This window comes from Brevundimonas sp. UBA7838, from assembly GCF_002500885.1.
GTDB classification, from domain to species: domain Bacteria; phylum Pseudomonadota; class Alphaproteobacteria; order Caulobacterales; family Caulobacteraceae; genus Brevundimonas; species Brevundimonas vesicularis_C.
Map to the genome: position 1 here is coordinate 55,829 of NZ_DLTK01000128.1, position 57,336 is coordinate 113,164.

51 protein-coding genes and 1 tRNA gene (2 of these 52 only partly in view) are annotated in these 57,336 nt (G+C 66.0%); 16 read left to right on the forward strand and 36 right to left on the reverse strand.

The features are described 5' to 3' along the window. The 3 genes in view from B3T77_RS13040 to sseA are tightly spaced (at most 32 nt apart) and all read left to right on the forward strand, a layout consistent with a single transcriptional unit that may run on beyond the window. Positions 1–194 carry the 3' end of a deoxyribodipyrimidine photo-lyase gene (locus B3T77_RS13040; RefSeq protein WP_312184643.1) on the forward strand. The gene continues 1,264 nt to the left of window position 1, outside the view, so 194 of the gene's 1,458 nt are visible here — the last part of the coding sequence; its start codon lies beyond the left edge, outside the window; its stop codon occupies positions 192–194. A 32-nt stretch (positions 195–226) separates the two neighbouring features. Next, positions 227–1,447, forward strand: coding sequence for an SAM-dependent methyltransferase (locus tag B3T77_RS13045; protein WP_292080145.1), 1,221 nt, complete (start codon positions 227–229; stop codon positions 1,445–1,447). Next, the gene (gene sseA / locus B3T77_RS13050; RefSeq protein ID WP_292080146.1) at positions 1,444–2,268 is read left to right on the forward strand and encodes a 3-mercaptopyruvate sulfurtransferase; all 825 of its coding nucleotides are present in this window, start codon (positions 1,444–1,446) and stop codon (positions 2,266–2,268) included. Before B3T77_RS13045 ends, sseA begins: the two co-directional genes overlap by 4 nt. A 2-nt stretch (positions 2,269–2,270) precedes the next feature. Here the strand turns inward: sseA and B3T77_RS13055 are convergent, their stop codons facing one another. After that, positions 2,271–3,596, reverse strand: coding sequence for a dicarboxylate/amino acid:cation symporter (locus tag B3T77_RS13055; RefSeq protein WP_292080147.1), 1,326 nt, complete (start codon positions 3,594–3,596; stop codon positions 2,271–2,273). Positions 3,597–3,629: 33 nt separating this feature from the next. After that, positions 3,630–4,697 (reverse strand): amino acid ABC transporter substrate-binding protein, encoded by a 1,068-nt coding sequence (locus B3T77_RS13060; protein ID WP_292080148.1) that lies wholly within the window; start codon positions 4,695–4,697, stop codon positions 3,630–3,632. Positions 4,698–4,801: 104 nt separating this feature from the next. Between B3T77_RS13060 and metC the strand changes: the two genes are divergently transcribed. Genes metC through B3T77_RS13080 form a run of 4 tightly spaced genes read left to right on the forward strand, consistent with a single transcriptional unit; the run spans position 4,802 to position 10,870 of the window. After that, positions 4,802–5,980: a cystathionine beta-lyase gene (gene metC, locus B3T77_RS13065; RefSeq protein WP_292080149.1), complete on the forward strand. Its 1,179-nt coding sequence runs from the start codon at positions 4,802–4,804 to the stop codon at positions 5,978–5,980. Between the two features lie 23 nt (positions 5,981–6,003). Next, positions 6,004–7,350 (forward strand): O-antigen ligase family protein, encoded by a 1,347-nt coding sequence (locus B3T77_RS13070; protein ID WP_292080150.1) that lies wholly within the window; start codon positions 6,004–6,006, stop codon positions 7,348–7,350. Next, positions 7,325–9,409, forward strand: a complete 2,085-nt coding sequence (locus B3T77_RS13075) for a toprim domain-containing protein (protein ID WP_292080151.1) — start codon at positions 7,325–7,327, stop codon at positions 9,407–9,409. The genes B3T77_RS13070 and B3T77_RS13075 overlap by 26 nt, the downstream gene beginning before the upstream one ends. 48 nt (positions 9,410–9,457) lie before the next feature. Beyond that, entirely contained in the window at positions 9,458–10,870 is a 1,413-nt protein-coding gene (locus B3T77_RS13080; protein ID WP_292080152.1) for an FAD-binding oxidoreductase, read from the forward strand. Positions 10,871–10,888: 18 nt separating this feature from the next. Here B3T77_RS13080 and parC read toward each other — a convergent pair whose 3' ends face one another. Then, on the reverse strand, positions 10,889–13,090 hold the full coding sequence (parC, locus tag B3T77_RS13085) for a DNA topoisomerase IV subunit A (RefSeq protein ID WP_292080153.1): 2,202 nt from the start codon (positions 13,088–13,090) through the stop codon (positions 10,889–10,891). Between the two features lie 133 nt (positions 13,091–13,223). Here parC and B3T77_RS13090 point away from each other — a divergent pair, with 133 nt between their 5' ends. After that, complete coding sequence (locus tag B3T77_RS13090) at positions 13,224–14,954, forward strand: cytochrome c biogenesis protein DipZ (protein WP_292080154.1); 1,731 nt, start codon at positions 13,224–13,226, stop codon at positions 14,952–14,954. Here B3T77_RS13090 and recO read toward each other — a convergent pair. From recO to folK, 14 genes are all read right to left on the reverse strand, one after another. Continuing rightward, positions 14,951–15,682, reverse strand: coding sequence for a DNA repair protein RecO (recO, locus tag B3T77_RS13095; RefSeq protein ID WP_039245096.1), 732 nt, complete (start codon positions 15,680–15,682; stop codon positions 14,951–14,953). The genes B3T77_RS13090 and recO overlap by 4 nt on opposite strands. Then, on the reverse strand, positions 15,682–16,158 hold the full coding sequence (locus tag B3T77_RS13100; protein ID WP_153921839.1) for a nuclear transport factor 2 family protein: 477 nt from the start codon (positions 16,156–16,158) through the stop codon (positions 15,682–15,684). Before B3T77_RS13100 ends, recO begins: the two co-directional genes overlap by 1 nt. Positions 16,159–16,205: 47 nt before the next feature. Continuing rightward, positions 16,206–17,444 carry a serine hydrolase domain-containing protein gene (locus tag B3T77_RS13105; RefSeq protein WP_292080155.1) on the reverse strand — a complete coding sequence of 413 codons (1,239 nt, stop codon included), beginning with the start codon at positions 17,442–17,444 and terminating at the stop codon, positions 16,206–16,208. 15 nt (positions 17,445–17,459) lie between these two features. Continuing rightward, a complete protein-coding gene (era, locus tag B3T77_RS13110; protein WP_017503839.1) occupies positions 17,460–18,407 on the reverse strand; it encodes a GTPase Era in 948 nt (315 codons plus the stop codon). Then, complete coding sequence (rnc, locus tag B3T77_RS13115; protein WP_292080156.1) at positions 18,404–19,114, reverse strand: ribonuclease III; 711 nt, start codon at positions 19,112–19,114, stop codon at positions 18,404–18,406. Before rnc ends, era begins: the two co-directional genes overlap by 4 nt. After that, complete coding sequence (gene lepB / locus B3T77_RS13120) at positions 19,114–20,007, reverse strand: signal peptidase I (protein ID WP_292080157.1); 894 nt, start codon at positions 20,005–20,007, stop codon at positions 19,114–19,116. The genes rnc and lepB overlap by 1 nt, the downstream gene beginning before the upstream one ends. 55 nt (positions 20,008–20,062) lie before the next feature. Next, entirely contained in the window at positions 20,063–20,464 is a 402-nt protein-coding gene (acpS, locus tag B3T77_RS13125) for a holo-ACP synthase (RefSeq protein ID WP_055753631.1), read from the reverse strand. After that, positions 20,461–21,201 (reverse strand): pyridoxine 5'-phosphate synthase, encoded by a 741-nt coding sequence (locus B3T77_RS13130; protein WP_292080158.1) that lies wholly within the window; start codon positions 21,199–21,201, stop codon positions 20,461–20,463. The genes acpS and B3T77_RS13130 overlap by 4 nt, the downstream gene beginning before the upstream one ends. Before the next feature lie 4 nt (positions 21,202–21,205). Beyond that, positions 21,206–21,790, reverse strand: a complete 585-nt coding sequence (gene pyrE / locus B3T77_RS13135) for an orotate phosphoribosyltransferase (protein WP_292080159.1) — start codon at positions 21,788–21,790, stop codon at positions 21,206–21,208. A 50-nt stretch (positions 21,791–21,840) separates the two neighbouring features. Further along, on the reverse strand, positions 21,841–22,599 hold the full coding sequence (locus B3T77_RS13140) for a TIGR00730 family Rossman fold protein (protein ID WP_292080160.1): 759 nt from the start codon (positions 22,597–22,599) through the stop codon (positions 21,841–21,843). Then, entirely contained in the window at positions 22,596–24,755 is a 2,160-nt protein-coding gene (locus B3T77_RS13145) for a RelA/SpoT family protein (protein ID WP_084140306.1), read from the reverse strand. The genes B3T77_RS13140 and B3T77_RS13145 overlap by 4 nt, the downstream gene beginning before the upstream one ends. 134 nt (positions 24,756–24,889) lie before the next feature. After that, positions 24,890–25,249, reverse strand: a complete 360-nt coding sequence (gene rpoZ, locus B3T77_RS13150) for a DNA-directed RNA polymerase subunit omega (RefSeq protein ID WP_017504892.1) — start codon at positions 25,247–25,249, stop codon at positions 24,890–24,892. Between the two features lie 84 nt (positions 25,250–25,333). Continuing rightward, positions 25,334–25,771, reverse strand: a complete 438-nt coding sequence (locus tag B3T77_RS13155) for a cupin domain-containing protein (protein WP_292080161.1) — start codon at positions 25,769–25,771, stop codon at positions 25,334–25,336. Between the two features lie 44 nt (positions 25,772–25,815). Next, positions 25,816–26,385 carry a 2-amino-4-hydroxy-6-hydroxymethyldihydropteridine diphosphokinase gene (folK, locus tag B3T77_RS13160; protein WP_292080162.1) on the reverse strand — a complete coding sequence of 190 codons (570 nt, stop codon included), beginning with the start codon at positions 26,383–26,385 and terminating at the stop codon, positions 25,816–25,818. Between folK and B3T77_RS13165 the strand changes: the two genes are divergently transcribed. Together B3T77_RS13165 and B3T77_RS13170 are read left to right on the forward strand one after the other, a co-directional pair. Continuing rightward, the gene (locus tag B3T77_RS13165) at positions 26,384–26,920 is read left to right on the forward strand and encodes an NYN domain-containing protein (RefSeq protein ID WP_292080163.1); all 537 of its coding nucleotides are present in this window, start codon (positions 26,384–26,386) and stop codon (positions 26,918–26,920) included. The two genes, folK and B3T77_RS13165, sit on opposite strands and share 2 nt — an antisense overlap. Continuing rightward, positions 26,917–27,555, forward strand: a complete 639-nt coding sequence (locus tag B3T77_RS13170) for a uracil-DNA glycosylase (protein WP_153921868.1) — start codon at positions 26,917–26,919, stop codon at positions 27,553–27,555. The genes B3T77_RS13165 and B3T77_RS13170 overlap by 4 nt, the downstream gene beginning before the upstream one ends. A 3-nt stretch (positions 27,556–27,558) precedes the next feature. On the opposite strand, the gene smpB is transcribed toward B3T77_RS13170, so the two are convergent. Both smpB and dapA read right to left on the reverse strand, forming a co-directional pair. Continuing rightward, positions 27,559–28,032: an SsrA-binding protein SmpB gene (smpB, locus tag B3T77_RS13175; RefSeq protein ID WP_055809902.1), complete on the reverse strand. Its 474-nt coding sequence runs from the start codon at positions 28,030–28,032 to the stop codon at positions 27,559–27,561. Further along, entirely contained in the window at positions 28,032–28,916 is an 885-nt protein-coding gene (dapA, locus tag B3T77_RS13180; protein WP_174085086.1) for a 4-hydroxy-tetrahydrodipicolinate synthase, read from the reverse strand. The genes smpB and dapA overlap by 1 nt, the downstream gene beginning before the upstream one ends. Positions 28,917–29,041: 125 nt before the next feature. On the opposite strand from dapA, the gene B3T77_RS13185 reads away from it, so the two are divergent. Then, positions 29,042–31,102, forward strand: coding sequence for a lytic transglycosylase domain-containing protein (locus B3T77_RS13185; protein WP_292080164.1), 2,061 nt, complete (start codon positions 29,042–29,044; stop codon positions 31,100–31,102). On the opposite strand, the gene B3T77_RS13190 is transcribed toward B3T77_RS13185, so the two are convergent. The 4 genes from B3T77_RS13190 to B3T77_RS13205 are packed head-to-tail and all read right to left on the reverse strand — an operon-like array spanning position 31,096 to position 34,260. Beyond that, entirely contained in the window at positions 31,096–31,851 is a 756-nt protein-coding gene (locus tag B3T77_RS13190) for an ABC transporter ATP-binding protein (protein WP_271041157.1), read from the reverse strand. The genes B3T77_RS13185 and B3T77_RS13190 overlap by 7 nt on opposite strands. After that, positions 31,848–32,837, reverse strand: coding sequence for a FecCD family ABC transporter permease (locus B3T77_RS13195; RefSeq protein ID WP_292080165.1), 990 nt, complete (start codon positions 32,835–32,837; stop codon positions 31,848–31,850). The genes B3T77_RS13190 and B3T77_RS13195 overlap by 4 nt, the downstream gene beginning before the upstream one ends. Continuing rightward, positions 32,834–33,634, reverse strand: coding sequence for an ABC transporter substrate-binding protein (locus B3T77_RS13200; RefSeq protein ID WP_292080166.1), 801 nt, complete (start codon positions 33,632–33,634; stop codon positions 32,834–32,836). Before B3T77_RS13200 ends, B3T77_RS13195 begins: the two co-directional genes overlap by 4 nt. After that, positions 33,631–34,260, reverse strand: a complete 630-nt coding sequence (locus B3T77_RS13205) for a TetR/AcrR family transcriptional regulator (RefSeq protein WP_292080167.1) — start codon at positions 34,258–34,260, stop codon at positions 33,631–33,633. Before B3T77_RS13205 ends, B3T77_RS13200 begins: the two co-directional genes overlap by 4 nt. A 204-nt stretch (positions 34,261–34,464) precedes the next feature. Between B3T77_RS13205 and B3T77_RS13210 the strand changes: the two genes are divergently transcribed. The 3 genes from B3T77_RS13210 to B3T77_RS13220 are packed head-to-tail and all read left to right on the forward strand — an operon-like array spanning position 34,465 to position 37,517. After that, complete coding sequence (locus tag B3T77_RS13210) at positions 34,465–35,781, forward strand: glycosyltransferase family 2 protein (RefSeq protein WP_292080168.1); 1,317 nt, start codon at positions 34,465–34,467, stop codon at positions 35,779–35,781. An 18-nt stretch (positions 35,782–35,799) separates the two neighbouring features. Beyond that, positions 35,800–36,711 carry a class I SAM-dependent methyltransferase gene (locus B3T77_RS13215; protein ID WP_292080169.1) on the forward strand — a complete coding sequence of 304 codons (912 nt, stop codon included), beginning with the start codon at positions 35,800–35,802 and terminating at the stop codon, positions 36,709–36,711. After that, positions 36,708–37,517 (forward strand): TrmH family RNA methyltransferase, encoded by an 810-nt coding sequence (locus B3T77_RS13220; protein WP_292080170.1) that lies wholly within the window; start codon positions 36,708–36,710, stop codon positions 37,515–37,517. The genes B3T77_RS13215 and B3T77_RS13220 overlap by 4 nt, the downstream gene beginning before the upstream one ends. Here the strand turns inward: B3T77_RS13220 and B3T77_RS13225 are convergent. Beyond that, positions 37,514–38,791: an MFS transporter gene (locus tag B3T77_RS13225; RefSeq protein ID WP_292080171.1), complete on the reverse strand. Its 1,278-nt coding sequence runs from the start codon at positions 38,789–38,791 to the stop codon at positions 37,514–37,516. The two genes, B3T77_RS13220 and B3T77_RS13225, sit on opposite strands and share 4 nt — an antisense overlap. A gap of 56 nt (positions 38,792–38,847) precedes the next feature. Next, on the reverse strand, positions 38,848–41,274 hold the full coding sequence (hrpB, locus tag B3T77_RS13230; protein WP_292080172.1) for an ATP-dependent helicase HrpB: 2,427 nt from the start codon (positions 41,272–41,274) through the stop codon (positions 38,848–38,850). 145 nt (positions 41,275–41,419) lie between these two features. On the opposite strand from hrpB, the gene B3T77_RS13235 reads away from it, so the two are divergent. Beyond that, positions 41,420–42,994 (forward strand): amino acid permease, encoded by a 1,575-nt coding sequence (locus B3T77_RS13235; protein WP_292080173.1) that lies wholly within the window; start codon positions 41,420–41,422, stop codon positions 42,992–42,994. Positions 42,995–43,117: 123 nt separating this feature from the next. On the opposite strand, the gene B3T77_RS13240 is transcribed toward B3T77_RS13235, so the two are convergent. After that, a tRNA-Leu gene (locus tag B3T77_RS13240) sits at positions 43,118–43,202 on the reverse strand. Between the two features lie 153 nt (positions 43,203–43,355). Here B3T77_RS13240 and B3T77_RS13245 point away from each other — a divergent pair. Beyond that, entirely contained in the window at positions 43,356–43,640 is a 285-nt protein-coding gene (locus tag B3T77_RS13245) for a helix-turn-helix domain-containing protein (protein ID WP_292080174.1), read from the forward strand. Between the two features lie 443 nt (positions 43,641–44,083). Here the strand turns inward: B3T77_RS13245 and B3T77_RS13250 are convergent, their stop codons facing one another. The 10 genes from B3T77_RS13250 to B3T77_RS13295 form a co-directional block, all read right to left on the reverse strand. Then, positions 44,084–44,959, reverse strand: coding sequence for an aldose 1-epimerase (locus tag B3T77_RS13250; RefSeq protein ID WP_292080175.1), 876 nt, complete (start codon positions 44,957–44,959; stop codon positions 44,084–44,086). Further along, positions 44,956–45,810, reverse strand: a complete 855-nt coding sequence (locus tag B3T77_RS13255) for an SMP-30/gluconolactonase/LRE family protein (protein WP_292080176.1) — start codon at positions 45,808–45,810, stop codon at positions 44,956–44,958. Before B3T77_RS13255 ends, B3T77_RS13250 begins: the two co-directional genes overlap by 4 nt. A gap of 3 nt (positions 45,811–45,813) precedes the next feature. After that, the gene (locus B3T77_RS13260; protein ID WP_292080177.1) at positions 45,814–47,256 is read right to left on the reverse strand and encodes an aldehyde dehydrogenase family protein; all 1,443 of its coding nucleotides are present in this window, start codon (positions 47,254–47,256) and stop codon (positions 45,814–45,816) included. 79 nt (positions 47,257–47,335) lie between these two features. Next, complete coding sequence (locus tag B3T77_RS13265) at positions 47,336–48,769, reverse strand: sugar porter family MFS transporter (protein WP_292080178.1); 1,434 nt, start codon at positions 48,767–48,769, stop codon at positions 47,336–47,338. 52 nt (positions 48,770–48,821) lie between these two features. Continuing rightward, positions 48,822–49,580, reverse strand: coding sequence for an SDR family NAD(P)-dependent oxidoreductase (locus B3T77_RS13270; RefSeq protein WP_292080179.1), 759 nt, complete (start codon positions 49,578–49,580; stop codon positions 48,822–48,824). Then, positions 49,577–50,725 (reverse strand): fumarylacetoacetate hydrolase family protein, encoded by a 1,149-nt coding sequence (locus B3T77_RS13275; protein WP_292080180.1) that lies wholly within the window; start codon positions 50,723–50,725, stop codon positions 49,577–49,579. The genes B3T77_RS13270 and B3T77_RS13275 overlap by 4 nt, the downstream gene beginning before the upstream one ends. Positions 50,726–50,786: 61 nt before the next feature. Then, positions 50,787–51,800, reverse strand: a complete 1,014-nt coding sequence (locus tag B3T77_RS13280; protein WP_292080181.1) for a LacI family DNA-binding transcriptional regulator — start codon at positions 51,798–51,800, stop codon at positions 50,787–50,789. Positions 51,801–51,997: 197 nt separating this feature from the next. After that, positions 51,998–53,482 (reverse strand): GH39 family glycosyl hydrolase, encoded by a 1,485-nt coding sequence (locus tag B3T77_RS13285; RefSeq protein WP_349681220.1) that lies wholly within the window; start codon positions 53,480–53,482, stop codon positions 51,998–52,000. Positions 53,483–53,602: 120 nt separating this feature from the next. Continuing rightward, positions 53,603–54,892 carry a cation:proton antiporter gene (locus B3T77_RS13290; RefSeq protein WP_292080182.1) on the reverse strand — a complete coding sequence of 430 codons (1,290 nt, stop codon included), beginning with the start codon at positions 54,890–54,892 and terminating at the stop codon, positions 53,603–53,605. Between the two features lie 30 nt (positions 54,893–54,922). Next, positions 54,923–57,336, reverse strand: the 3' portion of a protein-coding gene (locus B3T77_RS13295) for a glycoside hydrolase family 3 protein (RefSeq protein WP_292080183.1). The gene runs 139 nt beyond the window's last position; 2,414 of the gene's 2,553 nt are visible here — the last part of the coding sequence; its start codon lies beyond the right edge, outside the window; its stop codon occupies positions 54,923–54,925.

The window sequence follows — 57,336 nt, forward strand, 5'->3', positions numbered from 1 at the left end:
AACTTCGCCGCCTGCCGGACCGCTGGCTACAGTCACCCTGGACCGCACCCGCTGAAGTGCTGCGCGACGCCGGAATCGTTCTAGGGCGCGATTACCCCAAACCGGTCGTCGAACATGAGAAGGGTCGCGCCCGGGCGCTCGCTGCCCTGAAGACCGTTTCCGGTCGCGGCGACGACCACAGCGACCGTGATTGACCCCCTTTATATTCCGCGTTGAAAGTCAAAAAATGAGCGTCGCACACGCCGATATCGAAGCCGTCGCCAGCCGAACACCGCGCGTGTTCGCCATGTTGCTGCGGCTCCTGGCTGCCAACTGGACCTTCGGCCGCTTGACGGTGCAACTGCCCAATGGCGAGACCCATGTGCTTCAAGGCAAGCAGCCGGGCCCCAGCGGCATAATGACCGTGCGCGACTATCGGTTCGCACGCCGCGTACTCGCGGCCGGCGATATCGGCTTCGCCGAAGGCTATATCGCGGGCGAGTGGGACAGTCCGCACCTGGCCGGTCTGCTCGAAACCTTGGTGGACAACTACGATCACATCCGGCGTCTGTTCGACGGCAACCTGATCATGTGGGTGGTCAACTGGCTGAGTCACCGTACCAATCGTAACAGCAAGACCGGATCGAAGAAAAACATCCACGCCCACTATGATCTGGGCAACGCCTTCTATTCCCAGTGGCTGGACGGCACGATGACCTATTCATCGGCCCGCTTCAGCCGTGATGGTGAGGCTCTGGAGATGGCGCAGCATGAGAAATACGCCGCCTTGGCCCGAATGATGGATCTTCGACCGGGCATGTCGGTGCTGGAAATCGGCTGCGGCTGGGGCGGCTTCGCCGAGTTTGCGGCGCGCGAGATCGGCGCCGACGTCACTGGGATTACGATCTCCAAAGAGCAGCACGATTTCGCTCGCCAGCGCATGTTCAACGCGGGGCTGAGTAACCGCGCCGATATTCAGCTCATCGACTACCGCGATGTGCAGGGTCGATTTGATCGGGTGGCGTCCATCGAGATGTTCGAGGCTGTGGGCATGGAGTACTGGCCCGCCTATTTCGGCAAAGTCCACGACGTCCTTTGGCCCGGCGGCAAGGCCGGACTGCAGATCATCACGATCCAGGACGACCTGTTCGACGAATACAATGCCCGGACGGATTTTATCCAAAAGTACGTCTTCCCCGGCGGAATGCTGCCCTCCGAAGACCGGCTGGCGCCAGTCGTGTCGAAAGCCGGACTGTCATGGCAGTCGGTGGAACGGTTCGGCCTCGACTACGCTGCGACGCTCAAGCTTTGGGATGAGCGTTTCCAGGCGTCCTGGGGCGCAATCAGCAAGCTTTCCGGCTTTGACGAAAGATTCCGCCGGCTCTGGCACTTTTATCTGGCCTATTGCGAGGCCGGTTTCCGCTCTCGCCGCACCGACGTCATCCAACTGAGCCTGTCTCGCCCATGAGTCCGCTGATTTCCACGACGGACCTTGCCGCGCGATTGGGCGCGCCAGATTTGCGGATCGTCGATGGCAGTTGGCATCTGGACGGCCGCGACGCGCGCGCCGATTTCGAACAGGCCCATATCCCTGGCGCAGTCTTCTTCGATCTGGACGCGATATCGGATCGCGACAGCGCTTTGCCCCATATGATGCCGACGCCAGAGGCCTTCGGGGCGTCAGTCGGGACGCTGGGCCTCTCCGTCGACGACCAGATCGCCGTTTATGATACAGCCGGATTGTTCTCGGCGGCGCGCGTCTGGTGGATGCTGAAGACGATGGGCGCGACGCGAGTTCAGGTGCTCGACGGTGGCCTGCCGCGCTGGCGTGACGACGGCCTGCCAACCGTCTCCGGGCCTTCAGTCGCAGATGCAAAAGACTTCCACGCCAAGATGACACCCGATGCTGTCGCCTCGTTGAATGATGTGCGCGTGGTTTTGGCCCAGGAAGCCCAGGTCGTGGATGCGCGCGGCGCACCGCGTTTCGAAGGTGCGGCGCCCGAACCTCGCGCCGGTGTTCGCAGCGGCCATATGCCCGGCGCACGCAACCTCCCCTACAGCCGATTGCTAAACGACGACGGGACGATGAAGCGTGGCCCCGCCTTGGAGCAGGCCTTTGCGGACGCCAGCGTGGGTATCAACCGACCCGTGATCACGACCTGTGGGTCCGGAGTGACCGCCGCAATACTGACACTGGGCTTAGCCGAACTCGGTCGTTCGTCGCGGCTTTATGACGGTTCCTGGGCTGAATGGGGCGCCCGAACGGACACCCCCGTCGAAACCGGCTGAGATCAGGCCGGCGGTGCCACGGGGACGACATCGTCGGCGTCGATCGGTTCGTCTTCCTCGCCGCGCGAAACGACAGTCGCCAGAACCAGATCGCCCGTGACATTCAGCGTCGTGCGGCACATGTCCAGGAAGCGATCGACGCCCAGGATCAGGCCGATGCCTTCCGGCGGCACTTTCACCATCACCAGGATCATCGCCACGACCGGCAGCGAACCGGCCGGCACGCCCGCCGTGCCGATGCCGCCCAGAATGCAGACCAGCATGACCACGACCTGCTGAGTGATCGTCAGGTCGATGCCGAAGAACTGGGCCAGGAACAGCACTGTCACGCCTTCAAACAGGGCCGTACCGTTCTGGTTGGCGGTGGCGCCGACCGTCAGCACGAAACGCGCGATTTTTCGCGGCAGGTGCAACTGCTCCTCGGCCGCCTTCAGCGACACCGGCAGCGAAGCATTGGATGAGGCGGTCGAGAAGGCGACCACCATCGGCTCGCGCACGCCCTTGAAGAAGGCGATGGGCGAGCGGCCGGCCAGCAGCCAGATCACCAGCGGATAGACCACGAACATATGGATCGCCATCGCGCCGACCGCGACGCCGACGAAGGCCGCCAGCCGCACCAGCAGATCCCATCCAAACAGAGCCGCTAGGTTGAACATCAGACAGGCGATGGCCAGCGGCGCCAGTTTGATGAACAGGTTGATCAGGGTCATGGAGACCTCGAAGATCCCCTGGATCACCTCTTGCAGCCGGTCCGTCGCCGGGCTCTTGGCCATGACCAGACCGATGCCGAAGAACAGGGCGAAGATCATCAGCGGAAGGATCGCGTTCTCCGCCGCTGCGGTGACTGCGTTCGACGGCACCAGATCCAGGAAGAAATCGCCCAACTGGATCGAGCTGTCGCGCCCGGTCTGAACGATGCTGGCGGCGCCGTCCTTGCCCTGCTCCAACAGCTGCTGAGCCACCGCCGGATCGACGCCTCGCCCGGGCTGGAAGACGTTGACCATCACCAAACCGATGACCACCGCAATGCTGGACACCACAACCGTCAGAAGCAACGTCTTGATCCCCGCCCGTCCCAGCGAGCTGAGATCGCCCATCTCCGCCACCCCGACCACAAGGGCCGAGAACAGCAGCGGGATCACCATCATGAACAGCAGGCGCAGGAAGATTTGACCGATCGGCCCGGTAACGTTGTCCGTCAGCCAGACCACCCAGGCAGCATCGGCCCCGACCGCCAGATTGACCAGCAATCCCCCGATCAGACCGACCGCGAAACCGATCAACATCAGCCAGTGCAGCGCAAGGCCGCCGCGTTTCGTCTCGGTCATCTGTCCCCCAGGAAGCGATGCAAGCGTCGGCGCTTATCGGATCGGCAGGCCATAGATCAAGCCGGCCGGGCGCGCGTTCCATTGTGCGTTCAAACCGCGCGCCAGGTCGAGCGCCGATTGTGATCCCAGATTACGATCGAAAATCTCGCCATAATTTCCGACGGCTTCGACCGCGTCCTTAGCCCAGTCTTCGGATAGACCCAGCATAAGACCGAACTCGCCCTCGACGCCTAGCAAACGCCGGACACGCGGGTCGGTCGCGGTCTTAAACTGATCTTCGGCATTGGCCTTGGTGACCCCGAGTTCTTCGGCCAGCATCAGGGCGTTCAGGGTCCAGCGGACGGTCGAGGCCCAGCGTTCGTCGCCCGCCTTGACTACCGGCCCCAGCGGCTCCTTGGACGCCACATCGGACAGGATCACATGCTCGTTGGGATTGGTCAGCACAGTCCGCGCGGCGGCTAGCGCGGAGATGTCGGCGCTGAACGCGTCGCAATCTTCACGGCCATAGGCGTCGCGCGCCGCTTCCTCAGTCTCGAACACGACGGGCCGATATTCGATGCCGCGAGACCGGAAATAGTCGGCGGCGTTGGCCTGGGACGTCGAACCCGACTGAACGCACACCCGCGCGCCCGTCAGTTCTGTCGCACTGTTCAGGTTCAGCGAGCGCCGGACCAGAAAGCCCTGGCCGTCGTAATAGTTGATACCGGCGAAGACGAACCCCTCGCCCGCGTCGCGGCTCATCGTCCAGGACGAGTTGCGCCAGAGCACATCGATGCGGCCGTCGTTCAGCGCCGTGAAACGATCCGACGCCGACAGAGGCACGAACCGCACCGCATCGGCATCGCCCAGCACCGCCGCCGCCGTCGCGCGACAGAAGTCCACGTCGAAGCCGCGCCACTGGCCGCGATTGTCGGTGTAGGCAAAGCCGACTAACCCCTGATGCACGCCGCATTTCAGGCGACCGCGGCGCTTGATGGCGGCCAGCGTCGGGCTTTTCGCGACCGCAGCCGAGGACGCTTGCGCGGACGTGACAGGGCTGGTTTCCGGCGCAGGGCTGGCGTCCTTGCGCCCGCATGCCGTCGTCATCAGCACAACGGCCATCGCTCCGATCGTCCAGCACCGCATCGCGTTCCTATCCCTCGCCGCTTGCGCCCCGCTGGCTTTAGAGGCCTTTAGGGGTCGATCCGCAACCCATCGGAGGAACCATGTCGCCGCTTTCGGACCGCACCCGCCTGATCGCCGCCGCCACGCGACGCGGCCAGGGTCGGCGCGGCGTCAATCCACCGATCGAACGCGCCTCGACGATGTTGAGCGACAGCACAGCCGTCATGCGCGACGAGACCGATGGGCCGACCTATGGCCTCAGCGGGACCAGCGCCGCCCGCGATCTTCGCCGCGCCCTGGCCGATCTGGAGGGCGCGGAGGAGGCCTTCCTCGTTCCGTCGGGCCTTGCGGCGGTCACGGTCCCGCTGCTGGCGCTTTTGAGGCCAGGCGACGAGGTGATCACGACAGACGCCGTCTATGGTCCGACGCGCCGGTTCCTGAGTCGGTATCAATCGGACCGCGGCGTCACGACCCGCTTTTTGTCCGCAGACGCAGACGCGCAGACTGTTCTGGCCGCCATCGGCGAACGCACCCGGTTGGTGCTGATGGAGTCGCCAGCCTCCCTCACATTCGAAATTGTCGATGTCGCCGCCGTAGCCCAGGTTTGCCGCGCGCGAGGCGTGCTGACGGTGGTGGACAATACTTGGGCGGCGGGCCTCGCCTATCGCCCGCTGGCCCATGGCGTGGATGTCAGCGTTCAGGCCGTCACCAAATATGTCGGCGGTCATTCGGACGTTCTGATGGGCAGTATTTCTTCGAACAATCCCGCTTGCCTGCGCGCCATCGGCGACGCCATCGAAGACCTCGGCTGGCATGTGTCGCCCGACGACGCCTGGCTGGCGCTGCGCGGCCTGCGGACTCTGCCGCTGCGGTATGCCGAACAGGCGCGGTCAGGCTTGATCGTGGCGGAATGGCTGCAAGCCCGGCCCGAGGTTTCCCGCGTACTCTACCCGCCCCTGCCCGGCTCGATCGGCCATGACCTGTGGCGGCGAGATTTCACCGGCGCCGCGTCCCTGATGGGCGTGGTCACGAAGGGCGGCGACAGGGCGGCGGGCGAGGCGTTGCTGAACGCCCTGACCCTATTCGGTCTGGGCTATTCCTGGGGCGGGTTCGAAAGCCTGATCACTCACGAAACCCATCAGATGGCCTACCGCAACCATCCGCCCGCGCTTGAGGGCGAACTGGTCCGACTGCATGTCGGTCTTGAAAATCCTGCGGACCTCATCGCCGATCTGGAGCAGGGCCTCGCCGCCTTCACCGCCGCACTCACGGTTCCTTAAGCGCCGCAAAGGACTGTGCGCCCGTGCGTGAACCGCCCGTTCATATCCCGGATGATTCTCCGCCGCTGTGGGAACAGTGGGCGGCCGGCTTCGTCATCTTCATGCTGACCGGCGCCCTTATCGCGCCCGTCATCGCGCCGACCCAGGTCGAGACGCCGATCCTGCGGTTCATCTGGTTGCCGGTCTATGCCGTCATCGCCGGCCTGATCGTCTTTCGCTTCGACAAGGTCATCCGCGCCTGGCCGGCATGGCTGATGATGTTCGCCCTGGTCGCCCTGTGTTTCGTCTCAAAATACTGGTCCATCGACCCCGAGGTCACTGAACGCCGCGTCATCGCCATGGCGATCAACAGCGCCTTCGCCATCTATCTGGGCGCCCGGTTCCGAGACGACGCCCTGCCGCGCGTCCTGATGTACACCTGTCTGGTGATGGCGGTCGGCAGCCTGATCATGGTGTTCGGCTATCCGAAGGTCGGGGTGCACCAGTTCGACAACGCCGGCCTGTGGCGCGGTCTCTGGTACGAGAAGAACCAGATGGGGCTGGTCATGGTGGTAGGCGCCGTCTCCGCCGCAGCGACCCTGGCCGCCGATCATATCGCGGGACGCAGCCATCGGTTCTGGATCTGCCTGCTGACATTGGGCCTCACCACGCTCTTGGTGCTTGCCACCCAGTCCAAGACGTCGCTTCTGTGCTGGGGCTTGGGCCTGGGCATGATCGGCGGATGGTGGGCGTTGAAACAGGGCGGCGCCGTCATCACCGTCATCGGCATCTGGCTTGCCGTCATCGTTGCGGCGGGCGCAACCTGGCTGTGGAACTCCGACTCCGCCGCAATCCTCGAGGCGCTGGGCAAGGACCCGTCGCTGACAGGCCGCACCCTGATCTGGGAAGCCCTTATGCGGAAGGTCGCCGAGCGCCCCTGGACCGGATATGGCTTCAGCGCCTTCTGGGGCGTGGACTCGATCCCTGCGCGCGAAATCCGCATCGAGACCCAATGGCCCGTCCCCTCCGCCCACAACGGCTGGATCGATCTGCTCGTGCAACTGGGCTGGCCCGGTGCGGTGGCGGTAGGGGCCATCATGGCGCTCTCTGCGATCTTCGTCATCGCGCGCACGAACGGGCTCGGTGCGCGCGAAGGCTATTGGAGCATCGCCTATCTATCCGCCTTCACCGCTTTGAGCCTGTCAGAGAGCGTCCTGCTGACCCACGCTAACCTGCCGTGGATCCTGATGTTGGCGATTATGGCCCGCTCCGTGACCTTCGATCCGGCCCCGGTTCGTGCGCCGCTTGCTCGACCGGCCTCACGGGCCTACCAGACCCGGTCCCGAATCGCCTCAGACTATGTGAATGGCCGCCGACCTCTTCGCTTTTGACGACGAACCCGAAGCTCGCAAACCCGAGCCGCCCAAGCCTGTTGCGGTGACCCCGCCTGCGGCTGCGTCCGTTATCGCCCCAACCCCCGCGCCGCCACCTGTTCAGGCCACAGCTACGACGGCGGCCGCCACCGGCTATTCCGCCTCATCCATCGAGGTGCTGGAAGGGCTTGAACCCGTTCGCAAACGCCCCGGCATGTATATCGGCGGCACCGACGAGCGCGCCCTGCACCACCTGTTCGCCGAAGTCCTGGATAACGCCATGGACGAGGCGGTGGCCAAACACGCCAAGCTGATCACCGTCGATCTGGACGCCGACGGCTATCTGTCGGTGCGCGACGACGGACGCGGCATCCCGGTCGATCCGCATCCGAAACATCCCGGCAAGTCGGCGCTGGAAGTCGTCATGACCGTCCTCCACTCCGGCGGCAAGTTTTCCGGCAAAGCCTATGAAACCTCAGGTGGTTTGCACGGCGTCGGCGTCTCGGTCGTCAACGCCCTGAGCGAAAGCGTCGAGGTCACGGTCTGGCGCGACGGTTTCGAATGGAAACAGGCCTTCAGCCGCGGCCACGTCCTGGCCCCGATCCAGCAAATTGGCCCGTCCAAGAAGCGCGGCACCTTGATCCGCTTCAAGCCCGACGACGAAATCTTCGGTATGGGCGCGGCCTTCAAGCCCGCTCGTCTATTCCGCATGGCGCGGTCAAAGGCCTATCTGTTCCGGGGCGTCGAAATCCGCTGGACCTGCGCTCCGGAGCGGATCACCGACGCCACACCGGCGCAGGCCAGTCTGCACTTCCCCGGCGGCCTCGCCGACGCCTTGATCGACCGCATCGGTCAGATGGAGACAGTCACCCCGACCTTCGCCGGCCGCGCCGAGCGCCAAGGCGAAGCGGGCGCCTTCGAATGGGCCGTCACCTGGTCGCCGATCGGCTTTGGTGAATCGGACGGCTTCATCCAGTCCTACTGCAACACCGTCTCCACGCCCGATGGCGGCACGCACGAGGCCGGCTTCCGCGCCGCCTTGGTCAAGGGTCTGAAATCCTACGGCGAACTGACCAATGAGAAGCGCGCCGCGATCATCACGGCCGAGGACGTCATCGCCAATGCCGGCGCCCTGATCAGCGTCTTCATCCGCAATCCCGAATTCCAGGGCCAGACCAAGGACCGTCTGTCCTCGCCCGAGGGGGCGCGCATCGTGGAGCAGCTGCTGCGCGACCCGCTGGACCACTGGCTGACCGAGAGCCCCAAACAGGCCAACGCCCTGCTGGGCTTCGTCGTCGATCGCGCCGAGGACCGGCTACGTCGCCGTAAGGACAAGGAGGTCCAACGCGCCGCCGCCACCCGCAAGCTGCGCTTGCCGGGCAAGCTGTCGGACTGCAGCCGTCAGTCGGCTCAAGGCACCGAACTCTTCATCGTCGAAGGCGATTCGGCCGGCGGCTCGGCCAAACAGGCGCGCGACCGCACCACCCAGGCGATCCTGCCCCTGCGCGGCAAGATCCTGAATGTCGCTTCCGCCACCGCCGACAAGCTGCGCGCCAATGTCGAACTGTCCGATCTGGCCCTGGCCTTGGGCGTCCAGCCCGGCAACCGGTTCAATATCGACGATCTGCGCTACGAGCGGATCGTCATCATGACCGACGCCGACGTGGACGGCGCCCACATCGCGGCCCTGCTGATCACCTTCTTCTATCGCGTCATGCCCGAGACAATTCGCCAGGGCCGGGTCTTCATGGCCCTGCCTCCGCTCTATCGCATCAGCGCCGGCCCCTTGAGCGAATATGCTCGCGACGACGCTCACCGCGACGAGCTGCTGGCGACCGTGTTCAAAGGCAAAAAGACCGAGATCGGCCGGTTCAAGGGCCTCGGCGAAATGATGGCCTCACAGCTCAAGGAGACCACCATGGATCCCAAGAAGCGCACACTCGCGCGGATCACGGTGCCCGACGCCGAGGCCAGCATCGAAGACCTGGTCGAGCGCCTGATGGGCAAGCGCGCCGACGCGCGCTTCCAGTTCATTCAGGAAAACGCCCAGTTCGTGAAAGAAGAACTCGACGTCTAACGGCCTCGCGGCCCTTCCAACGCACGGCGACGCCTGACAAAAGGGGGCATGCAGACGCCCGCCCCCTCCGCCGCCGTGCTTGACGAACTGAAGGCCGTGCTCGGACCGGGCGGCTGGACCCAGGATCCCGAGGTCATCGCGCCGTCGCTGACCGAATGGCGCAATCGCTGGACCGGCAACACGCCGATCCTGCTGACACCTCGTTCGACGGAAGAGGTTGCGCGCGCTGTGACGATCTGCGCTCGAGAGGGCGTCGCCATCACGCCCCAAGGCGGCGGTACCGGCTTGGTCGGCGGCCAGATCCCCTTCGGCGAGGTCCTGCTGTCGACCCGCAAGATGCGCGCCGTCCGCGATGTGACCCCGCTTGACGACGCCATGACGATCGAAGCCGGCCTGACCCTGTTGGAGGTGCAGCAGGCGGCGACAGCGGCCGGCCGCTATTTCCCGCTCAGCTTGGCAGCCGAGGGCTCAGCCACCATTGGCGGCGTCATCTCCACCAACGCCGGGGGCACCCAGGTTCTTCGCTACGGCATGATGCGCGACCTGGTCTTGGGTCTTGAGGCGGTCATGCCCAACGGCGAAATCTTCCGTGGCCTGAAGCGGCTGCGCAAGGACAACACCGGCTACGACCTGAAACAGCTGCTGATCGGCGCCGAGGGCACATTGGGTGTCGTGACCGCCGCCACGCTGAAACTCTTCCCCATCATGCGCTCGCGCGCCGTCGCGGTGGTCGGGCTGGAAACAGCCGCCGCCTCGGTCGAACTGCTCGCCCGCGCCAAGGCCGAGACGGGCGGCGGGGTTGAGGCCTTCGAACTGATGAAGCGCCTCGGCATGGAACTTGTGCTGAAGAACATTCCCGACACCCGCGAGCCGCTGGACTCGGCGCCCGATTGGTACGTTCTGATCGAGATCGCTTCGGGCACGCCCGGCGGTGCCGAGGCCCAGATGGAGGCGCTGCTCGAGGTTGCCTTCGAGGAAGGCCTGATCACTGACGCCGCCATCGCTCAGAACGACGCCCAGCGCGCTGCTTTCTGGCGCCTGCGCGAAGAACATTCAGCGGCGCTGAAGCCCGAAGGCGGCGGCTGGAAACACGACGTCTCCGTCCCCATCAGCCGCATCGCCGACTTCATCGACGAAGCGTCGGCCGCCGTGGAACGCTTCCACCCCGGCGCCCGCATCTCGGTCTTCGGCCACGTCGGCGACGGCAATCTGCATTACGATATCCTGCCGGGTGTCAGTCAGGACATTCCCGCCTTCATCGGCCGCTGGAAGGAAGGCTCGCAAGTGGTTCACGACGTTGTCGGAACCTACGACGGCTCCATCTCCGCCGAACACGGGTTGGGCCGGCTGAAGACCGAAGAGGTCAAACGCTACAAGTCCCCGCTCGAGATCGAAACCATGGCCGCCATCCGCCGCGCCATTGATCCCAAACGGATCATGAACCCGTCGGTCCTGTTCTAGAACCGACGGGCGGGCCGCTTATCTGAACTTCCGCAGGCCTCTTGGCCCCTGACGACCGGCGCCGGCGCGTTTGCCCAGCCAGTCTTTCCAGTCGGGCCAGTTGCGACGACGTCCGCCGCCGTCGGCCCATTCCGGTCCCATTTCGGCGTTGAATACGGTGATGTCGGCCAGGCCGCCCTGTTTGAAGCTTTGCAGCTTCACGCCCTTGCCGCGTCCCATCTCGGGTAGTTCAGCAAGAGGAAAGATCAGCGTCTTGATGTTCTCGCCGATCGTCGCGACGTGATCGCCGGTCACCCGCAGCACCGCCAGCATTTCGCCGTTCAGCACCTGCTTGCCGCCGCGCTTCTGCGCCAGGGTGTCGTCTTCTGGTGCGATGAAGCCGTATCCGGCCTTTGATGCGATCAGCAGCTTGCCGCCCGGCTGATGCGCCAGGACGTTGATGATCTCGGCCTTCTCATCCAGGTCGATCATCAGGCGCAGCGGCTCGCCGTGGCCGCGTCCGGACGCCAGCTTGTCCGCGCCGATGGTGAAGATGCGCCCATCCGACGCCGCCACCAGCAGCTTGTCGGTCGTATAGGCCGGGACGAGGTAGGCGAGTTGGTCGCCTTCCTTGAACTTCAGCTCCGATGGGTCCTCGACCTTGCCCTTGGCGGCGCGGATCCAGCCGCGCTCCGACAGGATGACGGTGATCGCCTCGCGCGGGATGAAGGCCTCGGGTGCGACGAAGGCGGACGTGTCCACCGCCTCGGCGATCGTCGTCCGGCGCGGAGAGATCAGCGCCTTGCGCACGGCCTCCAGTTCTTTGGAGATCGCCTTCCACTGCTTGCCTTCAGAAGACGTCAGCGCCTTCAGGTTGGCAAGTTCTTCGGACAGGGCGTTGAATTCCTTCTCGATCGTCATCTCTTCCAGACGCGCCAACTGACGCAGTCGGGTGTCGAGGATGAAGTCGGCCTGAACCTCCGTCAGGCCGAAGCGCGCGATCAGGACGGCCTTGGGCTGCTCTTCCTCGCGAACGATGCGGATCACCTCGTCCAGGTTTAGGAAGACGATGCGCAGGCCTTCCAGCAGATGCAGACGCTTTTCGACCCGCTCGATCCGCCATTGCGAACGACGGTTCAGCACCTCGCGCCGGTGATCCAGGAAGGCGCGCAGGCAGTCTTTCAAGCCCATGACGCGCGGCGTGCCGCTGGCGTCCAGCACGTTCATGTTGATCGGGAAGCGGACCTCCAGATCGGACAATTTGAACAAGCTTTCCATCAGCATTTCAGGCTCGATGGTGCGATTCTTGGGCTCCAGGATCAGGCGGATGTCCTCGGCAGACTCGTCACGCACGTCGCCCAGCAGAGGCGCCTTCTTGTGCTCGATCAGGTCCGCCAGCGCCTCGATCAGTCGCGACTTCTGCACCTGATAGGGCATTTCGGTGACGATGATCCGCCACACGCCGCGCCCCAGATCCTCAGTTTCCCAGCGCGCGCGCAGACGCACCCCGCCCCGCCCCGTTTCATAGGCGTCCAAGATGGAGGCATGGCCTTCAACCGCAACGCCCCCGGTCGGGAAGTCGGGACCCGGCACATGCTGGACCAAGTCTTCGGTCGTCGCGTCCGGCCGCTCGAGCAGCAGCTGGCAGGCTTCGATCAGTTCGCCGACATTGTGCGGCGGGATCGAAGTGGCCATGCCGACCGCGATGCCGGACGATCCATTGGCCAGCAGATTCGGGAAGCCGGCCGGCAGGACGATCGGCTCTTCGTCCTGATCATCGTAGGTGGGCCGGAAATCAACAGCGTCCTGATCAATGCCGTCCAACAGCAGGACGGCGGCGGGCGTCAGCTTGCACTCGGTGTAGCGCATGGCCGCGGCGCTATCGCCGTCGATATTGCCGAAGTTCCCCTGACCGTCGACCAACGGATAACGCTGGGCGAAATCTTGGGCCAGGCGCACCAGGGCCTCATAGATCGAGGCGTCGCCGTGGGGGTGGTATCCGCCCATCACCTCGCCGACGACCTTGGCGCATTTGCGCGCCGCCGCCTGCGGGTTCAGCCGCATCTGATGCATGGCGTAGAGGATGCGTCGGTGCACGGGTTTGAAACCGTCACGCACGTCTGGCAGCGCGCGATTGGTGATGGTCGACAGGGCGTAGGCCAGATAGCGGCGGCTGAGCGCCGTCTCCATCGGCTCGTCGATGATGCGGCCGCCTTCCGGCGGCGGGGCGTGGATCGTCATGGCTCTGCGAATCGGGGATCGGAAGCGGGAAGTCTAGCCCGTAAGACGCCAGATTGGGGGATAAGCGCGCTGGGGAGTCACCAAACTGCTCCGCCGTGCGTATGTGAGAGACACACCCTCGTCAGGCCGCGCCATGATCCTGTTCCTGCTGTCCTATCTCGCCGGCGTTCTGACTATCGTCAGTCCCTGCATCCTGCCGGTTCTGCCCTTCGTTTTCGCACGGGCGGATCGGCCTTTCATCCGCAACGGTTTGCCGTTGTTAGTCGGGATGGCCGTGACCTTTGCGGGCGTGGCGACGCTAGCGGCGCTGGGCGGCGGCTGGGCGGTTCGGGCCAATGAGGTCGGGCGCTGGATCGCCTTGGCCGTCATGGCGGTGCTGGGCGTCAGCCTGCTGTTTCCGGCCGTGGGCGATCGCCTGATGCGGCCGTTCGTGGCGGCGGGGTCCTGGCTGACGGATCGTGCCGAGCGCCAGGGCGGCGATCAGGGCGACGTGCGCTCGTCGCTGCTGCTCGGCGTCGCGACGGGACTGCTTTGGGCGCCGTGCGCCGGACCTATTCTGGGCGTGATCCTGACGGGCGCAGCGCTACAGGGCGCGGGCGTCGGCACGACGGTTCTGCTGCTGGCCTATGCGGCAGGCGCGGCGACATCGCTCGGCTTGGCCCTGCTGGTGGGCGGTCGCGTGTTGAAGGCCATGAAGGGCGCCCTAGGCGTCGGCGAATGGGTGCGGCGCGGCCTGGGCGTTCTGGTGCTGGTCGGCGTGGTCGTGATTGGCCTGGGTGCGGATACAGGACTGTTGACCCGGATTTCGGCCGCCAGCACGGGCCGGATCGAACAGGCGTTGCTGGGCGGGATCGGGCGCGGAATGCCGACGAACCAGGCGCCGGCCGATCTGGCCAATCTGCCGGTCGAAGGGGTGATGCCGCCGCTGACCGGGGCGACGACCTGGATCAACACCCCGCCGCTCACGACCGAGCAGCTGAGGGGCAAGGTGGTGGTGGTCGATTTCTGGACCTACTCCTGCATCAACTGCATCCGCTCCATCCCCTACGTCCGCGCCTGGGCCGAGAAGTATAAGTACCAGGGTCTGGTGGTGATCGGCGTGCACACGCCCGAGTTCGCCTTCGAGAAATCCGAGGCCAACGTCCGCCAGAACATTCAGCGCCTTGGCATTACCTATCCGGTCGCCATGGACAATGAGTTCGCCATCTGGCGGGCGTTCAAGAACCAGTACTGGCCCGCCCACTACTTCATCGACGCCAAGGGGCAGATCCGTCATCACCACTTCGGCGAAGGCGACTATGCGGGCTCCGAACGCGTGATCCAGCAGCTTCTGAAGGAAGCGGGCGCAGCGAACGTCGCCAGCAACGTCGTCACAGTCCAGGCTGTGGGCGCAGAGGCCGCCGCCGACATGGCCCAGGTCGAATCGCCGGAGACCTACGTCGGATATGGCCGCGCAGAGAACTTCCGCTCGCCCGGCGGCCTGGCCAACGACGTAATCAAGGACTATGTCGCCGCGCCGCTGAAACTGAACGATTGGAGCCTTTCGGGCCGTTGGCGTGTGACGCGTGAGCATGCCGACCTGCAGGCGGCCGGCGGCCGTATCGCCTTCCGCTTCAAGGCGCGCGATCTCCATCTGGTCATGGGCCCCAGCAAGCCGGGGGCACCCGTCCGCTTCCGTGTCCGGATCGATGGCGCGCCGCCGGGCGCGAACGCCGGCAGCGATATCGACGCCCAAGGCCTTGGGCGCGTCGATGGCGAGCGGCTGTACCAATTGGTCCGTCAAACGGGCGCGGTGCGCGAACGGACGTTCGAGATCGAGCTCCTGGATCCCGGCGTTCAGGTCTTCGCCTTCACTTTCGGCTAGAGCCGACCGGCGTCGCCCAGCTTGTCCAGCATCCACACGCGCGCAGGCGGCAGGGGCTTGTTCTGCGGATGGAAGACGAACTGCTCCAGGAAATGCCCCGTCAGGTCGAACCCGGCCCGGACGTCGCCCTCGATCAGACCGGATTGCGCGCCCAGCATGAAGGGCGGCAGGGTCAGCATCTTGTCGGCATAGGGTGCGCCGGCGTCGCGACTGACCGCCCGGCCGGTGCGAGGACTGACGTAGATCAAGTCGTCGGCCGTGCCGGTCGCGGCGCATTTCGACAGGTCCAGGCCAAAGCCCAGATCTTCCAGCAGCCCCGCCTCGAATCGCACGAAAATCGCAGGCCAGACCGCAGGCATTTCGAACGCCGCCATCAGCGCCTCGAACGCCAGAAAGACGCCGGGATGCGGCTCACGCTCCGGCAACGCTCCTTGGGTCACGCCTGCCGCCGCCGCCAGTCCGGTGAGCGCCAAGGCGTCGTCGAACAGGGCGCTGGGCCCCTCGCCTACCGGCTCCAGCCGCACAGCGCCGAGGTGATCCGAGGTGCGGGCGCGGTAATCGGCCACGACTCGCGCGCCCGCCTGCAGGAACGGCTTCATCTTGCGTGACGCTCCGCCCGCCACATAGGCAGAGCGCCTGCCGTGGTTCTCGGTCAGCAGATCGACCACGGCGCCCGTATCGCCGTGGCTGCGCGCCGACAGGACGAACGCCTCTTCGTGGAAGTCCATCAGTCCGCCGGATCCTGAGCGATCAGCCCGACCACGCTCTTGGCCTTGTCGTTCGGCACGGTGAAACTGAGCACATATTGCTCGATCTTCCAGCCGTCGTGGGTCAGGCGCAGCACGCCTGAGCCTCGCGTCAGGCCGTAGGCGTCGTTGTCCAGCAACTCATCGAACCAGACGATGCAGCGGCAATCGCCCGGCGCCAGGGTCGCTACCCGGTCATGCGGGCGATAGGTCCAGCCTTTCCCCTGTGAGAAATAGGGCGTGGCGTAGGCGCGAAACTCAGCCAGCGACCAGCGCTCGGTCGCATCCGTGCCGATGAACCGGGCATCAGGCGTAAACAGATCGAAATAGGCCTCGCCGTCCGCTCGCGAGGCCGCCGCGTGCATTCGGTCTAAAACGGCGCCGGCCTCGACGACGGGATCGCCCGCAGCCTGCGTCGACGAAGCGGAAAGGACGAGAGCGGCAAGAAGAGCGATCATGGTCTTGTTCTACTCCTGTTCTCCTCGCCGGGAAACAGTCGGACGCCTCAGCGCGCCAGCGTGGTCGGAAACTCGTGGCCCAAGGCCTCGGCCATCGCCTGCTGGCTGATCAAGAAGACCTGGTCACGCAGGTGATAGTTGTTGGACAGGACGATCACCGTCACGTCGGCGTCCGGCTGATAGAGCATCAGGTTGCGGAATCCGCCCCAGCTGCCGGTGTGATAGATCTGGCGGTCCTGGAAGCTCGGCCGCACCTGATCGCCAAGACGGTTGGCGAAGATGCCGAAACCCCAGTCCCGACGTGGATGGCTGCGCTCGTTCGGCTTGGTGTCGGCCGGCGCGTGGTCAGCCAGCATCTGCTGATAGCTGGCGGGGGTCAGCAGGCCGCCGCGGTGCAGCGCCCTCTGCCAGACCAGCAGGTCGTCCAGCGTCGAATAGACCGCGCCGGCGCCCGCCACGATAGAGGTGTTGGCGTTCGGCTGGGCCGCCAGACCGCCGGGGAAGTTGGCGTAGCCCATGATGACGCCGTGATCGCCGCCATCGAGATCAAGCCCGCTATCCTTCATGCCGAGAGGCTTGAAGAAGGTCTCACGCATATAGGTCTGAAAGGGCTTGCCGCTGGCCTTTTCGACGATGGCGGCGGCTAGATTGAAACCGGCGTTGTCGTACTGAACCTTGGCGCCCGGCTCGAACTGAAGGCCGAACCGTTTCGAATCCTCGGTCAGTTCGTCCAGCGTCGCCGGCGTCGTGCGGCGCATGCCCCAACCGGGCCGCGCCATCAGGTCGGGGATGCCCGAGGTATGAGATAGCAGATGGCTGATGCGGATCGCCGCCCAAGCCTGCGGACAAGGCTGAATCCATTTGCAGACCGGATCGGAGACGTTCAGCTTGCCCTCGTCCTGAAGCTTCAGGATCGCCGTCGCCGTGAACTGTTTGGAGATCGAGGCCAGGCGGAAGCGCGAGCCCAGCGCCAGCGGCTGATTCTGCTCGTAGTTCGCCTTGCCATAGACCTGGCGGAACAACACCCGGTCGCCCTTGGCCACCAGAACCGCGCCCATGAAGCGCCCTGAAGCAGCTTCGCGATCCAGGCGCGCCGCGAGCTGCGGTAAGTCCTGAACTACGACCACGGGTGGTCGCGGCGGCGCATCGGCGCGCTCGGTCGCCAGTTCCACATCGGTCTTGGGCGCCACGGCCGTGGCGATGCCGCCCCAGACCGCGCCGCCAAGGATCAGCGCCCCGAGGACGCCCAGAACGAGCCGGGGATGCCCCCCGGCGGTACGCGGCACATCAAACACAGGAACTCAGACGTCGAAATCCAGACCGAACTGGGCATATAGGGCGCGGCTGTCCTGCCATTTCGGATCGACCTTGACGGTCAGGAACAGGTGCACCTGACGGCCGAGGATTTCGTTCAGCTCCTCGCGCGCCTTCTGGCCGATCCATTTCAGCGTCTGGCCCCCCTTGCCCAGGACGATGGGCCGCTGGCTCTCGCGCTCGACATAGATGGTCTGCTCGATCCGGGCCGAGCCATCGGCGCGGTCCTCGAAACTGGTGGTCTCCACCGCCGCCGAATAGGGCAGCTCCTCATGGACGCGCAGATAGACTTTCTCGCGCGTGATCTCCGCCGCCAAAACCCGCACCGGCACATCGGCGGCCTGATCTTCGGGATAGAGCCACGGGCCCTTGGGCATGGATAGGGCTAGACGCTGCTTCAGGTCCTCGACGCCATCGCCATTGGCCGCTGAGATCATATAGACCTCGGAATAGACGCCGCTTTCGAACAGCTTCTGAGACAGCGCCAGCAGGGTGTCGCGGCGCATGCCGTCGATCTTGTTCAGCGCCAGAACAACCTTGGTCCCGGTGGCCTGCAGGTTGGCGATGATGGTCTCGGTGTCCTCGGCCGAGCGACGATCGGCCGCCGTGCCCTCACGGCCTTCGGCGTTGATGTGCGACTGGGCGTCAATCAGGTGAACGACGATGTCCGCATCTTCCGCACCGCCCCAGGCCGAGGCGACCATGGCCCGGTCAAGGCGACGACGTGGTGTGAAGATGCCGGGCGTGTCCACCAGCACGATCTGGGCGTCGCCTTCCATGGCGATGCCACGCACGGGGAAGCGCGTCGTCTGCACCTTTTGCGTGACGATCGAGACCTTGGACCCGGTCAGCCGGTTCACCAGCGTGGACTTGCCGGCGTTGGGTGCGCCGATGATGGCGGCAAAGCCTGCGCGCTGGTTTTCGATATCGGTCAAATGACGCCTTCACGTTTGAGGAGAGCCGTTGCGGCCGCCTTCTCCGCCTCCTGACGCGAACGCCCTTGCGCGGTCAAGGGCTGCACGTCCTGCACGGACACTTCGACGGTGAATGTCGGCGCATGATCCGAACCCGTCCGATCGGCGACGCGATAGGTCGGCAGCGGCCGCCCCAACCCTTGCGCCCATTCCTGAAGCGCCGATTTCGGATTGGTCACTGTGCGGGATGGCGGCGCCGACAGTTCGTCGGACCAGGCCCGTTCGAACACGGCCTTGGCGGCATCCAGCCCGCCGTCCAGATAGACCGCCGCCAATATGGCCTCGACCGCATCGGCGATCACGCCGGCCTTGCGGCGCCCGCCGGTCTTGGTCTCGCCGGGCGATAGCCGCAGCGCGGGCCCGACGCCCAGGGCTTCGCCCACGCGGGCGCAGGCGCCCTTGTCGACCAGGGCGTGCAAGCTGGACGAGAGTTGGCCTTCATCCGCCGTCGGAAACTGAGCCGACAGGTGCTCGGCGACCAGCAGACCCAGCACCCGGTCGCCCAGGAACTCCAGCCGCTCGTTGTCGCGTGGACCGTGGATGCCGACCGGCGCTCCCTCACCCACGCTGGCATGGGTCAGGGCGCGCTCCAGCAGGGCCTTGTCGTTGAACCTGTGTCCCAGGCGCGTTTCCAGCGCCGCGACCGCTTCGGCTCTCAGATTGGCCATCAGTGCAGAACGTTGAAGAACCGGTCGAGCCGCACGTTGAACCAGCTGACCGGGTTCCACAGCGACGAACCGGGCTTCCACGAGAACAGGATGATCTGCGCCTTGCCGATCAGGTTCTCGGCCGGGACCATGCCCACGCCGCTGGACTGTTCGACACGGCTGTCGATCGAGTTGTCGCGGTTGTCGCCCATCATGAAGTAGTGACCGGCCGGGACCTCATAGACGGGGGTGTCGTCCAGGTCGTTTCCGGGACCGAAGTCCTGGGTCATGAAGCTCTTGCCTTCCGGCAGGGTCTCGCGGACCTCCGTCACCGGGCGCGGGCCGAAGATGTCGTTGATCTCCTGCTCGCTGACCACGACATCCTGCACCGGCTTGTCGTTGATATACAGCTTGTTGGCGATCATCTGGATGCGGTCGCCGGGCAGGCCGATCACGCGCTTGATGAAGTCGGTCTTGTTGTCGCGCGGCAGTTTGAACACGACGATGTCGCCGCGCTTGGGCGCCGAGCCCATGATCCGCCCGTCGAACAGCGGCGGGCTGAACGGAATCGAGTGTTTGGAGAAGCCATAAGACCACTTCGAGACGACGATATAGTCGCCTTCATACAGGTTCGGCTCCATCGACGCCGACGGAATGGTGAAGGGCTGGAACAGGAATATCCGCAGCACCATCGCGATCAGCAGGGCGAAGACGATGGTCTTGAAGATTTCGCCGGTCTCGCTGGCCGCCGAGGTTGCCTTGCCGCCGCCCTTGGGCGTCTTGGCGTAGACCTTCTGGTTCGCCGTCGTGGGCTCCTGCACCGACTTGATCGGAGCGTCCGCTTCCGAGGCCGCAAATCGTTCTTCGGGCGTGGCGTCGCGATTGGCGTCGTCGGGCTTTTGGTCTTCGCTCATGCAATCAGGCATCCTCGCCGCGTCCGCGCGGTCATCGCGCACGCCTATAACCTGATTACGACTGCGGCAAGGCTTCGATCACCACGAAGGCGAGCGCATAGGGATGTTCGTCGCTCAGCGTCAGGTGGATTTTCACCTCGTGTCCGGGCGGCGTCAGACGCGCCAGATGCTCAGCCGCATGCCCGGTCAGCGCCATCGTCGGCTGACCCGAACGCAGGTTCACCACCCCCATGTCGCGCCAATAGACATCGGCGCGCATGCCGGTGCCCAAGGCCTTGGCGCAGGCCTCCTTGGCGGCGAACCGTTTGGCATAGCTCCAGGCCGGGTCCGGCTTCCGGTCTGAACGGGTGCGTTCCAACTCGGTGAAGCAGCGGGTCTTGAAGCGATCCCCGAACCGATCAAGAGACGCCTGGATGCGACGGATGTCCGACAGATCCGCGCCGACGCCAATGATCATTTGGCCGCATCCATCGCCGCTCGCATCCGGCGGATCGCCCCGTCCAGGCCGATGAAGATCGAGTCGCCGATCAGGAAATGACCGATGTTGAGCTCGCGGATTTCCGGGATCGCCAGCATGCGCGGGGCCGTATCGTAATCCAGCCCGTGGCCTGCATGGACCTCAAGGCCTAGGATGTCGGCTTGGGCGGCGGCTGCGGCGAGGCGTTCGAACTCGACCTCCCGCTCTGCCGGATCGGTCAGGTGGCAGTAGCGACCGGTGTGGAATTCGACCACCTGCGCGCCGACGGCGGCGGCGGCCTCGACCTGCGCTTCGGACGGTTCGATGAAGAGGGAGACCCGGATGCCGGCGTCCGCCAGGGCCTTGACCACAGGCGCGATCCGTCCTTCGTGACCCGCGACCGCCAGACCGCCTTCGGTCGTGACCTCCTCGCGCCGCTCCGGCACCAGACAGGCGGCGTGCGGCCGGTGGCGCAGGGCGATGGCCAGCATCTCCTCTGTCACCGCCATTTCCAGGTTCAGCGGCTTGCCGGCGCGGGCGCATAGGGCGCTGAGCACGTCGATATCGGCGTCGGTGATGTGGCGGCGGTCTTCGCGCAGGTGCGCGGTGATTCCGTCTGCTCCGGCCGCCAGCGCCGCCTCGGCCGCGCGCGCCGGATCGGGATGCGTCCCTCCCCGCGCATTTCGCACCGTGGCGACGTGGTCGATGTTGACGCCCAGCCTGACCCGTTCGCGCATGGCTCTACTTCGACAATCTGCGGCTGCCGGGATCTTCCACCGGAAGCGCGGCCAATTCAGGCGGAAGAGCGTCGGCCGGATAGGCGGGCACGTCCAGCGACGCCAAAGCGACCAGCGGCACACCCACATCCGCCTTGCCGCCCGAGCGATCGACGATACAGGCGGCGGCGATCACCTCGCCCCCGGCGGCCTGGATGGCGGCGATGCATTCGCGCGACGACAGGCCGGTCGTGACGATGTCCTCGACCATGACGACCTTCTCGCCGGGCTCGACCGAGAACCCGCGACGCAGTTTGAACGCACGACCCTCGCGCTCGACATACATCGAACGGACCTTCAGGTGTTTGGCCGTCTCGTAACCCGGGATGATGCCGCCCACGGCCGGTGAGATCGCGACATCGACCGGGCCGACCGCAGCAGTGATCTTGTCCGCCAGCGCCTTGCACAGCCGCTCGCAGCGCGCCCCGTCCATGAAGACAAGATTCTTCTGAAGGAAGACCGGGCTGTGCAGACCCGACGACAGGACGAAATGGCCTTCGCGCAGGGCGCCGGCGTCGCGAAACTCGTTGAGGACGTCTTCAGTGTTCATGACAGGGTTCTAGACCCGGATCGCGCGCGGATGAACCCTGCGGCGACGCTTCATTCGATGTTTTCGTTCGGCCGCAGCCCGCGCGCGAGCAGTTCGGCCCAGACGCCCTCCGCGTCCTCGGCGAAACCGATCAGGTCCAGGTCGGAGGCCGCGATCATTCCATATTCGACCAAGGCGTCGAAACCGATCACCGAGGTCCAGTAGGCCTTGTCCACCAGAACGACCGGAACCGGCGGCGCCTTCTTCGTCTGGCGCAGCGTCAGCATCTCGAACATCTCGTCGAAGGTGCCGAAGCCGCCGGGAAACACCACCAACGCATTGGCCCGCATCGCCAGATGCATCTTCCGCATCGCGAAATAGTGGAAGCGGAACGTCAACTCCGGGGTCGAATAGGCGTTCGGCTCCTGCTCATGCGGCAGGGTGATGTTGAACCCGACGGATGGCGCGCCTGCGTCCACGGCGCCGCGGTTGGCCGCTTCCATGATGCCCGGGCCGCCGCCGGTGGCGATGACATTGTCCCGGGGTTCGCCGACGCGACCTCGCAAGGCTCCGCCGCGCTCGGACGCCAGTCGGCCAAAGGCGCGGGCCTCGTCATACCAACGATGACCTTCGCGGACGCGCGCGCTGCCGAAGACGACGAGGGTCGAACGCACGCCCCAGGCCCTCAACGCCTCCTCGGGCTTGGCGTATTCCATCAGGAATCGCACGCCTCGCATCGAATCGCCCAGCAGGAAGTCCTGATCCATCGCCGCCATGCGATAGGACGGCGAGGCCATCTGCGCCGCGTTAGGCTTTATCGGGTCGCTCATTCGCCGCGCGCGCGCTCGACGGAATCGACCGACGGATTGGCCCTCAGCGCCGCCATGATCGTGGTGGCGTGCTTGGCGTCTTCGACCTCGACATCCACGTCAACGTCGAAGAAGTCCTGCTGACGGTGCGCCATCGACAGGTTGATGATGTTGCCGCCGGCCTCGCCGATCAGGGTCGTGACCTGACCCAGCACGCCTGGCGCATTGCGGATCGTCGCGCGGATCCGGGCGGCGGCGACCGCGTCCGTTTCGGCCTGAGGCGTCCATTGCAGATCATGCCAGACCGAATCGTCATCGGCGAAGGCGGCCAGGGTCTGGCAATCGATGGTGTGGACGGTCAGGCCAGATTCGGGCTCCAGAATACCCACGATCCGGTCGCCCGGAACGGGCGTGCAGCATTGACCGAAGTGTACCGACACGCCGGGAGTCAGCCCGCCGCCGCGCACGAACAGCCGCGCCTTCTCGCCCTCGATGCGCTGCTTCTCGGGCCCGGCCTTGAGGCGTCCCTTCAGCGCGGGGAACAGGATTTCGGCCGCCGTCGTCGGCGACAACCTCCCGCGTCCCAGGCCTTCGAACAGGTCGTCGTCGCTCGCGACCGCCAGCAACTCCAGCACCGGCTTCAGCGACACGTCGGTCAGAGTCTTATCGACCCGGCCCAGGGTTTGATCCAGTGCGACGCGGCCCAGCTTGATGAACTCTTCGCGCTCGGAGGTGCGGATATGGCGGCGAATGGCAGAGCGCGCCCGGCCCGTAACCGTCAGGCTGCGCCAGTCGGCAGGCACTTCGCGCTTGGAGCCGCGAATGATCTCGACCACGTCGCCGTTCTGGAGCGGCGTCCGCATGGGCTTCAACTCGCCATTGACCTTGACCCCCACCGCCGTGTCCCCGACCTCGGTGTGGACGGCATAGGCGAAATCCAGAGGCATTCCCCCGCGCGGAAGGGTGACAAGTTGCCCCTTCGGCGTGAAGACGAAGACCTGGTCCAGATACATTTCCAGCTTGGCGTGCTCGACCCAGTCCTCGCCGCCCTCGCCATGCTCGATCACTTGAACCAGGTGGCGCAGGTTCTGGAGCGGGTCACGTCCGCCGCCCTGCTCCATCGCCTCACGGTCGAAGCCATAGGAATGGTTCTTGTAGCGCCAGTGGGCGGCGACCCCGTCCTCGGCGATCCGGTCCATGTCCTCGGTGCGGATCTGCATCTCGATCCGCAGCCCCCGGGGGCCGACGACGGTCGTGTGCAATGAGCGATAGTTGTTCGACTTGGGCGTCGAGATGAAATCCTTGAACCGCTCGGGCACCATCGGCCATTCGCGGTGGATCACGCCCAGCGCGCGATAGCAGTCGTCCTCCGCCTCGACGATGACGCGGAAGCCGTAAATGTCGGACAGGGACGAAAAGCCGACCGACTTGCGCTGAAGTTTGCGCCAGATCGAATAGGGCGTCTTCTGCCGGCCATAGACATTGGCCTTCAGGCCCGCCTCGGACAGGACGCGCTCGACTTCGCTCGCCACGCCGTCGATGGCGCGACCATGCTCCAGCTTCAACGCCTCCAGTCGCCGCTCGATGGCGGTCTTGGCCGTCGGGTTCAGATGGGTGAAGGCCAGCTCTTCCAGCTCGGACGCGATCGAGTGGATGCCGATCGACCGTCCCAGGGGCGCATAGACTTCCAGCGTCTCGCGGCTGATCCGCTCGCGCTTCTCCGGCTTCACGAACTGGAGCGTGCGCATATTGTGCAGACGGTCGGCCAGCTTGACCAGCAGCACGCGCACGTCCCGGCTGATGGCCAGAATGAACTTGCGCAGGTTCTCGGCCTGGCGCGTGTGTTCGGCCTGAAGCTCCAGCCGCGACAGCTTGGTCACGCCCTCGACCAGGACCGCAACCTCTTCGCCGAACATGCCGGCGATGTCGTCGCGTGTCGCCGATGTGTCCTCGACCACGTCATGCAACAGGGCGGTGACGATGGTGGCGGTGTCGAGCTTATAGTCGGTAAGGATCCCCGCGACCTGGATCGGGTGGGCGAAATAGGGATCGCCCGAGGCGCGCAACTGCGAACCGTGCATTTTCATCGCATAGACGTAGGCGCGGTTCAGAAGCGCTTCATCGGCGGTAGGGTCATAGGCCTTGACGGCCTCGATCAGCTCAAACTGACGCAGGATCGGCGCGCGCTTGGGCTGCGGCGCGGGATCGACGAGCGCCGTCTGGGGGTCGTTTTTGTTTGCAGCTTGGGGCGCCGGCGGAACCGTTTCGGTCCGCGCCGGCAGGATAGTGACGCCAGGGGCTCCCTCGGGCGTCAGTACCGCTCCTCCTGACCGCCGTCGCGGTCGCTTTGCAGGGCGCGGATCAGTTCCGCCTCGGCCATGTTCATGTGCTGCGGCGAGGCCAGCAGGGCGACCGTTTCGGCCTCATCCTCGGCTTCCGTCCGCTCATCGACGCGTTGCAGCGTGGTGATGATGGTTTCGCGCAGTTCGTCCGGCACGACGGTATCGTCGGCGATTTCGCGCAGGGCGACGACAGGGTTCTTGTCGTTGTCGCGGTCGATCGTCAGGGCGGCGCCGTTGGCGATGCTGCGGGCGCGGTGGCCGGCCATCAGCACCAGACCAAAGCGGTTCGGAACCTTCTCGATGCAGTCTTCGACGGTGACGCGGGCCATGGAATTCCTCGAACGCGGGGGAGAACCGCGTCAAATACAGATGAGGACGGGTTTTTGCAACGCCACAGGGGCGGAAGTTGGGCGTCAGTCGGTCCGACGCGCCAACGGGTAGGCGATGATCAGCACCAGATCGTCCTCGCCCACCTGCTGAATGCCGACATTGCCGCCATCGTAAAGATAGGCTGTGTCGCCGGCCTTCATCCGGGTCGTCACGCCGTCCGTGGTGACATCTCCTTCCCCGCTGACGACATGATAGACCTCGTCGTGCGCGATGACGTGCAGCCCGATAGACGATCCTGGATGCATGATGCGCTTTCTGAACTCCATCGATCGGTTCGGTGCCATGCCCGAAATTCGATAGGCCGTGCTCATCCCCGTGCCGTTGTGCGGTGGCGGCTGGCGCACCATCGTGTCCGCCTCATGAATCACCAGACCCACGCCCATCGGCGGTGAAGCTGGTGCAGGATGCAATTCCTGAACTGACGTTGACAAAAGCACGGCGGCGAAGGCGAGGCTGAGCATGACATGTCTCCCGGTGTCAGCCGGATCAGCTCACGAACAGTTGCCTACTTCAATGGGTGCGCATCGCGACCGACCGACGCGGCTTGGCCTAGATTTTCGGCGCTCGCGCGCTTGGTAGGGTGCACCCATCTCGGCGCGATCTCGGCGATGGGGCCCATGACAAACCGTCGCTCGGCCGCGCGGGGATGGGGCAGGATCAATCCCTGCAGATCACCGCTCAATCGTCCGTAGGCGATAAGGTCCAGATCCAGCGTCCGCGGCGCATTGCGCACCGACCGCTCGCGGCCGAACCCATCCTCGATCCGGCCGAGCGCCGCCATCAGCGCATGCGGATCGTGTTCTGTGCGGACGATGACCACGCCATTCAGAAAGGCGGGATCGTGCGGATCGGGCCAGGCCATTGATGACCACCACGACGAGCGTGCGACGACATCGATCCCTTCGCTACGAAAACGCGCGAGCGCCGCCTCCAGCGCTTCGGTGCAGCACGACCAAGCCCCCTTGTCATTGCAGCCCAGGGCCACAATGACTGCATCATTCAGGTCGAACCGGTCATCGATTCCGACGGCGACCGCGCGATCCGATTTTTCATCTATTACGACGGCTTCGACCATGTTTTATCCCACCGACCGGCTGGCGATCTTCATCGACGGCTCGAACCTCTACTCCGCCGCCCGCGCCCTGCAGCACGACATGGACTTCCGGCGGATGCTGGACTGGTTCCGCGAGAGGTCCATCCTGACCCGCGCATACTACTATACGGCCGTGGTCGAGGGCGAAGAATTCTCGCCGGTGAAGCCTCTGGTGGACTGGCTCGACTACAACGGCTTCTCGGTCGTCACCAAGCCGGTGAAGCGGTTCACGGACAACAGCGGCCACAGCCGGATCAAGGGCAACATGGACATCGAGATCGCGGTGGACATGCTGGAGCTGGCTCCGCACATCGACCATGCGGTGCTGTTCTCCGGCGATGGCGATTTCCGGCGAGTGGTTCAGGCGATCCAGGCCCGGGGCGTGAGGGTCACGGTCATTTCGACCCAGAAGACCCAGCCGCCGCATATCGCTGACGAGCTGCGTCGTCAGGCCGACGCCTTCCTGGACCTGAACGATCTGATGGCCGACTTCGGCCGCCCAAAGGCCGCCCAATGACCTTGACGCCCGAACCGCCCCGCGACTGCCCCCTATGTCCGCGCCTGGTCGCCTATCGTCAGGAGAATGCACGCCAGAATCCAGACTGGTGGAACGGGCCGGCCGCCTCGTTCGGCGATCCGAACGCGCGTCTGCTAATCGCCGGCCTCGCGCCCGGCCGTACCGGCGCCAACCGGACGGGACGTCCCTTCACCGGCGATCACGCCGGCTGGCTGCTGTACGACACCCTGAAGAAGGCCGGCTTTGCGCAAGGCCATTACGATCCCAACGGCGACGATGACCTGACGCTGACGGACTGCATGATCACCAATGCGGTCCGATGCGCTCCGCCCGGGAACAAGCCTCTGCCGATCGAGGAGACGACCTGCCGTCCCTTCCTGATCGACCGGCTCAAACTGCTGCCGAATCTGAAGGTGATCGTGACCCTGGGCGACGTCTCGCGCCGCAATATCTTGAAAGCCTTCGGACGGCCTGCGTCAGCGATGCCGGCGGGTCACGGGGCGCAGGGCGAAGCCGGCGGCTACGTCATTCTGAACAGCTATCACTGCTCCCGGCTGAACACGAACACCGGTCGCCTGACGCCGCAGATGTTCGAAGACATCTTCGCGCGCGCCCGAACCCTGATCGAGTCCTGAGTCTCAGCCCTTGTCACGCATCAGGCGGGCCTTATCGCGCTGCCAGTCGCGTTCGGCAGAAGCCTCGCGCTTGTCGTGCAGCTTCTTGCCCTTGGCCAGCGCGATCTCCAGCTTCGCCTTGCCTGCATCGTTCAGGTAGAGCTTCAGCGGAATGATGGTCTGACCGTCGCGCTGGACCGCCCCCATCAGCTTGTCGATCTGCTTTCTGTGCAGCAGCAGCTTACGCGGTCGGCGCGGCTCGTGGTTGAAGCGGTTTGCCTGCTTGTACGGCGGGATATCGGCGTTGATCAGCACGATCTCGCGCCCCTCCACCGCCGCATAGCTTTCGGCGATATTGGCCCGGCCGTCGCGCAGCGCCTTGATCTCGGTGCCCAGCAGCTGGATCCCGGCCTCGATATTGTCTTCCAGGAAATAGTCGAACCGGGCGCGGCGATTTTCGGCGATGACCTTGGATTTCGATTGCGGCTTGGGCGCCATCAGATGACGCCCGCCGCCGCCATGGCGCGGTCGATAAGGGGTTTGACCGCATCGGAGGTCGGCGACAGCGGCAGACGCGCCTCCTCATTGCACAAGCCAAGCTTGGCCAGGGCGTACTTCGTCGGCGCGGGCGAGTTGTCCAGGAACAGCGCCTTGCACAAACTAATCAGTCGGTCCTGCCAGTCGCGTGCTGTCGCATAATCTCCGGCGGTCATCGCATTGTGCAAGGCGACCATGGCCTCGGGCGCGACATTGGACGCCACCGAGATCAGGCCGACGCCGCCATGGGCGTGGTAGCCGAGATAGCTGGGGTCGTCGCCCGAGATCAGGTCGAACTGGCCATCGATGTTTGCGCGCATCCAGCTGACGCGGCTCATGTCGCCCGTGGCGTCCTTGATGCCGACGATGTTGGCGTGGGCCGCCAGCCGCGCCACTGTCTCATTGGACAAATCTGCCCCCGTGCGGCCCGGCACATTGTAAAGCAGGATCGGCAGTTGAACCGCGTCGGCCACCGCTTCGAAATGGGCTGCCATGCCCGCCTGGGACGGGCGAATGTAATAGGGCGTCACGATCAAAGCCCCATCCGCGCCCACCGTCTTGGCGTGGCGGGTCAGGTCGATGGCCTCCTTGGTATAAGGCGATCCGGTACCGGCGATGACGGCGATGCGCCCGGCCGTCAGACGCACGCACAGTTCGATGACGTGTTTGTGCTCATCCAGATCCATGCTGGCGCCCTCGCCCGTCGTGCCCATCGGGACGACGCCGTGAACCCCTGCGGCGATCTGACGCTCGAGCAGTTTGGCGAATGCGGCTTCGTCCACGTTTCCGTCACGAAGTGGTGTGATCAGGGCGGTGATCACGCCCTTGAACAAGGGGGCGTTCATGAGACTAAGCTGGCCTGCGTGGGGAGTGACGATGGACGGATGTTCATCGCCTTTGCAATGAGCGCGGGACGTTAGGTCGCCAGCGGCTCCGCCGCAACCGGGATTGAATGGGAACAGGACAGATCATGATCGCGACCAGTCTGGCGGCGGCCCTCGCCGTCCTTGCGCCGAACCCGCAGGACGTCCTGCCTACCAAGCCTGTGCCCTATGCTTCGGCGTCCTCGTCCGTCCCCGGCTATTCGGCGACCTATCAGGGCCGCGTGCTGAGCGATCAGGACACGGCGCTGTTTCGTCAGGGGCTGGCGGCGGCCCGTGCGCGCGATGTGTTCAGCGCCCAGTCCGCTATGTCGCAGATCAGGGACGCCTCGGCTCGCAAGCTGGTCGAATGGGCGCTGATCGACACCTCGGGCGAGCAGTTGTCCTACTCGGACCTCGCGCGCGGTCAGGCCGATCTGGCGGGATGGCCGCGCGGCGAATCGCGACGCGCCGCCGCCGAAAAGGTGCTGGACCGGTCCGGCATGGGCGCGGACGCCGCCTTGGCCCTAATGTCTGACGGAAAGCCGACGACGGTCGAGGGGGCCATCGCCTACGCCTCCGCGCTGCAGCAGCGCGGCCGCCAGGATGAGGCCCGCGCACTCGTCCGCGACTGGTGGCGCACCCGCTCCTTCGATGACGCGCCGCAGTCGCGTATCCTCAGCCAATGGGGCTCCTGGTTGACCCCCGCCGATCACGAGGCGCGGCTGAATATGCTGCTGCTAGGTCCGCACGGACCGGCGACGCGCAGCATGATCAATCTGGTCTCGCCCGATCGCGCCGCCATAGCCAACACGGCGATGACCCTTCGTTCGGCCTACAGCCCCGACGCCGTCATCGCCAATCTGACGCCGGCCCAGGCCGCCGATCCGGCGGTCGTGCTGGAGCGCGTTCGCCTGCTGCGATCGCAAAACCGGCAATCCGAAGGCTTTGCGCTGCTGGCCAATCTTCCGCCGGCGCCGGGCCACACGACCGGCGACAACACCCTGTGGAGCGAGCGCCGCAACTACTTCCTCGACGCCCTGCAACAGGGCAACTGGCGCGCGGCCTATGACGCCATGAACGGCCACGGCTTCACCTCGGGCGACCGGATGGTGGACGCCGAGTTCTTCGCCGGTTGGGTCGCCCTGACCAAGCTGAACCAGCCCGAAGTCGCCGCCCGCCATTTCGAAGCCCTGCGCACGGCCTCATCCACGCCGATCACTCAGGGCCGCGCCTACTATTGGTTGGGTCGCGCCGCCGAGGCGCGCGGCGAACGCGACGCAGCCCTCGCCTACTATCGCAACGGCGCCCAGCACTGGCAGACCTTCTATGGTCAGTTGGCGGCCGAGAAGGCGGGGATGACCACCCTTCAGTTGCCGGGGGAACCTGTGCCTTCACAGGCGGACATCGCCCGCTTCGAAGGCAATGAGATCGTCCGCGCCACGCGGATTCTGGGCGAGACCGGCGAGATGAGCTTGCTGCGCGTTTTCGCCTATCAGCTGGACAATGACCTGCCGACCATCAACGACCTGGCCCTGCTGATGGACCTGTCGCGCGGCTATGGCGAGGGTTTCACCGCCATGATGGTGGGCCGCGCCGCCAGCCAGCGGGGCTTCGTCATGCCCGAGCGGATGTATCCGGTCCGCGTCCCGCCCCAGGTCGCCGGCGCCGCGCCGCTTGAGTTCACCCAGGCGATCACGCGCCAGGAATCCAGCTTCGATCCCCGCGCCCGCTCCGGGGCCGACGCGCGCGGCATGATGCAGTTCCTGCCGTCCACCGCCTCGGGCGTCGCCCGCCGTCTGGGCATGAGCTATTCCGCCGAGCAGTTGTGGGATCCCGACTACAACATGACCCTGGGCAGCTATCACCTGGGTGAGCTGATGGCCGCGAACAACGGCTCCATGCTGCTGGCGACGGTCGGCTACAACGCCGGACCGGCACGCCCCAGCCAGTGGATCGCCCGTTGCGGCGACCCGCGCGGCGATGCGATCAAGACCATCGACTTCATCGAGTGCGCGCCCTTCACCGAGACGCGCAACTATATGATGCGGGTGATGGAAAACATGGCGGTATACAAGGCCCGCCTGAACGGCGGCACGGCCCCGCTGACGCCCTCGGCCGACATCTCGCGCGGATCGGCGGCGGGCGCGCGGCCCTATATCGCCTATTGAGCCCGGCGGGCCGCCAGCAGCGGCCCGTTCGGCCCCTCGATCCACGCGCCGTTCAGTCCGAAGACCTCGCGCAGGACGGCGGGCGACAGGGCCTGGATCGGTGGCGCGTCGGCGACGACCCGGCCCTGACCAAGCACGACGATGCGATCCGCCACGGCTGCAGCCAGGGTCAGGTCGTGAAGGCTGACCAGCACCCCTGCCCCATCGTCAGCGCGCGCCCTCAGGCGCTCTAGCACCAGACGCTGCGCATCCGGGTCCAGCCCCGCGATCGGCTCGTCGGCCAGCAGCAGCGGCGCATCGACGACAAGGGCGCGGGCCAGCAGAACCCGGGCACGCTCGCCGCCTGACATCTCTGCAACGCCGCGGTCCGCCAGATGACCAGCTCCGACTTCTTCCAGAGCGGCTCGCGCTCGCGCCAGCGCATCCGCGCCCGACAGAAACGGCGCGCCGAGGGCTGCCACCTCTGCCGCCGGCAGATTCCATGCGATGCGCCGTTCCTGCGGCAGATAGGCGACGCGTTCCGCCCGCTGGCGATGGGACAGATCGACGATGTCCGCGTTGCCCAACCTGATTTGTCCGCCGGTCGTGGCCAAGAGGCCCGCAGCCGCGCGGATGGCGCTGCTCTTGCCCGCGCCGTTCGGCCCGCACAGGGCCACGACCTCGCCCGCCGCGACCGACAGGCTCACCCCATTTAGCACGACGGCCTTGCCTAGGCGTGCTTGAACCTTCTCCAGCGACAACAGGCTCACAGCCGCCACTCCCGCGCCGCTCGCCACGCGATCAGGGCGAACAGGGGCGCGCCGATCAGGGCGGTGAACACGCCCAGCTTCAGCTCCTGGTCCGTCGGCGTCAGTCGCGCCAACAGGTCCGCCACGATCAGCATCAGTCCCCCGGCCAGCGCCGAGGGCGCCAAAATCCGTTTCGAATTGCCGCGCACCGCCTCGCGCACCAGATGTGGTGCGGCCAGACCCACGAACCCGATGACGCCCGCCACCGCCACCGCCGCCCCTGTGGCCAAGGCCGCCGCGATCAGGGCGAAGGCCCGCAACCGTCCCATATTCAAGCCCGACGCCGCCGCACTCTCGTCGCCCAGGGTCAGCATCCGCAGACCGGCGCCCGACAAGGCAGCAAAGCCCCCCGCGACGATGACGGCCGGCGTCACCCAGGCCACATCGACCCAGCTTCGGTTCTGCACAGATCCCAGCAGCCAAGACATGACCTCGGCCGAGGCGATGGGCGATGGCGACAGGTTGAAGATCAAGGCCGTCGCCGCGCCTGCGAAACTGGACAGCGCCACCCCGAACAGGATCAGGGCCTCGGGGGCCCGCATGACCCTGGACGCCACGATCAACAGTCCGCCCGCCAGGGCCGCGCCCGCCAGGACAGACACCTCGACCAGTCCTGGAACGGCCGCAGCGCCAAGCACGATGGCCAGCGCGGCGCCCAGGGCCGCCGTCGCCGACACGCCCAGCACGCCGGGATCGGCCAGCGGATTACGCAACAGCCCCTGCATAACCGCCCCTGCCAATCCCAAGGCCGCGCCGACGATCAGGGCGCACACCGCGCGCGGCGCTCGCACCCGCCACAGCACCTCGGCCGGACCGGATGTCGGATCGCTGAAGGCAGCCGCATACTGATCGCCGCTGAACGCCGTCTCGCCGGCCAGCACCGCCAGGGCCAGCCCCGCGACGATCAAGCCGATCAGAACCAGGCATAGCCGAACCGTTCTGTTCACGGCCGCCCCTTGGCCATCATCTCAACCGCGTCGGCGGCGAACCACGCGGGGCAGGTCAAGGTCGCGGCAGGCAGGCGCGCAGCCGTCCGGCCCTCGGCCGCTCGCGCGACAACCGGATGCCGCCCCGGTCCGCGCAGGTCGGCGCGCAGCTGATCGAAGAAGCCGAGCACAAATCGCACCGGCGGATTCATCGCGATTCGCTCGACACTGAGCGCGCCAAAACCGGGCGCGGCCGACAGATTTCTAAATCCGGCCGCCCGCATCATCGCATCCATCAGCGTGCCTGGGCCCGCGGTGAAGCCCCCCGATGTCAGATACACGGCCCCCGGCGCCTCACCCACGCGCTCCGCCGGCGTCGCTTTGGCCAACTTCCCGTCCATCTGTCGCTCTAACGCTTGTCCGCGCTCAGCCTGTCCCAGATCCCGCGCCACAGTCCGGATATTCCGTCGTACGCCCTCCAGATCAATCGCATCATCGATTGTGACCACCTTGACGCCTCGCTGCGTCAGCGCGGACAGCAGGCGCGGCTCGCCGCCCCAGTAGCGCACCACGACGTCAGGCTGAAAACCCACGGCGGCCTCAAGAGTCGGACGCAATCGCTTGTGACCGACCGCCTGCTGACGCAGCCAGGCGTCCGGATCGTCGGCACGGGGCGACAGCGCGAGGTCCGCGTCCGGCGCCAAGGCCAGCACATATTGATCCGCGCATTGATCCAGCGCCATGATCCGTAAGGGCCGCGCCTCAGCCACGCTGCTGCTGAACGCCAGAGCCGCCAAGGCGACGCAGATTCGCTTCATCCTTCGATCAGACCGGCGAATAGGGCGTCCAAAGTCGTGCGAACCAGCGCCTGCCGATCGGACCACGGGAAGTAGGGCTTTGTGATCATGAGCGACACGATGCCGTGCGCCGCAGCCCAGATCGCCTGGCCGATCGTGGCGGGATCGCCTTTCATGCGTCCGGCCGTCACGGCGTCGCCGACGGTCGCTTCCAATGCCGTGAACAGGCTGGAGCCGAGCTCGCGCGCCGCGTCCTGGGCGCCCTCTCGCGCCTCGACAGGTCGCGTCAGATAGATCAGGCGATAGGCGTTGGGATGGGCGAAACCGAAGTCGATATAGCCCTCGATCATCCGCCGCAGCCGCTGCTCTGGCGGCGCGGCCTCATCTGCGACGGCGGCGTTTGATGCGATCAGCCGCGCAAAGGCGTTACGGCAGATTTCCTGCAGGATCGCGCCCTTGTCCGGGAAATGCATGTAGAGCGCCGTCGACGACAGCCCGACCTCGTCCGCGATCTTGCGAATCGTCGCGCCTTCATAGCCGTGCTCGACGAAGATGCGCTCGGCCGCCGCCAGGATTTCGCCCCTCCGCGAGTGGCCTTCGCCCTTGGGCTTTCGGGTCGTGCGCGAGGCGTTCGAAAGTTCAGACAAGCCGCTGCTCCGGGTGAGGCGCCCTGAATAGCGACAATCCGTCCCGGACGCCAACCGACTTGCAGGACAAGGTTGTTTCAAATACCGATTAGGGGTGGTGGCGCTTTGGGGGCGGATGCGGTGAAGGATTGGGCGCATCCAAGGATTAGGCCCCGCCGAAACGGCGCCTCACGACGTACGCCGAGCGGTTTCCAGGTCACGACCTTGATCCTGCTTACGCTGACATCCGCCGTGGCGCTAATCCGCTGGCCCCAAACCGCTCTCACCGTCGCCCTGGTGTTGTTCCAAGCCGCGTTCGTCGTGTGCGCGCTGTGGAAGGCCGTCATCGGCATAGCCAGCCTGCGACGCCCTTCGCCCGCTGCTCGTCCGATCGAATGGCCGCGCTACACCATTCTGGCGGCGCTTTATGACGAAGCTGCCGTGGCGCCGCAGTTGATCGCTAACCTCAGCCGGATCGACTATCCGGCGCACAAGCTGGAGGCCTTCATCGTGCTGGAGGCGCATGATGAGGCCACCCTGGCCGCAGCCCAGGCGACGTCCAAACCGCCGTGGCTGAAAATCCTGATCGCCCCTCCTGGCAGCCCCCAGACCAAGCCGCGTGCTTTGAACTACGCCTTGGGTCACGCGCGGGGCGATCTGGTCACCATCTATGACGCAGAGGACCGACCGCATCCGCAACAGCTCCGCCAGGCGGCGGCGCGTTTCGTCGCCCAGCCCCGCCTGGGTTGTCTTCAGGCGCCACTTCGCATCCGTGGATCCGGCAAGCCTGGCTCCTGGTTTCTGGATCGGCAGTTCGCCTTTGAATATGCGGCCCTGTTCGAAGTGACTCTGCCGGGCATGGCGCGGCTGGGCCTGCCCTTTCCGCTTGGCGGCACCAGCAATCATATCCGCATGACGGCGCTGCGTGGCGCAGGCGGCTGGGATGCGCACAATGTCACCGAGGACGCCGACCTGGGCTTTCGCCTGTGGTCGATGGGCTGGAAGCTCGGCGTCATCGACAGTCCGACGTGGGAGACGCCGCCGGGCGCGATGGACCGGTGGCTGCCCCAGCGCACCCGGTGGCTGAAGGGTTATATGCAGACCTGGGGCGTGCATACGCGGCGTCCCAACGCCTTGGGCCGGCGCGGAATCTTGTCGCTGGTCATGACCTTGGGCGCGGCGATCCTTTCGGCGGCCGCCCATGCGCCGACGCTGGCCTGGCTGGTTCTGGCTATCGCCGTCTGGGCTCTGTCCGGCGTCTTGCCGCCTTTGCCCGGAGGCTCGCTAGGCGTGCTGGCCGTGGGCGTCATCGCCGCCTGGATGAGCTGCGCGGTCGGAGCACGACGCGCCGGGCTCGATTATCGGCTGGGCGATGTGCTGGCTGCGCCGGCATACTGGGCGCTGCTCAGCCTCGCCTTTGTCCATGCAGCCTGGCGGCTGGCGGTCGAACCGCACGTCTGGGACAAGACCCCGCACGATCGCGACGATCAGATGCCGGAATTGACGGTCGTGGCGCTGGACGCTGGACGCGAGGCGGCCTGAGCGCCTATCAGCCCGACGATGGCGCCCGTCCTTTCCAAAACTCCCGAAACGCTCGTGACATTCGGCTGGTCCGACTATGCCCTGCTGGACAGCGGCGACGGCAGGAAGCTGGAGCGGTACGGCCGCTACACCGTCGTTCGGCCCGAGCCGCAGTGTTTCTGGTCGCCCCGCGATCCGAAAGCCTTCGAAAGCGCGACAGCGACGTTCGATCCGCAGCAGGAAGAGGAAGACAGCGGTCGCTGGCGGTTCGACAAGCACGGCCCCATCGACGCCTTCCCGTTGAAATGGCGCGATGTGAAGTTCACCGGCCGCTTCACCCCCTTCCGCCACCTCGCCTTCTTCCCTGAACAGGCGGCCAACTGGGAATGGCTGGACGGACGGGTGCGTGACTTTACACGTTCAGCCGGCCGCGCGCCGAAGATCCTGAACCTGTTCGGCTATACCGGCGTCGCCAGTCTGGCCGCGGCCGCCGCAGGCGCAGAGGTCACCCATGTCGACGCCTCCAAGAAGTCGGTCGCCTACGCGCGCGAGAACGCCGAACAATCGGGCCTGGGCCAGCATCCGATCCGGTGGATTGTCGAGGACGCCCGCAAATATGTCGCCCGCGAGGTCCGTCGCGGCTCTAAATACGATGGCGTCATTCTGGATCCGCCCAAATACGGGCGCGGCCCTACGGGCGAAATCTGGCGCCTATTCGAGGACATGCCTGGTCTGCTCAAGGACTGCGCGGCTCTGCTTGCGGACGATGCCGATTTCCTATTGCTGAACGCCTATGCGGCCCGCGTTTCCGGCCTGTCCCTGGCGCATTTGATGGTCGAGGCGACCCAGGATCGCGGCGGCCGGATCGACTGGGGCGAACTGGCCCTGTCCGAAGACGGCCCGGACGCCCGCGCCATCGGCCTGTCCTTCTTCGCGCGGTGGAGCCGATGAGCGCCCGAGACGAATATCGCGTCATCACCTCCCTGACCAACGACACGGTCAAGGGCGTCCGCGCCCTGCATATGCGCAAGGAACGCGACCTGACCGGCACCTTCCTGGCTGAGGGTTTGAAGTTCATCGGCGAGGCGCTTGACCAGGGGCGCGCGCCCCGGATGCTGCTGGTCGGCGAGAACGCCCGGCCTCATCCGTTGCTGGACCGCGCCAAGGCGGCCACACTTAAAGCCGGCGGCGACATCATCGTCGTCACCCACGCCATCCTCGAAAAGATCAGCCGCCGCGACAATCCGCAGACGGTCTTGGGCGTGTTCGAGCAGGCCTATGCGCCTCTCGACAGCCTGAACCCCGCCTCGGCCCCCTGCTGGGTGGCGCTGGAGCAGGTGCGCGATCCCGGCAATCTGGGCACCATCATCCGCACGGCCGACGCGGCGGGCTGCGGCGGCGTCATCCTGATCGGCGATTGCGTCGATCCCTATTCGGTCGAGGCCGTGCGCGCGACCATGGGCTCGGTCTTCGCCGTCTCGATCACCAAGACGACGCCCGAGGCTTTCCTGACCTGGCGCAAGACCTGGCCCGGCAGCGTCGTCGGAACCCGACTGGACGCCAAGGTCAGTCACCGCTCAGCCGTCATGCAACGGCCGTCGCTTATCCTGATGGGCAATGAGCAGGCAGGACTGACTGACGACCTGGCCGCCGCCTGCGACGTCAACGTCAAGATTCCAATGCGCGGCCGCGCCGACAGCCTGAACTTGGCCATCGCCACCGGCATCATGGTCTATGCCGCGACGGACGAAGCCTAGCGCTGCTCCTCCGGCGCCACTCGGCCCATGCCCCACAGGGCCGCGATGGTGACCAGGGCCGAAATCGCCAGATAGCCGCCGACGGCTCCCGGCCCGAACCGCTCTGCCAGCTTCAGCGCGATGTAGGGCGCAAGCGATGCGCCCAGGATGCCCGCCAGATTGAAGGCCATCGACGCGCCGGTGTAGCGCACCGCTGTCGGGAACGGCCGCGCCATGGCCGCGCCGATGGGGCCATAGGTGCAGCCCATCAGGGCGAACCCCAGCGCAAAGAAGATCAGCAGGCCGCTGAGACCGCCCCCGAACAGCGGTGCGAACAGAAAGCCGAACAGGCCGATCCCGACCGAAGAGGCGATCAGCACCCTGACCTGCCCGTATCGATCCGCCAGCAAGGCTGTCACCGGTATGAAGGCGGCGAAGAACAGCACGCCGATCAACTGGATGGGCAGGACGTCAGCCCGCGCCAGCCCCATTCCCGTCGTCGCCCAGCCGAGTGCGAAGACGGTCATCAGATAGAACAGGGTGAAGGTCGTCACCCCGCTGAACGTCCCCAGAACCAGCGCCGCCTTGTGATGGGCGAACAGGGTGACGGCCGGCGCCTTGACCCGTTCGTCGCGATCCACCGCCTTCTGAAACTCGGGCGTCTCGGTGATCTTCAGCCGCACCCACAGGCCGACGAACACCAGCACGGCGCTCGCCAGGAACGGAATGCGCCAACCCCAGCCCTCGAACGCGGTCTCGCTCATCGTCGACGTCAGGACGATGAAGGATGTGGTGGAGAGGATGAAGCCGATGGGCGCGCCCAGTTGGGGGAACATGCCGAACCAGGCCTTCTTGCCGGGCGGCGCATTCTCTGTCGCCAGCAAAACCGCCCCGCCCCACTCGCCGCCCAGACCCAAGCCTTGGCCGAACCGGCACAGGGCCAGCAGCAGAGGTGCCAGCAGGCCGACCTGCTGGTGGGTCGGCAACAGGCCGATCGCCACGGTCGACAGGCCCATCGTCATCAGCGCCGCGACCAGCGTCGCCTTGCGCCCCACCCGGTCCCCAAAATGCCCAAAGGCCAAGGCGCCGATGGGCCGCGCGAAGAAGGCGATGGAGAAGGTCGCGAATGACGACAGAAGCGCCGTCCCCGGATCCTCGCCCGGGAAGAACAGCGTCGGGAACACCAAAACGGCCGCCGTGGCGTAGATATAGAAGTCGAAGAACTCGATCGTCGTGCCGATCAGGCTGGCGAACAGCACGCGGCCGGTGGAGTTCTTCGGCAGGACGTCGGACATCTTCTTCTCCCGGTTGTCCCAGCGATGCCCGTTTCCCTCCCGCCGCGTCAAGGCGATCAGGTACCGCGCGGCTTGACCCGGTTCGTCGCTTGCGCCTCGGCTGGGTTTTCTGGCCACGGATGACGGGGATAGCGGCCGCGCATCTCCGCACGCACCGCCGCCCACGAGCCCGACCAGAAGCGTGGCAAGTCTTTGGTGACTTGCACCGGCCTTCGCGCCGGCGACAACAGGGCGAGGGTCAACGGCACGCCGCCGACGGTCGGATGCGTCGTCACGCCGAACAGTTCCTGCACCCGAATATCCACGCGCGGCCCGCCCTCGGCGGCATAGTCGATGGCCGCCGAGCCCAGCGGCGTGACCAGACGCGGGGGCGCCAGATCGTCCAGCCGCCGCTGCAGGTCCCAAGGGATCAGCCCGCGCAAGGCCTCGGCCAGACGACCGTCAGCGATCCCATCCAGCGATTTCGCCCCTTCCAGCAGGGGCCACAGCCAGTCCTCACGCGCCGCCAGCAGGGCGTTATCCGACACATCAGGCCAAGCCGGGTCGCGCGCGTGCAGGAAGGCCAGCCGTGCGCGTAAACCCGAGGCCTGCTCGCCCCATTTCAGCGCGCCCAACCCATCCGCCTCGATCTCGGCCCGAAGGGCGGCGATAAGGGTCTTCGCATCCGGCGCGCCGACGACCTTTTCGTCCAGCACGATGGCCCCAATGCGCCGCGAGCGCCGGATCACCGATCGCCCAGACGGTTCGCGCGCCAGCCGGTCGTCCGTCGAGATCAGGCGCGCCAAATCTCTGTCGATCCGGTCCGCCTCCAGCGCCGCCGCCAGTCGCACCCGGTCGCGCGTATCGCCGCCGCCAAGATCGGCGATCGCCAACCAAGGCTCACGCGCCAAATGGTCGGTCGCCTCCAGCACGGCCCCTCTCCCGCTGGCGAGAAGGTATTCACCCGCCTTGCCCCGCGCCTTTGCGATCCGCTCGGGAAAGGCCTCGGCCAGCAGCAGTCCAGGATCGATCGTCCGTCCCGATCCGCCGCCCGCCGCGCGCGCCCAGCGCTCCGCCAGCTTGATCGAATCGCGCGCTCTCTGCGTCCGATCGCGCTCCAGCCCGATCAGGCGATCCGCCAGATCGACGCTCGATCCGCCAAGACCCGGCTCGCTCAACACCGCCGCGATCCGTGCGCCCATCATCGCATCGCCGGCGTCGGACGCCACGGCCACCATATGCGCCAGCCGCGGCGACAGCGGGATCTTCGTCAGGCGCAGCCCGTGTTTCGATAGTCTGCCATCGGCATCCAGCGCACCCAACCGTGTCAGCACCTTGCGCGCCTCAGCCATGGCTCCGGCCGGCGGCGGGTCGAGCAGGGCCAGCCCCTCCGACGAGCGTGCGCCCCACCGGGCCAGGTCCAGGGCCAGTCCGGTCAGGTCCGCCTCCTGGATTTCCGGCCGCTGATGCGGGACTAGCCCGCGCGTCTGTTCCTCGTCCCACAGGCGGTAGCAAACGCCCGGCTCGGTGCGCCCGGCCCGGCCGCACCTCTGTTCCGCGGAGGATCGGCTGACCTTGACCGTCGCCAGCTGGGTCAGGCCGCTGGAGGGTTCAAATCGCGGCACGCGCGACAGGCCGCCGTCTATCACGACCCGCACGCCTTCGATGGTCAGACTGGTTTCCGCGACCGAGGTCGCCAGCACCAGCTTGCGCCGCCCCACAGCCGCCGGTTCGATAGCCCGGTCCTGTTCGGCCCGGTCCAGTCCGCCGTACAGGGGCACGACATCGATGTTCAGTAGCCGCAGCCGCTCGTTCACAAGCCGAGCGACCCGATGGATTTCACCCTGCCCTGGCAGGAAGACCAGCACCGACCCCGTCTCCTCGCCCAGGGCCGTTAGACAGGCCCGCGCAACAGCCTCTTCGAACCGTTCGGACGGATTGCGGCCCAGATACCGGGTCTCGACCGGCCAGGCCCGTCCTTCGGCCTCGATCACTGGCGCGCCGTCGAGCAGGCGCGAGACCCCGACCACGTCCAGCGTCGCCGACATGACCAGCAGCCGCAGATCCTCACGCAGCAGTTTTTGCGTGTCTCTCGCCAGCGCCAGCCCGAGATCGGCGTCCAGGCTGCGTTCGTGGAACTCGTCGAACAACACCGCGCCCACGCCCTCCAGACCCGGATCGTCCAGAATCATGCGCGTGAAGACGCCCTCGGTGATGACCTCGATGCGTGAGTTCGGCCCGATTCTGCTCTGCAGTCGGGTGCGATAGCCCACCGTCCCGCCCGGCTGTTCACCCAAGGTCGCAGCCATCCGGTCGGCCGCCGCCCGTGCGGCCAGGCGTCGCGGCTCCAGCACCAGCACCTTGCCCTCCAGCCAGGGCTGATCCAGCAGGGTCAGCGGCACGACCGTCGTTTTGCCCGCACCCGGCGGCGCCGCCAGAACGGCCGTATTGCCCGCGCCCAGGGCGGCTTTCAGCGGTTCAAGAACGGCGTGGATGGGCAGCATGCGTCGCCTCTAGCCTACCGACGTGTGATCACGAAAGCGTCGTCGCGCTTTAACCACCCCGTCATGCGCGTTGCGCGCCGCCTCATCCGTCGCTAGCGTCCGCCCCAAGCAGCCGAGGGGCTGCATCAAAACGTGGGGGTATTTTATGTGGCGCGTTAAGTCGCTCGACGCGATCCTTGCCACGGCCGAGAAGAAGTCGCTTCACCGGTCGCTTGGTCCTATTCAACTGACGCTTCTGGGGATCGGGGCCATCATCGGCACCGGAATCTTCGTCCTGACCGCTTCGGCCGCCCAAAAGGCCGGACCGGGCATGATGATCAGCTTCGTCATCGCCGGCGCCGTCTGCGCGGTTGCAGCGCTCTGCTACTCCGAACTGGCGTCGATGGCCCCGGTTTCGGGCTCGGCCTATACCTACACCTACGCCGTGATGGGCGAACTGCTGGCGTGGACGGTCGGTTGGGCGCTGATCCTGGAATACGCCGTGGCGGCCTCGGCCGTGTCGGTCGGTTGGTCGGGTTATGTGCTTGGGCTGATAGAGAACGGGTTCAAGTTCGATTTCCCCGACCTCCTGTCCGCCGGGCCGACCTGGTCGATGAACGGCTTTATCCCCACGCCTGATTTCAGCGCCGGGATCGTCAACATCCCCGCCATCGTCGTGGCCCTGCTGGTGACAGCTCTGCTGATGGTCGGCACTACGGAATCGGCCCGGGTCAACGCAATCCTGGTCGCGATCAAGGTCGTCGCCCTGACGGTCTTCATCGTCATCACCCTGCCCGTCATTCAGTCGGCCAACCTGTCGCCGTTCGCCCCCAATGGCCTGTTCGGCCAATATTCGGGCATGGGCATCGTCGGCGCTGCGGCCTCGATCTTCTTCGCCTATGTCGGGTTCGACGCCGTTTCGACGGCGGCCGAGGAAACCAAGAATCCGCAGCGCAACGTGCCGATAGGCCTGATCGGCTCGCTGGCCATCTGCACGATCTTCTATCTGCTGGTCGCGCTCGGCGCCGCCGGCGCGATCGGGGCTCAGCCGGTTCTGGGCGCCGCCGGTGAAGCGGTCCAGCCGGGCTCGCCCGCCTTCGTCGCCGCCTGCGCATTGCCCGCCAACGCCGAAATGCTGGTCTGCTCCAACGAGGCGCTGGCCCACGTTCTGCGCGTCGTCGGTCACCCCCAGATCGGCAACGCCTTGGGCACCGCCGCCCTGCTGGCCCTGCCGTCGGTCATCCTGATGATGATCTTTGGTCAGACCCGCATCTTCTTCGTAATGGCGCGCGACGGTCTGCTGCCGGAAGGGCTGACCAAAATCCACCCCAAGTGGAAGACGCCTTACATCGTGACCGCCGCCACCGGCATCGCGGTCGCCATCGCCGGCGCCCTGTTCCCGGTCGGTCAGCTGGCCGACATTTCGAACTCGGGCACTCTGTTCGCCTTCTTCATGGTGTCGATCGCGGTGCTCGTGCTGCGGGTCAAGGATCCGAACCGTCGCCGTCCGTTCCGTACGCCGCTGATCTGGGTGTTCGCGCCCCTGTCGGCGTTCGGTTGCGCTTTCCTGTTCTGGAACCTGCCGCACGACGCCAAGATGGTGCTGCCGATCTGGGGCGGCATCGGCCTGCTGATCTACTTCGCCTACGGCTACCGCAAGAGCCACCTGGGTCGCGGCTTGGTCGAGGTTCACGAAACGGATGGTGACGTTCCGCCGCCGCCTGTGCCGCCGATCCGCTAAGACGAAATGCGGGGCCTGTCGCACCAATCGCGGCAGGCCCATCCATCGGCCTCAAATAGCCCGCAAGGGCGATAGGCCAGGAATAAAGAAAGGCCCCGGAGCGATCCGGGGCCTTTTTTGTATTGGTGCGGATAAGAGGACTCGAACCTCCACGCCTCTCGGCGCTGGAACCTAAATCCAGTGCGTCTACCAGTTCCGCCACATCCGCATCGAGGTAGGACGGGCCTTCTAGGGGCGTTTCATCGTTCCGGCAAGAGCCAACGAACCGGAACAAACAGGGTCTGTGCGACACAATCCGGAGGGACCGCTTCACAAAATCCCCCACACTCTGTTCCGCAAGCGTTCACGGTGCGACTTGCTCATGTCTGACCGTTTCACCGCCGACAAGCTCGCGTGGCTGGAGCAGGTGCAGGACGATGGTGAGCTGAGCGCCACAGTTTTCGCGGTCGCGTTCGGCATCGCGCGCCACCTGAACCGCGAAACCGGCGATACCTGGCCCAGCCAAGCCACCCTTGGCGAGATGGCCGGTGTGTCCGATCGTCAGATCAGAAGGCTGCTCAAGATCCTCAACTTCTCGGGCACGAGAGCATCACCTCGACAGCTCGCTATGCCCACGTCTCAGATGCCGACGTGCTGGCGGCCGTAGCCCCCCACCGAAGCGGAGATTTCGGAAATCATCAGTGAAAACAAGGCGGAGGGAGCTGGATGAGCAGAAACCTAAATCCAGTGCGTCTACCAGTTCCGCCACATCCGCATCGAGTAGGACGGGGCCTTCGAAGGATGTTTCACCGTTCCGGCAAGGGCCTGAGAAGCCGAACAAGCAGGGCCTGTGCGACACAATCGGGAGGGACCGCGCTACGAAATCGCTCACAGTCTGTTCCGCATCGTTCGCGGCAGGCCTCGTCAACGTCTCGTCCCTCCGCTGACAAGCTGACTTGGCTTGAGCAGGTGTAGAAAGCGTACGGTTCCCGCTGTCGCCTTCGGTGTCGTTCGCCAGTTGAACCGCGAAGCCGGCGATGGCTGTAGCGAAGCAGAAGCGGCATCAGTCCTGCTGCGGATTCGCTTGAGCCTGCAGCCTCTGTTGTCTGATCAAGAACTGATCGCGCTGATCCTCATAGCCACCGAAAGGGTTTGCCCCTTCGGCAGGCGCTTCAGACCTTGATCCTCGCCGGCCTGCGCATTGTGAGCGTCGGGGCGGTGGGTGACGGGTTCGACGCAGAAGAAATCGACGCCCACCGGCGCATAGACCTGGGTCAAGCATGCAGGTGCGTCGGCGCTCAGCGTCACCCGGCGACCGCCGCCGTCGATGACCGCCTCGCCCGTCCAGCCGGCATAGGCGCAATCGACAAAGGGAGCGTCGGCGAGGGCCAGGCCCTTCGACCAGTCCACAATCTCGGTGGGCGGTGCCAGGCGTTCGGGAATCTCGCGCGCATCGGTGATCCAGACGCTCTCGGCGGACAGAGCCAGTCGGCTGTCCGCGTAGCGGTGGAAATAGGGGTGCAGGCCGAGCCCGGCAGGCATGACCGCATCGCCGAAGTTGGTCACGGACAAGGTGATCGTCAGGCCCTGGTCGCTTAATTCGACAGTCTGGCTAGCGCGCCACGGCCAAGGCCAACACTGTGCATCAGCGTCGGCCTTGGGGAACCATTCCAGCGTCATCTCGACCCGGCTGGTCGTCTGGCTTTCGACAGTCCAGGGCAAGAGCCAGCCGTCGCCGTGCAGGGCGTGGGGGGCGAACCGTTCCAGTGTCTGCAAGCGGACCTCACGCCCCTCGAAAACGAATCGCCCGTCCGCGATCCGATTGGCGTAGGGGACCAGCGGGAAACAGGCCGTCTCCAGAATGTCGGTCGCGCCATCGGGCGTAGGCCGAAACACCGGCTGGCCGCGCCAGTCCAGGCTCAGCACCGCCCCGCCCAGCTCCGGCGCCAGGCTGGCGTGCCAGTCGCCGGCCGTCAGGGCGATCACAGGCGGATCCGGTTCTGGGGCAAGCCCGGCGTCTCGACGCGCACGCGATAGAGGCCGCCCAAAGTCGGCTGGTCCGCCCGCTTGTCGGCGTTCCCCAGCCAGGCCGTGGTCATATAGAGGTCGCGCAGGTCCGGGCCGCCGAAGGCCGCCTTGGTCACGGTCTGGACCGGCGTCTCGATCTTGCCGATCCGCGTGCCGTCGGGGGCGTAGCGGGCCACGCCCCAGCCGTTGAACAGGCCGACGTGCAGCACGCCTGCCGCATCCATGCTGGGGCCGTCGGCATAGCCGTCCTCGGTCACGGCGAAGACGCGGCGGTTGGAGATCACGCCGTCCGCATGATCGAAGGCCAGGACCGTCTTCTTCAGCGTATCGTGGTGATAGAGGGTGCGGCCGTCGGGGCTGAGGCAGGGGCCGTTGGTGACGCCATAGCCGTCGTCGTGCCGCGTCAGCTCGCCCCGGAACCAGCGATAGAGGGCGCCGGTCTCGACCTCCTCGCTATCGTCCATCGAGCCGAACCACAGCGAGCCGTCAGGCGCGACGAAACCGTCGTTGAGCCGGTTCTGCGGCCGGTCTTCCTCGATCGGCTGAAAGCGCGAGAAGTCGCCCTCCTCCGGGTCGAAACGATAGAGGCCGCCGCGCACGCCGCAGATCAGCGAACCGTCCTCGGCAGGCAAAGCGAAGCCGGTCTGATCGGGGGTATCCCACGAGCGCTTTTCAGACGTAGCGGGGGTGTAGCGATGCAGTTTTCGACCCTTGATGTCGACGAACCACACCGCGCCGCGCGCGGCGTCCCAAACGGGGCCTTCGCCCAGCTCCGCCTGCACGTCCCAGATCAGTTCCGGCTCGCTCATCGATCAGCCCGCCGAATAGGAGGTCTTGATCTGGGTGTAGAACTCCACCGCCGCGAAGCCCTGTTCGCGCGAACCGTAGGAGGACTTCTTCGAGCCGCCGAACGGGACGTGATAATCGACGCCGGCGGTGGCCAGGTTGACCATGGTCATGCCGGCCCTGGCGTTCCTCTGGAAGTCGCGGGCGTGTTTCAGCGACTGGGTGACGATGCCGGCCGACAGGCCGAACTCGACGCCGTTGGCGACGGCAAGCGCTTCTTCATAGGTGGCGACGCGGATGGTCGAGGCGACGGGGCCGAAGACCTCTTCGTTGTTGATGCGGGCGTCGGCGGCGGTGTCGGCGATCAGGGTCGGCTGGACGTACCAGCCGGGCGCATCGAAGGTCAGGCGCTCGCCGCCGGTGACGATGCGGCCGCCGGCTTCGCGGGCGATGTCGATGTATTTGTAGGAGACCTCGCGTTGGGCCTCGGTCACGGCCGGACCCATCTGGGTGTTGGAATCCAGGGCGTTGCCGACGCGCAGGGCGGCGACCTTCTCGCCCAGAGCCGCGACGAAGCGGTCGTGGATGCCGTCCTGAACGATCAGGCGGCTGGAGGCGGTGCAGCGCTGGCCGGTGGCGAAGAAGCTGCCGTCCAGGGCGATGTTGACCGCCCGGTCCAGGTCCGCGTCGTCCAGAACGATCAGCGGGTTCTTGCCGCCCATTTCCAGCTGGACCCGCGCCTGGCGCCGGACCGCGCCCTCGGCGACGCCTGCGCCCACGGCCTGCGAGCCGGTGAAGCTGATGCCGTCGACGCCCGGATGGGCGACGATGGCGCGGCCCACGTCGCCGTCGCCGATCACCATATTGACCACGCCCTTGGGCAGGCCGGCCTCATGCAGAACCGCGATCAGGGCCTCGGCCGTGGCCGGGGTCGGGCCGGCGGGCTTGATGACGACCGTGTTGCCGAAGGCGATGGCCGGGGCGATCTTCCACGCCGGAATGGCGATGGGGAAGTTCCACGGGGTGATCAGGCCGAAGACGCCGACCGCCTGGCGATAGGTCTGGATCTCGACGCCCGGACGGGTCGAGGCCAGGTTCTGGCCGTGGACGCGCAGGGCCTCGCCGGCGAAATACTTCAGGATGCGGGCGGCGCGCATGGTCTCGCCGATGCCCTCGGGCAGGGTCTTGCCCTCCTCGCGGGCCAGCAGGCGACCGATGACGGCCGCGCGCTCCATGATCAGGCTGCCGGCCTTGTCCAGCACGTCGAAGCGGACTTCCGGCGAGGCGTCGGACCAGCCGGGGAAGGCGGCGCGGGCGGCCTGAACGGCCTGGTCCACCTCGGCGGCGCCGCCCTTGGGCGTGCGGGCCACGACGTCGCGCGTATCCGACGGGCTCAGGCTCTCGCCCGCCAGGGCTCCCGCGACCTTCTCGCCGCCGATCCAGTGCGAAAGTTCAAGCGTGTCGGTCATGGGACGTCCTTTTCATAAGGCTGACGGGCGGCGGGGGAGCGCCGCCCGTTTCGGGGAGATGGGTATGGGAGGGCGAAAATCAGCCCGTCATGTCTTCCAGTTCGCGACCGCGCGTTTCCTTCACCCAAGCCTGGACCAGGAAGAAGGAGATCAGGGCGCTGACCGCGTAGAAGCCATAGGTGAAGACCAGCCCCAGGGTGGCGGCCATCCACGGGAAGCTGACCGAGATGGCGAAGTTGGCGATCCACTGTGCAAAGCCGGCGACGGCCAGGGCCGAACCGCGCATCTGGTTCGGGAACATCTCGCCCAGCATGACCCACATGACCGGCCCCCAGCTGAAGTTGAAGAAGACCACATAGGCGTTGGCCGCGATCAGCGCGATCAGGCCGGTCTGGTCGTCCAGGTGCAGCGATCCGTCGATCAGGGCGGCCTTGGAGAAGCACCAGGCGACGACAGCCAGGGTCACGAACATGCCGGCCGAACCGATCAGAAGCAGAGGCTTTCTACCGATCTTGTCGATGACAGCGATGGCGGCCAAGCAGGCGGCGATCGACAGGACGCCGGACAGGATGTTGATCTGCAGCGCGTCGTTCTCGGAGAAGCCGACCGACTGCCACAGCACCGCGCCGTAGTAGAAGACGATGTTGATACCGACGAGTTGCTGGAACACGGCAAGGATCAAACCGGCCCAGACGATCGGGCGCACCTTCCTCGTCGCGGGGTCCAGCAGATCGGCGAACTTGGGCTTGTGGTCGGCCGCCAGCGAGGCGCGGATTTCCTGGACCTTGCGCGCGCCCGTCCCGGCGCCGAACAGTTTGGACAGCACGGCCTCGGCCTGGGCGTCCTTCTTCTTGACCACCAGGAAGCGCGGGCTTTCCGGGATGACCAGGAGGGCGATCAGATAGACGGCGGCGGGGATAACCTGCAGCCAGAACATCCAGCGCCAGGCGGGGAAGCCCAGCCAGAACTCCGCCGTCGATCCGCCGGCGGTCTTGGCAAGGGCGTAATTGGCCACGAAGGCGCCAGTCAGGCCGGTGATGATCATGATCTGCTGCACCGACGACAGCCGGCCGCGGATTGAGGCTGGCGTCACTTCGGAGATATAGGCCGGCGACAGGACCGAGGCCGCGCCGACGCCCAGGCCGCCGATGAAGCGGGCGATGATGAAGTGGGCGGAACTGTCGGCCGCGCCCGCCCAGAAGGCGGAGATTATGAACAGGCCGGCGGCGATCTGCATGACCGTACGACGGCCGATAGCGTCGGCCAAACGTCCCGCGATGAAGGCGCCGACGGCGCAGCCCAAGAGGATGGCGCCGACGTTGAAACCGGTGCCCAAGGCCGACAGGTTGAAGGCCGCCTCCAGCCCGTCCTGGGTGCCGTTGATGACGCCGGAATCATAGCCGAACATGAAGCCGCCGATGGTGGCGACCGCCACGATCAGGGCGATGAACGCCATGTTGACGCGGTCGTCACCCGCCATGTCGGGGCCTGTGCCCCCCGTCGGTCCTGCCATCTCGATATTCCCTCCGAATGCCCGTCTGACGCGGGCGTGAAACTCAGAAAACCTATCGCCAGCCAGCGTCCACGAAATACTCGTGGCCTGTAATCAAACGTGCATCGTCGGATGCGAGGAACAGGCCGAGCGCCGCGACGTCGTCGGGCTGAAGCCGGCCCGGCAGGCATTGCGCCGCCACGATCTCGGCCTCTCCTTCCGGCGTGTACCATTTCATCTGACGCGGGGTCTGGACATTGCCCGGCACGATGCAGACGACACGCACGCCGTCACCGCCCAGCTCGCGCGCCAGGGCGCGAGTCATGCCCTCAATGCCCGCCTTGGCGGTTTCGTAAAGCGACAGATCCGGCAGCCCCAGATGCCAGCTGATCGAGCCCAGGTTGATGATGACCCCCCTGCCCTGCTCGCGCATCCCGGCGGCGACCGACTGGGCCGCGAAATAGAGGTGACGCAGATTCACGTTGATCCGGTTGTCCCAGTAGTCGGGCGTCACCTCCGCCAGCGTATGACGGTCGTCGTTGGCGGCGTTATTGACCAGGACATCGATGGGACCCTGTTCGGCGACGATCTCGGCCAGGCAGGCCTGCAAGGCGGCCAGGTCCATTAGGTCGCATTGGCGGAAGGTCGGGGCGGGCGACAGTTCGGCCAGTGATGCCTCCAGCGCCTTCGAGTCCGCCTCGGCGATGTCGAAGAAGACGACACGGGCGCCCTGACGCGCAAAGGCCTCGGTGAAACCGGCGCCGATGCCGGACCCGCCGCCGGTGACGACGACCAGACGGCCCTTTAGCGACGGATAGATGGCGCCGCTCATGCGGAAACTCCGAGAAGGCCGCGACCGCCCAGATTGCGCATCAGCTCCAGCACCCCGAACTTCCAGGGCGGGGCCTGGTCGCAGGTCGCGACGATGTTTTCCAGCACGCCCAGTTTCTCGGACGAGACGCGGACCCGGTCGCCCATCTTGTGGGTGAAGCCCTTGCCCGGCGCATCGCGGTCGTCGATCGGCGCGAACATGGTCCCGAGATACAGGGCGAAACCGTCGGGATACTGATGCGCGCTCAGGGTCTGACGCACCAGTTCCTCGGGATCGCGGCTGATCAGGCTCATCGAGCTTTCGCCCGTCATCATGAAGCCGTCCGTTCCCTCGACCTCCAGCCGGACCGTCGCTGAGCGCACGTCGTCCATCGTGAAGTCGTCGTCGAACAGGCGGATGAAGGGGCCGATTGAGGCCGAGGCGTTGTTGTCCTTGGCCTTGCCCAGCAGCAGGGCCGACCGGCCCTCGATGTCGCGCAGATTGACGTCGTTGCCCAGGCTGGCGCCGACCGGGCGGCCGGACGGATCGCAGACGAAGACCACCTCCGGCTCCGGGTTGTTCCAGGCTGAGTCCGCCCGCACCCCGACCTCGGCGCCCCAGCCGACCGAGGCCAGCACCGGCGCCTTGGTGAAGATCTCGGCATAGGGGCCGATGGCGACTTCGAGATATTGCGACCACAAGCCCTCGGCGATCAGCTGCGCCTTGACGGCCTCGGCTTGATCCGAACCCGGCCGCAGATTCTTCAGGTCGCCGCCGATCCGGTTGAGGATGGACTGGCGCACGGCGTTGGCGGCGTCGGCGTCACCGCGCGCCCGCTCCTCGATCACCCGTTCCAAGGCCGAGACCGCAAAGGTCACGCCCGAGGCCTTGATGCATTGCAGGTCCAGCGGCGACAGCAGCCGCACGTCCGCCGCGTTCGACGACCACGTCGAGGCGACCGTCAGTTCGTCCAGCGGCCCCATATCCATGCCGGCCGCGTCCAGATCGTCCCGCGCGACTGCCTGGGCCGTTGTGGCGACGTGGTTCGAAAGATCATAGAGCCGCCCGCCCCGCACCAGAACGGGCGAGGGTCCGACCTCGGTAAGGACCCGTCCGAGCAGGCGCGCATTGCGCCAGTCCGCCGGCAGGCAATCGGCAAGCAACAATCTCATCCTCCCCACGCTCTCGGACGTGTTAGCGCTAACATCTTTGAGCAAGGGATGGATGTCAATCGTATGGAGGCGCGGTGCTTTCTCTGGCGATGAATTGGTGGGGGACTGGACCGTCCGCCTCGCCGCCCCGCCCCAGGATGACCGCGGCCGATCGGGCCATTTCGGCGACCGGCTGGCGGATGGTGGTGAGGGTCGGCCAGACGCTGGCGGCCAAATAGGTATCATCGAACCCGGCCACCGATATGTCGCCCGGTGTCGACAGGCCCGCAGCGTGAACGGCCGCCAGAACGCCTGCGGCCATGTCATCGTTACTGGCGAAAATGGCCGTCGGCCGGGGTGAGCGCCCCAGCAGCCGCTGCCCCGCCTGGAAGCCGGAACGATAAGTGAAGTCGCCCGCCTCGGCCCACATCGTCGCGCCCCTCACCGCATCGACCGCGACTTGGGCGCCGTGGCGACGATCCGCAGTGGCGCTCTGATCCCGACGCCCTTCGACGAAGCCGACGGCGCGGTGGCCCAACCCCAGCAGATGCCGCATCATCTCCTGGGCCGCACCCTGGTCGTCCACCCGCAGGGAGATCAGACCGTCCCGAAGCGCGGGCGCCGCCAGAACCACCGCCTTCATCCCGCTCTTGCCGATAGCGTCCAGGGTGGCGTCCGATTCGCCCAGCGGCGGCGGAACGATCACACCCTGTGCTCCGCCGGCCGCCAGCCGCTGAACCGCTTCGCGCTCTTCATCAGGCGCGCCGGGCCGCGATGGCTCGATCAGCAGCAGCAAACCTACCGATCGCGCCCCATCCAGGGCGCCCGACAGAAGTTCGGCCAGATAGGCGCTGGACGGGTTGGCGTAGAGCAGGCCGATCCGTCCACCTCCGGCCCGCGCCAGGATTCGCGCCGCGGGATCGGGCACGTAGCCGGTCTCTCGAATGATCGCCTCGACGCGCTCACGCGTCGCCTCGCGCACCCGCGCATCGCCATTGACCACGCGCGACACCGTCATTGGCGACACGTCGGCTAGGCGCGCGATATCGCCCATGGTGTGGTTGCGGCGGGGATTCTGTTGATCAGTCACGTCAGAGACAGCAGCACGCTCACGCAGTTACGTCCACCATTTGCAATGCCCGTCGGTCCAGGCTCCACGGACGACGCCCATCTGCTGACTATCTCTGCGGAAATAGGCTGGACGACACCCGGCTCGCCCCATTCGCCAAGACGGCGGCTAGCGAATTGAGCTGGAGGGATTTGAAGTCACAGCCGCGCCTTTGAGCTTCAGCGTCCCTGCGAGGCCGCGATCTCGACCATGACCACGTCGTAGACACGCATAGGCACCTCCATCTGGGCCTCACCGTCGGCACGAGCGGTGACCGTCAGGGTCTCTGGTTGGTCCAGCGTCAGCGTTTGCAGTGCCTCCAACTGTTCTTCACTGAGCGTCGCCGGCGATCCCATCTCCAGATAGGCGGTGTATGCGTCATTCGACTTGAAACCGACGCGGCGGATCGTGGCGACATGAACGCCGGGGCGCAGGCCGCTCAATGCGATCCTCAAAGGCGCAGCCGTCGCAGGCTCCCGCACCTGGCGGAAAAAGGGTCGGTTGCTGATCGGCTGGTCCGGCAGTTCGTAGCGCCAGGCCAGCACCTGCACCGTGTCGTCTTTCAGCGCTGCGATGCTCTGGTCGTCGCCAGTCGGTAGTTCGCGGTCGCCCATGCTGTTCAGATATTTGTAGGCGAACCACGTCGGCTTGCGCACGCCCTGGGGATTCATCAGTCCGAAGCCGCCATCGAATGGTTTGGTCTGCGGGCCTGGCTCTTCGAACAGGTCGCTGTAGGCCCAATAGCTCATGCCCTGCGCCAGACCCTCGCTCTGACGCAGCTTGGTCAGGATATAGGACGCGCCGAAATAGTCGTCGTGGATCGGATCGCGCGGATTGTAGCTGGTGCTCCATTCCGTGAAAAACAGCGGCAGCCCCGGACGCGTCGAAGCCTCGATCTCAGCCCTCACCTTGCGTACGTCGGTGACGATGGCGTCAGGGTTGCGCGACAGCTTGTTGTCGCCTTCGCCCTTCTCGTCCAGAAAGCCGCCTTCGACGCCATAGGTGTGGGTGGTGACGAAATCGACCGGCAGATCGTGCTGGTCGGCATAGGCAAGAAAAGCCGGAACCCAGTCGGCGCCTGCCGTGGAAGGCCCGCCGACGCGCAAGGCGGGATCGATCGCCTTGATGGTGCGGACCGTACGCCCATAGTAGTCGAAGTAGGCGGCCTGTTCGGCCCCTTCCCAAAAACCGGCTAGGTTCGGCTCGTTCCAGAACTCGAAATACCAGCTCCGCACTTCCTCGGCGCCATAGCGGTCGATGAGATGCCTTACGAAGGCGTCGATCAGACCTGTCCATTTCTCCGGCTGCGGGTGCGAGGTGTTGCCCTTCCAATAGAAGAGCGTCTGGTCCGAGGTCTTCATCGCATCGGGCGTGAAGCCCAGCTCGATGAAGGGCTTGATCCCCATCGCCAGGAAGCTGTCGTACAGATGGTCGATCCGCGTCCAGTCGTAGACCGGGCGCCCGTCCACTTCACGATAGACGCCCATGTCGTCATGGAAGATGTCGTGGAAGCGGATGTAGCGGAAACCCAGCTTGTCGCGGGCCGTCTTCAACTGCGCCAAAGCCTCGGGACGGATCGTCGTGCCGGGATAGTCGGCGCCGACCGAGAACTCGGCCATGCGATCGCGGGGCGTGGACGCACCGCCGACATCGATCGAAATCACCCTTGGTTCTGGCGTCTGGGCGTTCGCATCCATAGAGGCGCCGACGAGGGTTGCGACCAGCGCCAAACCTCTGATGTGTAAATACTTCACAGGCGTCGCCCTCGAGTTGTGGATCTGGATTTAGGCGCGTACCGGCGCAGCGTCGTCGTGATCACCGGTCGTGCCCAGTTCGCCCCGCGCCCTCGCCTTTTTGCCGTAAACCCACTCGAACAGGGGTGAGGCCATCAGGGTGGTGACGATGGCCATCAGCACCAGGATGGAGAACAGGGCCGGGCCGATGACGCCCTTTTGCAGGCCGATGTTGATGATGATCAGCTCCATCAGACCGCGCGCGTTCATCAGGGCGCCGATGCCCATGGCGGTGGCGTTGTCCTGACCCGTCAGGCGCGCGGCGGCCCAGCAGGCGCCGCCCTTGGCCAGGATGGATCCCAGCAAGATCACGACGGTGACGGCCAGCAGCCCCAGGCTGTTGACCATGGTCAGCTGGGTGTTCAGGCCCGAGAAAGTGAAGAACATCGGCAGCAGCACCAGCACGGCGAACGGCTCCAACTGACGCCGGATTTCCTCGCCCAGCAGGCCGCGCGGCATGGCGACGCCCAGGATGAAGCCGCCGAAGACGGCGTGAATGCCGACTGCGTCCATGGCCCAGGCGCTGAGCATGAACAGGATCAGCACGATGCCGAGAACGGTGGGGCTCAGCCGCCCTTCCCGCTCCACGATCCGTCCCAGCGGGGCCAGCATCTTTGGGCCCAGCGTCAGCATGAACAGGGCGAAGGCGCCGCCTCCGGCGATGGCTGTCACAGCCACCATCGGTCCCGCGCCGAAGCTGGCCAGGACGACGGCCAGGACACACCAGGCGCCGGCGTCGTCGATGGCGCCCGCCGCCAGCGACAGCGAACCCAGCCGCGTGCCGCTCAGCCCCCGCTCATGGATGATGCGCGCCAGCATGGGAAAGGCGGTGATCGATATAGCCGCGCCCATGAACAGCATGGCCTGCCAGGTCTGGATGCCCCGTCCGAACAGTCCCTCAGCGACCAGCCAGGGCGCAATGGCGACGGCGACCAGGAAGGGCGCGGCCATGCCGGCCAGCGACACGGCGGCGGCGCTCTTCGCATTGGCCCGGAAGTGGTCGCGCCGGAAGCCCAGCCCGACCAGGAACATGTAGAGGCCGACGCCCAACTGGGCGCCGACGAACAGGATCGATCGCGACTCCTTTGGAAAAAGGGCCGCCTGCAGATCGGGGGCCAGCAGGCCGAACAGCGACGGGCCTAGGATCACACCGGCGATCATCTCGCCCACCACCTGCGGCTGGCCGAGATAGCGTTTGGCCAGCCAGCCCACGATGCGGCAGGCGGCGATGATGATCGCCATCTGCAGGAAGAAGGCCACGCTCAGTTCAGCATTGGTCATGCGGCCGGTTCCCCCTTGGCGAGCGCCAGCCTACTGCGTCGGACAGATGGCGTCGCCCTCGTTTGACGCCAGGCGGATATCCTCGACCGTGACCGCGAAGTCGGCGTTGGTGCGCAGGCCCCAGGGTTGATCGACGGCGGCGATGTCGGCGCCGCGATCACGCAGGCACGACAGACGCACCTTCAGCGTGCGCCATTCGCCGACGGGCGCTGCGCCGATCAGGCCGGAGATATCGACCGAACCGGCGCCGAGCGTCAGGAAGACGGGCCCCTTGGGGCGCGCGTCCACGCGATAGCGGAAGGCGATGGCCATCTCGCCGTTCGACTGGCGCGTCAGATCGACCGGCTGGGCCGCGATGATGGCCTGCCCCCCATTCTGCGAGAAGGTCAGGGCGCGCGCCGATTCCTGGCCGGCGCCGTCGGTGGAGCGCACCGAAACGCCGCCGCGCGGACTGGCGCCGCTCTTTTCAGCACCCAGACGGAACTCGCCGCCCGCGTCGCGCAGCATCAGCGACCAGGGAGCCACGAAGCGGCCATCGACGAAATAGCGATCCAGATTGCTGCCGGACCCGACCACGCCGCTGTCTTCGGACAGGGCGCCGACGCGGGCGTTGCGTGCGTAGGTCAGGCCGTAGCCATAGGCGAACTGCGGGTCATAGCCCGGCTGGCCCACGTTCAACGGCTCGCCCCTGGCGTCCTTGGGCCAGCTGAACGACAGGGTTCCGCTAAAATCGTGGCGTGGTTTACCCGCCGCATCGCCGACCAGCACGTCGGCGATCCCGCCGCCTTCCGTGCCCGGCAGCCAGGCGGCGACGAAGGCGTCGGACTGGTTGATCTCGGGATTGGTCCACATCGGACGGCCCGACAGGAAGACCGACACGGTCGGAATGCCCGCCGCCTTCAGGCGCTTCAACGTCTCCAGCGGTTCGGTCGGCAGGAAGTCCAGCGTGTCCACATCGCCCTGGAATTCGGCATAGGGGGTTTCGCCCAAGACGACGATGGCCACGTCGGGCTTCTGGGTGAAGGAGCCGTCTGTGCTGAGCGTCGCCTGACCGCCGCCGGCGGCGACCGCCTCGCGGATGCCGCCCCAGATCGACTGGCCGTTGGGGAAGTCGCCGTTCGAGTTGCCCGTGCCCTGCCATGTCAGGGTCCAGCCGCCCGAGGCCTGGCCGATGTCGTCAGCGTGACCGGCGACCAGCACCCGCGCCCCCGAGCGGATCGGCAGCACCGAGCCCTCGTTCTTCAGCAGCACCAGCGACTTGCGCACCGCCTCGCGCGCCAGGGCGCGGTGGGCGGGCGAGCCCAGTTCGTTCAGATGCCCCTCGACCGGGCGGCTGTCGTTGAACAGGCCGGTCTTGACCTTCACGCGCAGGATGCGACGCACCGCCTCGTCCAGGCGCGCCATCGGGATTTCGCCCGACTTCACCTGGGCCAAGGTCGAGGCGAAGAGCGGCTTCCAGCTGTCGGGCGCCATGAACATGTCGATGCCGGCGTTGAAGGCCAGGGCGCAGCTTTCGTTCGAACAGCCCGGCAGTTGGCCATGGGCGTTCCAGTCCGACACGACGAAGCCGTCGAAGCCCAGCGGGCCGCGCAGCACGTCGGTCAGAATGGTCTCGTTGCCCGAGTGTTTGACGCCGTTCCAGCTGGAGAAGCTGGCCATGATCGACAGCACCCCGGCGTCGATGGCCTGGGGATAGCCGGACAGATGGGTGCGGATCAGCTCCTGTTCCGATCCTGCGAAGTCGCCCTGGTCCTTGCCGCCCGTGGTGCCGCCGTCGGCGAGGAAGTGTTTGGCCGAGCCGGCGATGTGGCCTGCAGCCAATGGACGATCCGCAGACAGCGCGCCCTGTAGGCCAAGCGTCATCGGGCCGGCGTAGCTTTTGGCGACTTCGGGGTTCTCGGCATAGCCTTCATACGTCCGGCCCCAACGGTCGTCCTGCGGTACGGCCAAGGTCGGGCCGAAGGTCCAGTCTGCGCCGGTCACAGCGACTTCCAGCGCGGTCGCCTCGCCGATGCGGCGGATAAGGTCGGGATCGCGCGCGGCGCCCAGGCCGATGTTGTGCGGAAAGATGGTGGCGCCGACGATGTTGTTGTGACCGTGCACCGCGTCGATGCCGTAGATCAGCGGCACCTTGGCGCCCGGACGCTGGGCCGCCGCCGCACGGAAGGCCTGGGCCAGTTCCACCCACTTGTCGGCCGAGGCGCGCTCGTCCCCGCCCGGCGAAGAGTTGCCGCCCGCCAGGATCGAGCCGAGCGGATAGGTCAGCAGGTCTTCAGGCTTGATGGAGGCGATGTCCGCCTGGATCGTCTGTCCGACCTTCTCCTCCAGCGTCATCCTGCTCATCAGTTCGGTGACAAAGGCTTCCGTCGCCGCATCCGTCATCGCAGCCGGCGAGGCTGCGCGGGGCCAAAGCGCCGGATGGGCGCGCGTCGCGTCGGTCACGA

Excerpts from the sequence above, each read along its gene's own strand:
- B3T77_RS13045 (WP_292080145.1), top strand. The coding sequence starts at position 227 with ATGAGCGTCGCACACGCCGATATCGAAGCCGTCGCCAGCCGAACACCG.
- sseA (WP_292080146.1), top strand. The coding sequence starts at position 1,444 with ATGAGTCCGCTGATTTCCACGACGGACCTTGCCGCGCGATTGGGCGCG.
- B3T77_RS13055 (WP_292080147.1), bottom strand. The coding sequence starts at position 3,596 with ATGACCGAGACGAAACGCGGCGGCCTTGCGCTGCACTGGCTGATGTTG.
- B3T77_RS13060 (WP_292080148.1), bottom strand. The coding sequence starts at position 4,697 with ATGGCCGTTGTGCTGATGACGACGGCATGCGGGCGCAAGGACGCCAGC.
- metC (WP_292080149.1), top strand. The coding sequence starts at position 4,802 with ATGTCGCCGCTTTCGGACCGCACCCGCCTGATCGCCGCCGCCACGCGA.
- B3T77_RS13075 (WP_292080151.1), top strand. The coding sequence starts at position 7,325 with ATGGCCGCCGACCTCTTCGCTTTTGACGACGAACCCGAAGCTCGCAAA.
- B3T77_RS13080 (WP_292080152.1), top strand. The coding sequence starts at position 9,458 with ATGCAGACGCCCGCCCCCTCCGCCGCCGTGCTTGACGAACTGAAGGCC.
- parC (WP_292080153.1), bottom strand. The coding sequence starts at position 13,090 with ATGACGATCCACGCCCCGCCGCCGGAAGGCGGCCGCATCATCGACGAG.
- B3T77_RS13090 (WP_292080154.1), top strand. The coding sequence starts at position 13,224 with ATGATCCTGTTCCTGCTGTCCTATCTCGCCGGCGTTCTGACTATCGTC.
- recO (WP_039245096.1), bottom strand. The coding sequence starts at position 15,682 with ATGGACTTCCACGAAGAGGCGTTCGTCCTGTCGGCGCGCAGCCACGGC.
- B3T77_RS13100 (WP_153921839.1), bottom strand. The coding sequence starts at position 16,158 with ATGATCGCTCTTCTTGCCGCTCTCGTCCTTTCCGCTTCGTCGACGCAG.
- rnc (WP_292080156.1), bottom strand. The coding sequence starts at position 19,114 with ATGGCCAATCTGAGAGCCGAAGCGGTCGCGGCGCTGGAAACGCGCCTG.
- lepB (WP_292080157.1), bottom strand. The coding sequence starts at position 20,007 with ATGAGCGAAGACCAAAAGCCCGACGACGCCAATCGCGACGCCACGCCC.
- acpS (WP_055753631.1), bottom strand. The coding sequence starts at position 20,464 with ATGATCATTGGCGTCGGCGCGGATCTGTCGGACATCCGTCGCATCCAG.
- B3T77_RS13130 (WP_292080158.1), bottom strand. The coding sequence starts at position 21,201 with ATGCGCGAACGGGTCAGGCTGGGCGTCAACATCGACCACGTCGCCACG.
- pyrE (WP_292080159.1), bottom strand. The coding sequence starts at position 21,790 with ATGAACACTGAAGACGTCCTCAACGAGTTTCGCGACGCCGGCGCCCTG.
- B3T77_RS13140 (WP_292080160.1), bottom strand. The coding sequence starts at position 22,599 with ATGAGCGACCCGATAAAGCCTAACGCGGCGCAGATGGCCTCGCCGTCC.
- rpoZ (WP_017504892.1), bottom strand. The coding sequence starts at position 25,249 with ATGGCCCGCGTCACCGTCGAAGACTGCATCGAGAAGGTTCCGAACCGC.
- B3T77_RS13155 (WP_292080161.1), bottom strand. The coding sequence starts at position 25,771 with ATGCTCAGCCTCGCCTTCGCCGCCGTGCTTTTGTCAACGTCAGTTCAG.
- B3T77_RS13165 (WP_292080163.1), top strand. The coding sequence starts at position 26,384 with ATGTTTTATCCCACCGACCGGCTGGCGATCTTCATCGACGGCTCGAAC.
- folK (WP_292080162.1), bottom strand. The coding sequence starts at position 26,385 with ATGGTCGAAGCCGTCGTAATAGATGAAAAATCGGATCGCGCGGTCGCC.
- B3T77_RS13170 (WP_153921868.1), top strand. The coding sequence starts at position 26,917 with ATGACCTTGACGCCCGAACCGCCCCGCGACTGCCCCCTATGTCCGCGC.
- smpB (WP_055809902.1), bottom strand. The coding sequence starts at position 28,032 with ATGGCGCCCAAGCCGCAATCGAAATCCAAGGTCATCGCCGAAAATCGC.
- dapA (WP_174085086.1), bottom strand. The coding sequence starts at position 28,916 with ATGAACGCCCCCTTGTTCAAGGGCGTGATCACCGCCCTGATCACACCA.
- B3T77_RS13185 (WP_292080164.1), top strand. The coding sequence starts at position 29,042 with ATGATCGCGACCAGTCTGGCGGCGGCCCTCGCCGTCCTTGCGCCGAAC.
- B3T77_RS13200 (WP_292080166.1), bottom strand. The coding sequence starts at position 33,634 with ATGAAGCGAATCTGCGTCGCCTTGGCGGCTCTGGCGTTCAGCAGCAGC.
- B3T77_RS13215 (WP_292080169.1), top strand. The coding sequence starts at position 35,800 with ATGGCGCCCGTCCTTTCCAAAACTCCCGAAACGCTCGTGACATTCGGC.
- B3T77_RS13220 (WP_292080170.1), top strand. The coding sequence starts at position 36,708 with ATGAGCGCCCGAGACGAATATCGCGTCATCACCTCCCTGACCAACGAC.
- B3T77_RS13225 (WP_292080171.1), bottom strand. The coding sequence starts at position 38,791 with ATGTCCGACGTCCTGCCGAAGAACTCCACCGGCCGCGTGCTGTTCGCC.
- hrpB (WP_292080172.1), bottom strand. The coding sequence starts at position 41,274 with ATGCTGCCCATCCACGCCGTTCTTGAACCGCTGAAAGCCGCCCTGGGC.
- B3T77_RS13235 (WP_292080173.1), top strand. The coding sequence starts at position 41,420 with ATGTGGCGCGTTAAGTCGCTCGACGCGATCCTTGCCACGGCCGAGAAG.
- B3T77_RS13245 (WP_292080174.1), top strand. The coding sequence starts at position 43,356 with ATGTCTGACCGTTTCACCGCCGACAAGCTCGCGTGGCTGGAGCAGGTG.
- B3T77_RS13255 (WP_292080176.1), bottom strand. The coding sequence starts at position 45,810 with ATGAGCGAGCCGGAACTGATCTGGGACGTGCAGGCGGAGCTGGGCGAA.
- B3T77_RS13260 (WP_292080177.1), bottom strand. The coding sequence starts at position 47,256 with ATGACCGACACGCTTGAACTTTCGCACTGGATCGGCGGCGAGAAGGTC.
- B3T77_RS13265 (WP_292080178.1), bottom strand. The coding sequence starts at position 48,769 with ATGGCAGGACCGACGGGGGGCACAGGCCCCGACATGGCGGGTGACGAC.
- B3T77_RS13270 (WP_292080179.1), bottom strand. The coding sequence starts at position 49,580 with ATGAGCGGCGCCATCTATCCGTCGCTAAAGGGCCGTCTGGTCGTCGTC.
- B3T77_RS13290 (WP_292080182.1), bottom strand. The coding sequence starts at position 54,892 with ATGACCAATGCTGAACTGAGCGTGGCCTTCTTCCTGCAGATGGCGATC.